This window comes from Corallococcus sp. RDP092CA, assembly GCF_041903675.1.
Lineage (GTDB): Bacteria > Myxococcota > Myxococcia > Myxococcales > Myxococcaceae > Corallococcus.
Map to the genome: position 1 here is coordinate 1 of NZ_JAYESI010000038.1, position 56,129 is coordinate 56,129.

Below are 56,129 nucleotides of genomic sequence, written 5' to 3' on the forward strand. Positions count from 1 at the left end.
GCGGAGCCCCTGCCGGACCGGTTTGGCCGAACCCGCGCGGTCCACTCCGTCGCGATTCCTGGGCGCTTCACGTCCGGACCTGATTGGCCGAACCGAACAGCGACCTGATTGGCCGAGCCTTGACACTAGCGGGACGCCAGCGTCTCCAGCTCCACCGTGCCCAGGGCGCGCGCCAGCTCCGCGCGGGAGGTGGCCAGGTCATACGTCGCCTGCACCTGCTGGGCGGAGGCGTTGGTGAAGGCCACCTGCGCGTCGCTCACCTCGATGATGTTGCCCACGCCCGCGCGGTAGCGCCCCTCCGCCAGCCGCAGCCGCTCGCGGGCGTTCACCTGGGCCTCGTCCGCGGCGCTGAGCGCCTCGCGCGTGGCCGCCACGTTGAGCCGGGCCTGCTCCACCTGGAGCCGCACCTGCTGCCGGAGCGCGTCCTTCTGCGCCTGGAGGTCGCGAAGGTTGGCGTTGGCCTCGCGCGTCTGCGCGTTGACGAGCCCGCCCTGGAACAGCGCCCAGCTCAGCTGGATGCCGCCCTGCGCGCTCAGCGTGGCGCCGTTGAAGGGGTTCTCCCCCACGTCGGACAGGTTGCCCGTGGCGCTCAGGCTGGGCAGGTGGCCGGCCTTCGTCACCTTCACCTGGGACTCCTGCGCGGCGATCTGCCGCGCGCGCGCGGCGACGTCCGGGCGGGCCTCCAGCGCGCGCTTCACCAGCGCGTCCAGCGCCTCGTCCTCGCCCGCGATGGCCGCCACCGTCACGTCCTGCACGGTGTAGTCGGTGGCCGTCTCCACGCCCATGGTCTGGTTGAGCTGCGCCTTCGCGGTGGCGTAGGCGTTCTGCGCGCGGATGAGCGCCACCTGCGCGTTGGCCTTCGCGGTGCGCTGCTGGAGCAGGTCGATCTCCGGCCGCGAGCCCACCTGCACGGACGCGTTCACCTGGTTGAGCCGGGCCTCCTCGCTCTGGAGCGTCTCGCGCGCCACGCCCAGGAGGGCCTTCTGCGTGAGGACGTTGAAGTACGCCGAGCGCACGTTGCGCAGCGCGTCCTGGAGCACCTGCTGCTGCGAGTCCTCCTGCGCGCCCGCGGACTCCTTCGACGCGTTGTAGCGCCCCGACGTCTTGCCGAAGTCGTAGATGAGCTGGTTGGCGCTGAGGCTGCCGCTGAAGCGCCGCGTGGAGTTGGACACCACGCCGGTGTCGCTGCCCGGCACGTTCTGGATGACGGCCCGGTTGCTGGTGCCCAGCGTGTAGCCAGCGCTGGCGCTCACCTGCGGCAGGAAGCTGGAGAAGGACTGGTCCACCCGGGCGTACGCCGCGTCGGTGCTGGCCTGGGCCGAGCGCAGCGACGGCTGGTTCTGACGCGCCAGGGCCTCCGCGTCCGCCAGCGTGATGACGCGCCCCTCGGCGGCCTCGGACAGCGACAGGGACTGCTGCACGGCCGGGGGCGTCACGGGCTTCGCCGGGTCCTGGGGCGGGGTGGCCGGGGCCTGCGCGCGCGGGGCGTCGGGCTGGGCCGCCTGGGCCCCCGCGACCACGGGCAGGACACACAACGAGAGCGTCAACGGAAGCGACCGCATCACTCGTACCTCAGTGCATCGATGGGATCCAACAGGCTCGCCTTGCGCGCCGGATACAGCCCGAAGACGACCCCGACCAGGCCGCTGAACACGATGGCCAGCAGCGCGACGTCAGGGCGGACCAGCATGGGCCAGCCGAACTGCGCGGCGAGCAGCTTCGCCACGCCCAGCCCCACGGCCGCGCCGATGACGCCGCCCAGCACCGCCAGCGTCAGCGCCTCGATGAGGAACTGCGCCAGGATGTCGCGCGGCCGCGCGCCCACCGCCACGCGCACGCCGATCTCGCGCGTCCGCTCGGTGACGCTCACCAGCATGATGTTCATGATGCCGATGCCGCCCACCACCAGCGACACCGCCGCGATGGCCGCGAGCAGGAGGCTCATCGTCTCCGTGCTCTGCTGCTGACCGCTGGCCACCTCCGCCAGGTTGCGCACGTCGAAGTCGTTGGCGTCGTCCTCGTTCAGCCGGTGGCGCTCGCGCAGCAGGTTCGTCACGTCCGTCTGGGCCTTCGCCGTGAGGTCCGCGCTGGCGGCCTGCACGAACACCGCGCCGGTGATGTACGCGCCCAGGCTCTGCGCCTGCACCTGGCGCTTGAACGTGATGGCCGGCACGAACACCGTGTTGTCGAAGTCCTGGCCCACCGGGGACTGGCCCTTGGGCGCCGTCACGCCCACCACGGTGAAGGGCGTCTTGTTGATGCGGATGACCTGCCCCACGGGGTTGAAGCCCTTGCCGTAGAGGTTGTCCACCACCGTCTGGCCCAGCACCGCCACCTTCGCGCCCGCCTCGTTGTCCGCGTCCGTGAAGTGCACGCCCTGCGCCATGGTCCAGCTGCGCACGGTGAAGTAGTCCGTCGTCGTGCCGATGACGCTGGTGTTCCAGTTCTGGTCCTCGCTGAACACCTGCGCGTTGGAGCGCATCTCCGGCGCCGCGCCGCGCACGCTGGACAGCTGCGAGCGCACGGCCTCCAGGTCGTCCCAGGTGATGGTGGGCTGGCTGCCGAAGCCGCCGCGCGCGCCGCCGGACTTGGACGAGCCCGGCAGGATGATGAGCAGGTTGGTGCCCATGGAGTCGAAGACCTGCTGCACGCTGGCCTTCGCGCCGTCGCCAATGGCCACCATGGCGATGACCGCGCCCACGCCGATGATGATGCCCAGCGCGGTGAGCACCGAGCGCGTCTTGGAGCGCAGGAGCGCCCGGAGCGCCAGGATGACTGTTTCCAGGATGTTCATGCCCCCACCTCCTCGGCGGGCACCACCGCCGGGTGCGGCGTCTGGCGCTTGTCGTTCACGATGCGCCCGTCCTTCACCACCACCACGCGCTGGGTGTACTCGGCCACGTCCGGCTCGTGCGTCACCAGCACCAGCGTGAGGCCCTCCCGCTGCAACTGCTGGAACAGCGCCATCACCTCCACCGTGGTGCGCGAGTCCAGGTTGCCCGTGGGCTCGTCCGCGAGGATGACGCGGGGCCGGCCCACCAGCGCCCGCGCGATGGCCACGCGCTGCTGCTGACCGCCGGAGAGCTGCTTCGGGTGGTGGTCCAGCCGGGCCCCCAGCCCCACGCGCTCCAGCGCCTCCTTCGCGCGGACGCGGCGCTCCTTGGCGGGCACGCCCGCGTAGAGCATGGGCAGCTCCACGTTCTCCAGCGCGGTGGTGCGCGCCAGCAGGTTGAAGCTCTGGAAGACGAAGCCCAGGGTGCGGTTGCGCACGCGCGCCAGGCCGTCGCGGTCCAGGCGGGCCACCTCGCGGCCGTTGAGCAGGTACTCACCGGAGGTGGGCCGGTCCAGGCAGCCCAGGATGTTCATCAGCGTGGACTTGCCCGAGCCGGAGGAGCCCATGATGGAGACGAACTCCCCGGGCTCCACCGTGAAGTCCACGCCGCGCAGGGCCCGCACCTCCACGTCGCCGGACTTGTACACCTTCACCACGTTCTTGAGCTGTATGACGGGGGGAGCCCGCCTCGTGTCCGAGTCCATCTCGCTGCCTCTGTCCCTTCCCCTGCCCTCGAAAGTGATTGGAGCGGCCGCCCGCGCCTAGAACGGGCCCCGGCGCATGCCGCCGCCCATGCCCCGGCCGCCGCCACCCGGGCCGCCGACGGGGCTCGCGCCGGAAGGCGCCGCGGAGGGCGTCGCGCCCGCCGCCGAGTTCGCCGCGGTGATGACGCGGTCGCCGGCCTTCAATTCACCCTCCACCACCTCCGTGTACGTGCCGTCCGTCATGCCGGTGCGCACGTTCACGGCCACGGGCTGCGGCTTCTGCTCCGGCTGGCGGCGCAGCACGTAGACGGTGCGCATGCCGGCGGGGGCCTGCGGGGCCGGCGCCTGCGCGGGCGCGTTCGCCGCCGGCACGGGGCGGTAGCGCAGCGCCGTGTTGGGCACGGACAGCGCCTGGTCCTTCTGCTGCGTGATGATGGTCACGTTGGCCGTCATGCCCGGCTTGAGCTTCAGGTCCGGGTTCGGCACGTCGAGCACGGCCAGGTAGGTCACCACGTTCTGCACGGTGATGGCCTCGTTGCGGATCTGCCGGATGGTGCCCTCGAAGGTCTCCCCCGGGAACGCGTCCACGGTGAAGGTGGCCTTCATGCCGGGCTGCAGCTTGCCCACGTCCGCTTCCGCGATGCTGGTGTTGACCTGCATCTTGCGCAGGTCCTCCGCGATGGTGAAGAGCACGGGCGCCTGGAGGGACGCGGCCACCGTCTGGCCCACGTCCACGCTGCGCGAGATGACGATGCCGTCCGTGGGCGACACGATGGTCGTGTACTTGAGGTTCACCTCCGCCTCGTTGAGCGCGGCCTGCGCCTGGGCCACCGCGCCCTCCGCGGCGGTGACCTCCGCCTGCCCGTTGGCGGCGGCGGACTCGGCGGTCTCCAGCTCGGACTGGGAGATGAACTGCTGGGCGCGCAGCTCGCGCGAGCGCTCGGCCTGCTTCTTCGCCACGTCCGCGTTGACGCGCGCCTTCTGGAGGTTCGCGCGCGAGGCCGTCATGTTCGCCTTCGCCCGGTCCAGCGCGGCCTGCACCAGCTGCGGGTCGATGCGGGCGATGACCTGCCCCTTCTTGACCTGCGAGTTGTAGTCGACCATCAGCTCCTGGATGCGCCCGGAGACCTGGCTGCCGACCTGCACCGTCACCAGCGCCGCCACGCTTCCGGTGGCCGTCACCTTGGCCGTGAGCTTCCGGGCCTCGGCGGGGGTCGTCTCGTAGGTGATGGCGTCCGCCTGGCGGCCGGCGCGCACGCGCCAGAACGCCACGGCGCCCGCCACCACCAGGATCGCCAGGATCCAGGCCCAGCGCGGCATGCCGCGCTTGCGACCCTCGTCCTCTTCCAGCTCCACCGGCGCCAGGGCCGGCGCTTCCCGCGGCATCTCGCTCAAGGCCTTCATGCCCCTATGTCTACGTTTTGAAATGTTTCGGCGAATCTCGTCTCTATTACGAAAGATGACCTGCGGCGAGGCGGCCGCCCGGTGTGTCCGCGGCTCCCACTCCGGGGAGCACGACGCGCGCGGTGGTGCCCTGGCCGGGCTGGCTCTCCAGGGTGAGCAGGCCGTGGTGCGCGTCCAGGATGCGGCGCACCAGCGCCAGCCCCAGCCCCACGCCGCCCGTGGTGCGGGCGCGGCTGCGGTCGGTGCGGAAGAACGGCGTGCCCACGCGCGCCAGGTCCTGCGCCTCGATGCCGATGCCCTGGTCCCGCACCTCCACCTGGAGGCCGCCGCCCTCCGACCGGGCGTGCAGCGTCACGGTGGTGCCGGGCTCGGAGTACTTCCCCGCGTTGTCGAGCAGGTTGTCCAACACGCGCCGCAGTAGCACGGGATCCGCCTCCAGCGTGGGCAGCGCGCCGTCCACCTGGACCTCCAGCCGGTGCTTCGGCCGGGCGGTGCGAAAGCGGGCGACCGCCTTGTCCACCAGCGCGTTCGCGTCCACGCGCTCCAGGCGCAGGGGGGGCACGGCGCCGCTCGCTCCCTCCGTCACCAGCTCCAGGCGGGACGTGGTGAGCACGTCCTCCACCAGGCGCTCCAGCTCGGACAGGTCCTCGGTGATGTCGGGCAGCAGCTCGCGCGCCGTCTGCGCGTCGCCCTCGGCGGCCAGGTCCAGCGCCACGCGGATGCGGGACAGCGGCGTGCGCAGCTCGTGCGACACGTTGGCGAGCAGCTCCTTCTGCGAGCGCAGGAGCTGGGTGATGCGACCGGCCATCTCGTCGAAGGCCTCGGACACCAGGCCCAGCTCGTCCGTGCGGCGCAGGCCCGCGCGCACGTCCAGCCGGCCGGCGCCGAACGCGCGAGCCGCGCTGGCCAGCTTCTCCAGCGGGCCCGCGAGCGTGCGCGCGAACACGACGGAGGTGATGGCGGTGCACGCCAGCACGAGCCCCACGATGATGGCCGTCTGCCGGTCGTTGTCCGGCGGCGGGGGCGGCGGGGGCAGGGACACGGCGGCGTAGACCTGGACGGGGCCCGGGTAGGGGCTCACCACCAGCATGCGGCCCGGGCCGCCCCCGGCGCCGGGGAACGGGCCGCGCGGGCCGCCGCGGGTGACGCGCGAGGAGACGGCGGAGAGCTCCTCGGGGCTCAGCGCGGGCGCGGGGTCCGACCGCGTGTTGCCGAGCAGCGCCCCGTCCGCGGCGCGCAGGGTGACGCGCATGCCCATGCGCTGCTGGGCGCGGTCGAGCGACGCCTGGAGCGCGGCGGGGTCTTCGCGCAGGGCGGACCACTCGTCGACGAAGTAGGACAGCTCGTCGTCGAAGCGGTTGCGCCAGGACTCGTTGCGCAAGAGGTCTCGCGCGAGCATGAGCGACACGCCCACGAGGAGGATCTGGATGACCCCCACCAGGTAGATGCGGGGGAGCAGGCCCATGGGGAGGCGGAAGAAGCGGCGGGCCTTCACGGCTCCGCCTCGGTCTCGGTGGCCAGCATGTAGCCGGCACCGCGGACCGTCTTGAGCAGGCGCGGGTTGCGGGGGTCCAGCTCCAGCTTCTGGCGCAGGCGGAAGATGTGCACGTCCACGGAGCGGTCGAACACCTCGTCCGCGCTGCCCTTCACCAGGTCGAGCAGCTGCTCGCGGCTGAGGACGCGGCCGGCGCGCTCGGCCAGGACGCGCAGCAGGCTGAACTCGTAGGTGGTGAGGGACAGCGGCTTGCCGTCCAGGGACGCGCTCAGGCTGCGGGGGTCCAGCACCAGGCGGCCCGCGTGCACGGGGTGGCTGGTGGGGCCCACCTTGCCGCGCGCGCGGCGCACCTGGGCGCGGATGCGGGCCAGCAGCTCGCGCGACGAGTAGGGCTTGGGCAGGTAGTCATCCGCGCCGGACTCCAGGCCCAGGACGCGGTCGGCCTCCTCGCCGCGCGCGGTGAGCATGATGATGGGGACGTCCGTGCGGGTGCGCAGCTCGCGGCAGACCTCCAGGCCGTCGCGGCCGGGGAGCATGAGGTCCAGGAGGATGACGTCGAAGGCGTGGCGGGACGTCTGGAGGAGCGCGTCGGTGCCGGAGGCGGAGACGGTGACGATGATGCCGTGCTCCTGGAGGTAGCGGGCGGTGAGCCGCGCCAGGCGTTCATCGTCCTCGACGAGCAGCACCTGGATGGTGGCTTCCTCGGAGGTCGTGGGGCGTGGGGTCGTCTCCATGGGTCGGGTCTCCGCGTGGGGTGCGGACCGGAGGCGAACGAGGGCCCGGACTTCTCTCCGTTAAGTCCGGCCCCCGCGGTCCGCCTCCGGACCGCGACCTGCAACCTCTCACCCCTACATTTCCAGGGGGCTACGGGCGCATGACGAAATATTACGGACGGAGGTCCGGCGGGTCATCCCAGGGGCATGCAGGGGGACGGCCGCAACGGGCCGAAATTCAGTCCGCGCCATGGCGCCGGGCGAGCGCCCGCCGGTCCACCCTGCCCGCGGGGGTGCGAGGCAGGGCATCCAGGCGCCGCAGGGTGCGCGGCCGTTTGCAGCGGGCCAGCCGGTCCGCGCAGAAGGCCGTCAGGGCCTCCAGGGTGGGCGAGGCGCCGGGCCGGGGTGGCCGGCGAGGACTCCTTCGACAGGCGGGCCTGGGACCTGGGCGCGCTGCTGGGCGTTCCCGTCCCACCGCGCCCCTGGCCCGCGAGGCACGGGCGCGCGGAACGCGCCCGTGCCTCACGTCACGTCATCAATCCCGCGAGGCGAAGTGCGCGGAGATCTTGTTCCACACCGCCGGGGTGATGCCCATGCTCAGGTGGTCATAGGCCATGCCCTCCTGCTTCGCGTCGGCGGTCCTCTTCGCGGCCGTCCAGCCCTGGGTGAGCTGGGTCATCGCCGCGATGCTCGCCTCGAAGAGCACGCCGTCGCTGCGCAGCGCGGACGTAGTGGACGTCATGCCGTCCGTCTCGAACGGCTGGGACCCGCCCGCCGTGCCGTACAGCACATAGAGCGACGGCAGGCGCGAATCCAGGCCGTGCTCCGCCAGGCGCGTGATGAACCTGCCGCCCATCTCCATGGCCGCCGCCATGCCCAGGCCGTCCATGATGCGGTACTTGCCGTAGCCCAGCGAGTCGTACGCCTCCCGGTTCATGTTCGTGTTGTACGCGTGGAACGCGAAGCACGGCGAACCCGCCGGGTCGAACGCCGTCGTGCGGCACACGCGGTGGTCGCTCGACTGCATGTAGCCCGCGGCGATCCAGGGGTTCAGCGGGTTGTAGATGAGCTTCGTGTCCAGCCAGGGGAAGTAGCGGTTCTCGTCCGGATCGATGTCGTCCCACGCGGACGCGCTGCGGTCCGGGATCGGGTACGTGCCGCGCAGGTCGTACGCCGCCTGCAACTGGCCCGGGTACGCCGTCACGTACTTGCCGCTGTCGCTCACCGAGCCGAAGAGGCTCATGTTGTACTCGTCGAAGTTGAACGACGACGCGGACAGCCCCTGGTTCGTGTTCAGCGCCTTCAGCGTGCTGCTGGACACCGGCGTGCCCGTGCTGGACAGGCCCGTGATGTTCGACAGGTAGATGCGGCGGAAGTAGTCCGGCCACGTGCCGCCGGAGCCCGCGCACACGCTCTCCGCGTAGGGGTTCTTGAACCAGGGCACGTCATACCCGAACGTCACGCACTGGAACGCGGAGAAGTACGTCCAGGGCATCGGGCCGCGGCCCACCGGCGCGTTGGAGGCCGTGCTCGCGATGGTCAGCGTGTGGATGGGGTGGCGGAAGTTCAGGTCGATGCCCTTGTGCGGGCCGGACAGCGGCACGTACACGCGCACCGAGTCGTCATACGCCGGCACCTGCGACGCCTGCTCCTTGGCCAGCCGCTCGAAGAAGCGCGTCGTGCTGAAGCCGCCCCACGTCGCCGCGTTCGCCAGCCAGGGGTCCACCGCCAGCACGCCCTTGCTCCACGCCACCACGTCCACCCGCGGCACGCCCGGGTGCAGCGCCTTGATGCGCTGGACGGCGTTGGCCACGTGGATGGCGTGGTTGAAGTTGTCGCCGTGGAACGAGCCGAACGTCACCGCGTACACGCAGCGGCCCTTCGACTCCAGGTCCTGCACCATGCCCGTCAGCTGCGCCGCGCCGTCGTAGGTGCCGCCCGAGCCGTTGTTGCCGTTGGGGAACAGCCACACGTTCGCGTCCTGGATGGCGCCGTGCACCAGCAGCGTCGGCGTCTTGTTCACGTCGCAGGTGCGCGCCGCGGTGGCCCGCCCCTTGTGCAGCAGGACGAAGCGCGCCTCCGGCCTGGTGGGGCCGGGCGTGGGGCAGGTGGCCCCGGTCGTCGTGGCACAGCTGTTCCCGTAGTAGAGGTTGAACGCGTTCACCAGCTGCTGGTTCAGCGAACCGAAGTACGTCTTCAGCGGGTAGTCGCTGGACTGGTACGTGTCCTGGTCACGCAGCTTCAGCGTGCGCGGGTTGTAGTACTCCGTGCGGAAGCGCTGCTTGCCTTCCAGCAGCTCAATCTGCCCCCAGGACCACGAGGGGGGCGTGTACGTGCCCACCACCCGGTAGTTGCCGGTGAAGGTGGGGACGGCGTCGAAGTACGGGGCCAGGTCCGCGTCCAGCGGAGCCTCGGCCGTACCGACGGCCTCTTGAACCGGGGGTGCTTCCGCGGGGTTCTCGGCCCCGCAACCTGCCATCAGCAATGCGGCCGTGAGCGACAGACTCCAGGTGCTTCGCATGCGGACCTCCGGGTAGGTGAAGGGTGCGGCGACAGCGGACTGCGACAGCGCGTGGACGCACGGGACACACGACGGGCCCCAGGGGCTCCCCGGAGGGCCCTCGCGTGACTCGGGGTGCGTCAGGGACGGCTAGCGGGCGTGCTCGCGCAGGAACGGGACGAGCAGGTCCTGGAACTCCTGCGTCTTCTCCAGGTGCGGGCTGTGGCCCGTGTCCTGGAGGACGACCTCGCGGTAGCGGCCGCCGTTGGCCTTGTAGCGCTCCATGACCTTGCGCATCTGCGACACCATGGGCTGCGGCGGATACACCTCGTCGCCGGGCCAGCCCGGGACGGCGCCCAGCTTGCCCAGGAAGCCGAAGTCGAACAGGGACGTGTCGGAGACGATGGCGTCGTCCGCGCCGCGGATCCACAGCACGTCCGGCCCGCTCGTCAGCGTCGCGAAGGAGGAGGTGTTGTAGTAGGCGGGCGCCATCGCGTTGTTCATGCCCGTGGTGCCCGGCGCCACGCCCGGCCAGTTCGGCGACTTCGTGAAGTTGCCCGGGTACAGCGCGTCGGACACGTGCGTGTCCAGCACGGAGTCCAGGAGCAGCTCCTCGTCCGGGTGGCGGAACGGCGGCTTCACGTAGCAGCCGTTCATCACGTTGCGCGGCGACGTCTGCGACTCCGTGGAGCGGTCCTTGTTCTTCAGCCGCTGCACGAAGTCCGGGTTGGCCGTGCCGCCGCCGGAGCCCGCGAAGTCCGCCCAGCACGGCGTGCCGTCCGCGTCGCGCGTGCCGCCGAAGCCGTAGGGCGACAGCGGCGCCTCCACCACCAGGCCGGCCACGCGCTCCGGGTGGTCGATGGACAGCTGCATCACCATGCCCGCGCCCGCCGAGTGCGCCACGAACACCGCGCGCTTCAGGGACAGCGCGTCCATCAGCGCCGCCAGGTCGTCGCTGAAGTCGCGCATGCCGCGCGTGGCGTGGATGGTCTTCTCCTCCGTGTGGCCGTAGCCGCGCATGTCCGGCGCGATGCCCCGGAAGCCCTCGGGCAGCGTCTTCATCAGCGACTCGAAGAACGCGGAGGAGGAACAGTTGCCGTGCACGAAGATGACGGGAAAGCCCTCCTCGCCCACGAGCCGCGCGCGCACCCGGAGCCGCTGCGTGGGGATGTCGCGGATCTCGACCTTCCTGGATGAATCAGCCATGTGCGCGCTCCTGGTTGGGTTTGCGTTGCTTGAACCTGAAAGAAGAAGCCCCGTGCGTCACGACGCGGCCCGCGCGTCAGCGGCGATGGCCGCCTCGCGCAGCTCGCGCTTGAGAATCTTCCCGGCGGGGGACACCGGCAGGGCCCCCACCAGCTCCACCCGCTTGGGGACCTTGAAGCGTGCCACCCGGCCCTTGAGGTGCTCGAGCAGCGCCTCCGGCGAGGCCTCGGCCCCCGGCTTGAGCACCACGTAGGCCCGGCCGCACTCGCCCCACTTCGCGTCCGGCACGCCCACCACCGCGCACTGCTGCACGGCCGGGTGCTCGTACAGGACGGTCTCCAGCTCCAGCGGGTACACGTTCTCTCCGCCGGAGATGAACATGTCCTTCTTGCGGCCCGCGATGGTGAAGAAGCCGTCCGCGTCCACGCGCGCCAGGTCCCCGGTGTGGAACCAGCCGTCCGCGTCGATGGCCTCCTTCGTCGCGGCGTCGTCCTCGAAGTAGCCGGAGCACACGGAGGGCCCCTTCAGCACCAGCTCCCCCACCCCGCCCACGGGCACCGCGTGGCCGGCGTCGTCCACCAGCTTCGCGTCGATGAAGTAGTTGGGCCGGCCGATGGAGCCCGCCTTGGACACCGCGAACTCCGGCCCCATGCTGAAGATGCCCGGGCCGAACTCCGTCATGCCGAAGCCCTGCTTGAAGGGCACCGGGTGCACCGCCTGCCACGCCTGGAGCAGCGGCACCGGCAGGGGCGCCCCGCCGCTGGTCACGAAGCGCACGGAGGAGAAGTCCGTCCCCCTCCAGCGCGGCGAGTCCATCAGCTGCTGGTACTGCGTGGGCACCGCGAAGAAGAGCGTCACCTTCTCCTTCGCCACCAGGCCCAGCATCTCGTCCGGATCCCACCGGCGCATCAGCACCACGGTGCCGCCCACGGTGAGCAGCGGCAGCGTGTAGACGAGCAGCCCGCCCGTGTGGAACAGCGGCGTGTGCGTCACCGTCACGTCGCCCTGGCGAAGCTCATGCACCAGCGTGTTGAGCGTGTTCCACGCCACCATGCGGTACGAGATCCTCGCGCCCTTCGCGCGGCCGGTGGTGCCGCCGGTGAAGAGCAGGCAGAGGATGTCCTCCTCGCTCACCGCGTCGTTCGTCACAGGAGCGGCGGGCGCGTACGCCACGGCCTTCTCATACGGCTCCGCGCCCGGCAGGCCCTGCGCCTCCAGCGACACCAGGCGCAGGCCGTCGCCCACGTGCTCGCGCACCTGGGCCACCGCGGCCTTGAAGTCGTCCCCGAACAGGAGCACGCGCGGGCGGATGGCGCGCACGCCCTCCGCCAGCTCCGCCGCGTGCAGCCGCCAGTTGTAGGGCACGAAGATGGCGCCCAGCTTCCCGCACGCGAACAGCGCGTCCAGGGACTCCACGCCGTTGTGCGCGACGATGGCCACGCGGTCGCCGCGCCGCACGCCCGCCACGTCCCGCAGCCAACCCGCGAGCGCGTTCGCGCGCGCGTTCATCTGCCGGTAGGTGAAGCGGCCCGCGTCCCCGCGGGCCACGTCCACCACGGCCACCGCGTCCGGCCAGTAGAGGGCGCCCCGCCCCATCCAGTCTCCGATGAACATGCGAAGAGCTCCTGTCTGAATGAGGCGGGTGGAGGGTGACTAGGCCGTCCAGCGGTAGAGGGCGGACGCCATGGCCAGGCCACCGCCGCTGGCGCAGAACGCCACGAGGTCGCCCTTCTTCACCTTGCCCTGCACGACCGCGTCGTCGAGCGTCATGGGGATGCAGGCGGAGCCCGTGTAGCCCCACTTGTCCATCGTGTAGTGCGCCTTCTCCATGGGCTGGCGGAGCGCCTTCATGGTGGCTTCGATGGTGCGCAGGTTGAGCTGCGTGAAGACGAACAGCTTCACGTCGTCCAGCGTCTGGCCCGCGCGCTGGAGCAGCGCGTCCAGCAGCATGGGCCAGCGCTCGGTGTTGAACGTGGAGGGGAACTTGCGCACGAACTGCACCGCCGGCTTGCCGTCCGTGAGCGCCAGCGTCTCCGCCGTGGCGGGACGGTGGGTGCCGCCGGTGTAGATGCCCAGCGCGTCGTGGTACTCGCCGTTGGCGAGCAGCTTCGCGCCCAGGAAGCCCGGCTTGTCAGAGGCGCCCAGCACCACCGCGCCCGCGCCGTCCGCGAACAGCGTGCAGGTCTTCTTGTCCTTCCAGTTCACGTACCGCGTCATCCCGTACGCGCCCACCACCAGGATGCGCTGGTAGCTGTCGTCCGTGGCGAGGGTCTTCGACGCCACGTCCAGCGCCGTCACCCAGCCCGCGCAAGCGGCGTTGATGTCGTAGGTGCCGGCGTTCACCGCGCCCAGCTTGGCCTGCACCACGGACGACGTGCCGGGGCTCAGGTAGTCCGGCGTGTCACTGGCCACGAGCACCAGGTCCAGCTCCCTGGGGTCCACCTTCGCGCGGGCCAGCGCCTCCTTCGCGGCGGCCACCGCCAGGTCGCTGGTGGCCTGGTCGTCCGCCATCACGTGGCGCTGCCGGATGCCCACGTTCTGCTGGAGCCACTCGTCCACCTTCTCGCCGAGGATCTCCTCCACGTCGGCGTTGGTGAGGCGCTTCTCGGGGACGTAGCGGCCGGTGGACAGGATGTTCGCGTAACGCATGACGGTGTCTCAGCTCCGGGGACCGCGTGACGGACGACGAGGGGACTTCGGGGGGGTGGGCTTCGGCGACTTCGCGGCGGGCTTCGGGGGCGGGACGGCCTGGAGGTGGGGCGTCAGGCCGTGGGACAGGAGCGCCATCGCCGTGTCGAGCACGCGCTCCAGCCCCGGGTCCTCCTCCCAGAGCACCCAGCGCATGCCCAGGAAGTCGCCAATGCCCATCAGGCAGTAGGCGAGCGCCTCCGGATCCATGCGGCGCACCTCGCCCTGGTCCATGGCCTGCGTGAGGCCGCGCACGTAGCCCCTGGCGAAGCGGTCGTAGTAGCGGCGGTAGCAGTCCGCGTCCACGAACTCCGCCTGCCGCACCACGCGGTAGAGGTTGGGGTGCTGGCGCACGAACTGGAAGAAGGCGCGCAGCCCCTCGCGCTCCACCTCCAGCCGCGTGGTGCACGCGGCCGTGGACTCCGCGATGAGGCGGCGCAGGCGCGCCCCCAGCTCGTCCACCACCTCCACGAAGATGGACTGCTTGTCCGGGAAGTACACGTAGAAGGTGCCCAGCGCGACGCTGGCCTTGCGCGTGAGGTCCGCGATGGACGCGCGCTCGTAGCCCTTGTCGCCGAACACCGCCTCCGCCGCCTTCAGCAATTTCTGCCGCGTCCGCTGACCGCGCGGCGTGACGGGGACGCGTTCTGAAGTTGAAGGGCGATTCATCTTTCAGGACGGGTAACACCCGGCCGACCGCCCTGTCAAAAGCGGATGGATGGCTCCTTGCGTCAAAGACAGACACGAACGCGAAGCGTCAAACATCTCGAGGGACACGCTCGGAGCGGGAGCGGGGAAGTGTCCACCGGGCCCACCCTTCCCCTCGGGAGGAGTGCCCGGCGGCGGAGGCACCACCACCTTCTGCCCGACGGTTCGGGAGCCCCCGGACGTCGGGTGGACGACCCTTCGCCAGCATCAACCCTTTTGCGTGCAAACGGACTTGCACTTCCGAACAAGTGCATATAACTTCACCGTCGACAGCCAATACTGCTTATAAAAATAAGGTCCCAAGCCCCATGGACGCCCTGGATTATCGCATCGTGGACATGCTTCAGCGCGATGGCCGGGCCACGCAGCTGGAGCTGTCGCGTGGGGTGAAGCTGTCCCAGCCGGCGGTCGCGGAGCGCATCCGCAAGCTGGAGGAGCGGGGCATCATCACCGGCTACACGGCGCGCGTGGACGCGGCGCAGCTGGGCAAGGACATCACCGCCTTCATCGGGGTGAGCATCGAGCACCCCAAGCACTTCGAGGGCTTCGCGCGGAAGGTGGCGGAGCTGCCGGACGTGCTGGAGGCCCACCGGGTCGCGGGGCAGGACTCGTACATGTTGAAGGTGAAGACCGCGAACACGCGGACGCTGGACTCGCTGCTGGTGGAGACGCTGCGCACCATCCCGGGCGTCACCCGCACGAACACCACCATCGTCCTGTCGACCTTGAAGGAGGACACGCACGTGCGTGTCCCGGACGAGCTGCTGAACGGAGAATGAACATGAGCGCGGACGCGATGAGTGCCCCCCTGCCCCCTCCCATGGCTTACCGGCTGTCCAAGCGCATGTCCCGGATGAAGACGTCCGCGGTGCGTGAGATCCTCAAGATCGCCGAGCGCCCGGACATCCTCTCCTTCGCCGGGGGCCTGCCCGCCCCGGAGCTCTTCCCCGTGGACGTCATCGCGAAGGCGTTCGAGGAGACCTTCGCGCGGGAAGGGCGCCCCGCGCTCCAGTACAGCACCACGGAGGGCTTCGCCCCCTTGCGCGAGTGGATCGCCGCGCACCTGACCCGCAAGGGCCAGCGCGTCCACGCGGACCAGGTGCTCATCACCAGCGGCTCGCAGCAGGGCCTGGACCTGGTGGGCAAGGTGGTGCTCGACCCCGGCGACCTCGTCGTGGTGGAGGACCCCAGCTACCTGGCGGCGCTCCAGACCTTCGGCGGCTACGAGGTGGAGTTCGCCACCGTGCGCAGCGACGACGCGGGCATGGACACGGATGACCTGGCGGAGCTGCTGAAGAAGCGCCAGCCGAAGCTGCTCTACGTCATCCCCAACTTCCAGAACCCCAAGGGCACCACCCTGTCCCTGGAGCGCCGCAAGGCGCTGGTGCGGCTGGCGCAGCAGCACAACTTCCTCATCCTGGAGGACGACCCGTACGGCGAGCTGCGCTTCAAGGGCGTGCACCTGCCGTCGCTGGCGGCGCTGGACGACCAGGGCGTGGTGCTGTCCCTGTCCACCTTCTCCAAGACGCTGGCCCCGGGCCTGCGCCTGGGCTGGATCAGCGGCCCCAAGGCGCTGCTCAAGCCGCTGACCATCGCCAAGCAGGCCACCGACCTGCACACCGCCACGCTCGCCCAGCGCGCCACCGCGCGGCTGCTGGAGACGTTCGACTACGCGGGCCACATCCAGGCGCTGATGCCCATCTACTCGGAGCGCGCCAACGCGATGCTCGCCGCGCTGGAGCAGCACATGCCCCAGGGCACGAAGTGGACCCGGCCGGACGGGGGCATGTTCCTCTGGGTGGAGCTGCCCCAGGGCCTGGACGCGGCCGCGCTCCTGCCCCGCGCCGTCGAGCAGAAGGTCGCCTTCGTCCCCGGCGCGCCCTTCTTCGCCAACGACCAGAAGCCCCAGTTCATGCGCCTGAACTACTCCAACCGCCCGCCCGACCTCATCTCCGAGGGCATGCGCCGGCTGGGCTCCGTCATCGCCGACGCGCTGTAGCCCCGAGGCCCCGCCCCCAACGCACCGCGTCGGGGGCGCGGGCCTCATGAGGAGTTGAAGCTTGATTCAGGTTTCAGCCTCCGCGGCGCTGGCCAGCGCCCGCGCGGTGTGCGTACCCTTGCGCGCGTTTTTCCCTAGACGCCCAGGAGAGGCACATGCAGCTGAAGGACCTGAAGATCATCGTCACCGGCGGCGCGCAGGGCATGGGCGCGCACTTCGCCCAGCGCATCCGCGAGGCGGGCGGCCAGGTGGCCGTTGGCGACGTCAACGAGGAGAAGCTCGCGGCGCTGCCGGCGGGCATCCACCGCCGCAAGCTGGACGTGTCCAACGAGCAGGACGTCACGGACTTCGTGCAGTGGGCGCACGGCGCCATGGGCGGCCTCAACGGCCTCATCAACAACGCGGGCATCCTGCGCGACGCGCTGCTGGTGAAGAAGGACCGCACCACCGGGCAGATCAAGAAGCTGTCCACGGCGGACTGGAACGCCGTCATCGGCGTGAACCTCACCGGCGCCACGCTGATGGTGCGCGAGGTCGTCTCCAAGATGGTGGAGACGGACCAGCGCCCGGGCGTCATCGTGAACATGTCGTCCATCGCGCGGCACGGCAACCGCGGCCAGTCCAACTACGTGTCCGCCAAGGCCGCGCTCGCCGCCAACACCGTCACCTGGTCGCGCGAGTTCGCGCCGTTCGGCATCCGCGTGGGCGCCATCGCCCCGGGCATGATCGAGACGCCCATGACGCAGGGCATGAACCAGAAGGCCCGCGACGCGCTGGTGGCCGCCATCCCGGTGGGCCGCATCGGCGAGCCGGAGGACATCTGGCAGGCCGTGAAGTTCATCGTGGAGTGCGACTACTTCAACGGCCGCACCATCGACGTGGACGGCGGTCACAACTTCTAGGCCGTCCGCGGGACCTCGCCCCGGCCCTCAGGCGCTCCTGCGCTTCCGGGGCGCGGCCCGCGTGGCCTTCGCGCCCGCGGCCCTGGGCGCCGCGGGCTTCACGTCCACCCAGCGCTCCGCCCACCGGCCCAGCTCGTCGATGACCTTCCAGAACGCCTGGCCCTTCTCCGTCAGGCGGTACTCGGAGCGGATGGGCGGTCCCGGGTCGACGTGGCGCTCGATGATGCCCTCGGCCTCCAGCTCCTTGAGCCGCTCCGACAGGACGCGCTCGCTGATGGTGCCGATGCGCTCCGTCAGCTCCCCGAAGCGGCACGGCCCGTCCATCAGGATGCGCAGGATGATGCCCGTCCAGCGCCGACCCAACAGGTCGGCCGCCGCCAGGAACCGGCTACACAGCGGGCGCGGGTCGTCATGCATCGCGAGGTCGCCTCCACCCCGAGTATAGCGCCCGCCCCCGCCCGTCCGCATTTACTTACTTTTTAGAAGTTACTTGCGAAATAAAAGTAACGCGGCTAGCCATGAGGTGTTCGCAACGGAGGACGACACGCATGGCGACGACGACCACGGCCCTGGACGCGGGCGCGCTGGAGCAGCTCTTCACGGAGGCCCGCACGTACCCGGCCTGGCAGGACCGGCCCGTGAAGGACGAGACGCTGCGCCAGGTCTACGAGCTGGCGCGCATGGCCCCCACCGCGGTCAACAGCCAGCCGGTGCGCCTGGTGTTCGTGAGGAGCCGCGAGGCCAAGGAGCGGCTCAAGCCCGCGCTGTCCCCGGGCAACGTGGACAAGACGATGCAGGCGCCGGTGACGGTCATCGTGGCGTACGACGCCGCGTTCCATGAGCAGATGCCCAGGCTGTTCCCGTCGCGCGACATGAAGAGCGTCTTCGCGGCCATGACGCCGGAGGCGCGCGAGCAGGCCGCGTTCATGAACGGCACCCTGCAGGCCGGCTACGTCATCCTGGCGGCGCGCGCGCTGGGGCTCGACTGCGGCCCCATGGGCGGCTTCGACAAGGCCAGGGTGGACGAGGCCTTCCTCCAGGGCACCGGCTGGAAGTCGAACCTCCTCGTCAACCTGGGCTACGGCGACAAGGCCGGGCTCTTCCCGCGCAACCCGCGGCTGTCCTTCGAGGATGCCTGCCGGATGGAGTGACACATCCAATCCCAGACAGCGCGCCTGACCCCTCGTTCAATGGCATTAGGCGGTCACAATCCTGATTTTCTATGCTAATCAGGAAGAAGCCGCTCCGCCGTCGGTTCCACAGGGGTGAATCCGGCGAGCAAGCGTCTTCCGGTGCGACAGCGCGAGCGCCCCCGACGCGGGCGCCCGCCCTTCGCGAGGCGGTTTTTTAGACCGCCGGAGGCCGCCTTCCGTTCAACGGGAAGCGGGGCCGGGAAGGCTGACGGGAGCATGCCGGTCGCGCCGCGGTGGCGCGAGGCTTGTGACGGGAGGCGATCGCGGTGGCACGAGCTAGTACAGCTGTTCGAGCGGCATCATCGTGCCCGCCTCGAACTCCGGCGCGCGGCGCAGCTGGTCCAGCACGCGCGGGGCGCACCTCAGGTGGAGCATGGGCAGGGAACCGCCCGGCTCGCTCATGGCGCGCACGGCGCCCACCAGCTGGTGTGCCTCCAACCAGCGCATGAAGCTCTCGCGGAAGCGGGCGTTCTCCGCCTGGCCTTCCTTGAAGACCTCCGCGCGTGAACGCATGGGTGCCCGCGCGGACGCGGGCGCGCCCCTTGGCGCGACCGGCTCCCGGGGCATCACCGTGACGTCGATGTCGCCGCCCGGCTGCGCGTCACGCTCCAGGCCCCCCGCGCCCGGCAACGCACGCACCGTGCCCCCGCTGCCCGGCAGCGGACGCACGGCGGCGACGGAGGACATCCGGGCCGAAATCTCTTGAGCTCCGCCCGGCACGCCATTCTTCCTGCGCATGGCTCACATCCTCCCCGGGTCCGGTGCTCACGTGGCACCGGCCCCGGCAACGACCACGTCACCTGAAAACAGCCAGGCCCTTCCCCGTCCGGTGGTTCGCCGAGCGAGGAAGCTTGATGGCATTGGCCAGAATCAAATCTCTCACTTCCAACGCCGTCAAGTCAGGGGCCCGGCAACGATACAACGCGGCAATGCCTGCGACATACGGCGCCGCCATGCTCGTGCCACTCATTCGTTCGTAGAACGCCTGATTGTTGCAGCGACGTTCAGTAGACGAATACACATTCACCCCGTAGCCCATGACGTCGGGTACGACGCGACGCCCCACGGCGCCGCTGGCGGAGAAGGTGGCCACGTTGCGCTCGAAGTCGACTGCCCCCACAGCCAGTGCCTCGGGAAAGGCCGCTGGGTAACCAACCGTATTGGGTCCACTGTTGCCCGCCGCGACAATGGGCAGGATGTTGCTGTCCAACAGCCGACGCAGCATGGCTTGCAGCGCGCGCTGGTTGAGCAGGTAGTCCGCCTCGGAGATGCCCGGGGGCGGCTGGAGCGGGAAGCCCAGCGACAGGTTGACGACGGCGGGGCGCGACGCGTTCTCCGGACGGCTGAACTGGTGCAGCAGCCACTCCATGCCGGCGGCCACGCGGCCCAGGCTGGTGCGGATGGTCTCCGACTCGATGACGGACGCGGCGTAGAGGTCCACCTCCGGCGCGACGCCGTGGTGCACGCCCGCGGCGATGCCGCACACGTGGGTGCCGTGGCCGTCCGGGTCGAAGCCGCGCACGTCCCGCGCCGGGTTGTGCGGCGAGTTGGGGAAGAGCGAGACGTAGCGGAACTGGATGGTCTTGCTCGCGTGCTCCGGGTGGTCCGCGTCCACGCCGGTGTCCAGGATGCCCAGCATCACCCCGGCGCCCCGGATGCCCTGGGCGTGCGCCAGGGGGACGCCGGACTCGTCGGGCCACTCGCGCTGCGCGAGCGAGCTCATGCCGCGGTTGCGCGGCCCCGTCTGTCCGGCGGACACCGGACCGGGGAAGGACAGGGGCACCACGTCCGGGATGAACTCGAACTCGTCCGCCAGCTCGCCGCGGGCCGCGGTCTCCGCGTCCGGGGAGTAGAAGTGCGCCATGGTGGCGCCGATGAGCGGCATGAACCGGTAGCTGCCGGCCTCCGCGCCGGTGGGTTCGGACACGGGCGCGCCGGGCAGCGGGGTGGCGTCCGCCTGCCTCGCGGCCTTCTTGCCCCGAGCGCTCCTGCGGGCACGCGGCTCCTGGCCGCTGACGGCGGGCTTCATGCCCGGCAGCGTGGCGGACCGCAGGCCGAGGGCGGTGAGGGCCTCCGGCGCCTTCTGGGCCGCGCTGAAGCGCAGCGCGGTGCTGCGGCTGAGGACGCGCTCGCCCTGCGCCGTGCCACGCACTCCGGGCCGGGCCTGCGTCTCGATGGACTCCTTGGGGACCAACAGGAAAGACTTCATGGGTGTGCTCCTTGAACCGCTCAATCCGCGCCGGGCCCCGAAGGGGGAGCACCCGCGCTACGACCGCGCCCACCTGGGGACCCTGACAAGCCCCTTCGGATCCGGTGGGTCGGGCTCACGGGCGTCGCCCGGAGCCGTCTCATCGTCTGCCCTCCCCTCTCCCCCGGCCGGGGGTTGCGTCAGGGGATTTGACCGCGCCCCCCTGACAAAAAATCACGGGATTCCCGTAATAGACACCCCTTGTCTGGTGTCTCGGTCCTCGCTCGGCTTCCCCGAACCTCCTGAAACACAACGGATTCCCTCCTGAGGGTGAGGCCAGTGGCGCGCGGCGCACACGGGCACTGTCCGCCACCAGATGTGGGGAAGGGGCAGGCAGGAGGGGCGGGGGCGCGAGAGGGCGTCCGGGTGGGGCTTGCGCGCCCGGCGGGCGGGAGGGTGAAAAAGAGGTGGAGGGAAGCCCGGGATGCGCCGATTGTTCGCGTTCCATCCGCCCGGAAGTCGTCCGCGCGGATCCTGGCCTTCCTGGAGCCCCCTTGATTCCCTACTGGCACGCCCCCTCGTTCAAGCTGGGGCCCGTGGAGCTGAACCCCTTCAATGTCTTCGTGGCGGCGGGCATCCTGCTGGCCGCCCGCCTGCTGACGAAGCAGGCGGAGCGCGAGGGCCTGGACCCGAACCCGCTGGCGGACTTCGCGATGTGGGGGGTGGCGGCCGGCATGCTCTTCGGCCACTGGGTGCACCTGTTCTTCTACCACCCGGAGGAGCTGTCCAAGAGCCCGTTCCAGATTCTGCGCTTCTGGGACGGCCTGTCGTCCTTCGGAGGCCTGCTGGGCGGCATCCTGGCGGCGGTGGTGTTCTTCCGGATGAAGAAGCTGCGCTTCGGGGACTACGCGGACAGCTTCGCGCTGGGCGTGGCGCCGGGCTGGGCGGTGGCCCGGCTGGGGTGCTTCGCGGTGCACGACCACCCGGGGCGGCTGACGGACTTCTTCCTGGCGGTGCAGTTCCCCAACGGCAACCGGCACGACCTGGGCTTCTACGACGCCATCGTGCTCTTCGCGCTCACCGGCCTGCTGTACGCGGTGCGGGACATGCCGAGGTTGAAGGGGCGGCTGTTGCCGCTGCTGGCGATCCTGTACGCGGCGTGCCGCTTCGGGCTGGACTTCCTGCGGGCCACGGACCTGTCCTACGTGGACGCGCGCTACTTCGGCATGACGCCGGCGCAGTACGGCAGCCTGCTGCTGGTGGCGTACGGGCTGTGGGGCCTCCTGCGCAAGCAGGCGCCGAGCGCGTCCTCCCAGAAGCCGCCCGCGCCGCAGGGCCGGGTGGAGACGGCGCGGTAGCGTCCACGTCTGGCTCGAGGAGGTCTTGCGCGTGAGGGCACTGGCGTACGACGCACTGATGGCGCCGCTGGGCTGGGCGGGGTTGAACGCCGCCCGGCGGCAGTTGGTGGAGGGGCTCTCCGGCAAGGTGCTGGAGGTGGGCGCGGGCACGGGCCTGGCGCTGCCCGGCTATCCGGACACGGTCTCGTCGGTGACGGCGGTGGACGTGGACCTGGAGGCGCTGGTGCGAGCCCGGGCGCGGCGCAGCGGCGTAGCGCTGCTCCAGGCGGACGCGCAGGCGCTGCCGTTCACGGACGGCTCGTTCGACGCCGTGGTGTCCAGCCTGGTGTTCTGCTGCGTGGACGCGCCGGCCACGGCGCTGTCCGAAGTGATGCGCGTCCTGCGGCCGGGCGGGGAGCTGCGCCTGCTGGAGCACGTGCGGGCCCCCAACCGGACCGTGGCCACCGCGCAGGACCTGCTGACGCCCGCGTGGCGGCGGCTGTCCGGCGGCTGCCGCCTCAACCGGGACACCTTCCGCCTGGTGGAGCGCGCGGGCTTCCACATCCTCAAGCGCGAGCAGCGCCTGGGCGGCGTGGGCGAGTTCATCTTCGCACGGCGGCCCTGAGGACCGGGCCCCGGAGGGGGCGGGTCAGGCACGTCCCGAGGGTCTGTCACGACCTTTCAGGGTGGATTCACCTACAGGATGTCAGGGGTCTCTCTAGGATGGCGTTCCTCGTCGCGGCGGACCTCCCCGCCGCGTCCCATCCCGTGAGGCCCTGACGCATGTCGCGAGCCCTTCGTCCCCTCGTCGCAGTGCTGCTGTTCGCCGGCTGTGGACCCGATGTCGCGCCGGAGGCCGCGCCCGACCTCGCGACCGCCCCGGCCGCGATGGAGGACTCCAGCCGCCATTCCCGCGAGGGCTCCGTGCGGCTGCCCACCGGCGTCACGCTCCGCTACGTCGAGCAGGGCCGCCAGGACGGGCCCGTCGTCGTCCTGCTGCACGGCTATACGGACTCGCACCACTCCTGGGACCTGGACCTGCCTCGCTTCTCGCGCCAGTACCACGTGTACGCGCTGGACCAGCGCGGCCATGGGGGCTCCTCCCGCCCGGCGTGCTGCTACACGCAGCAGGCGTTCGCGAAGGACGTGGTGGCCTTCCTGGACGCGAAGCGCATCCCGCGCGCCGTGCTGGTGGGCCACTCGATGGGCAGCTTCATCGCGCAGCAGGTGGCGCTGGACTTCCCCAGCCGCGTGAAGGGGCTGGTGCTCGTGGGCTCCGCGCCCACCGTGGCCGGCAATGACGTGGCCCTGGGCCTCGAGGAGGTCGTCGACACGCTGACCGACCCCGTGGACCCCACGTTCATCCACGAGTTCCAGGCCAGCACCTTCTACGCGCCCGTGCCGGAGTCCTACCTGGGCACCCTCGTGTCGGAGAGCGCCAGGCTGCCCGCGCGCGTGTGGCAGGACGCCCTGGACGGGCTCATCGCGGAGGACCACTCCGCGCGCCTGGGCCGCGTCCGCGTGCCCACGCTGATCATCGGCGGGGACCACGACGGCTTCTTCTCCGTGGACGCGCAGCGCGCCCTGGCCCGCGCCATCCGCGGCGCCAGGTACCTGCTCTACCCGGAGACCGGCCACGCGCCGCACGCCGAGCGCCCGCAGCGCTTCATGCGCGACGTGCACTCGTTCCTCGAGTCCCTGTAGTCGCTCGCGCGCCTCAGGCCCCGGCCACCCCGGCCTCCGGGCGGCCGGGGTCGCTCCGGGCCAGCACCACCACCGCCACCAGGATGAGCAGGCCACCCAGGCCCTGCCGGAGCGACAGGCGCTCGCCGAGGAAGATGGCGCCCAGCACCACCGCCATCACCGGCTCCAGCGTGGAGAGCAGCGACGTGTTCACCGGGCCGATGCGCCTGAGGCCCGCGAAGAACGTGAGCATGGCCACCACCGTGGACAGCAGCGTCAGGCCCGCCACCGCGCCCCAACCTCCCAGCGTCTGGGGGAAGGACGGGCCCTTCACCAGCATCAGCGCCCCGAAGGCCAGCCCCGCGGACAGCGGGACGACGGTGCTCGCCGCGAGCGGCCCCGCCGGCCCCACCACCCGCGCGCTGGACAGGACGTAGAGCGCGTAGATGACCGCCGACAGCACGCCCAGGCCAATGCCCAGCAGCTCCGCGTCCGGGCCGGGGTCCACCGTGAGCGCCGTGCCGCACAGGGCCAGCCCCACCGCGAGCCAGCGGGGGCGGCTCAGGTGCTCGCGGCCCAGGGCCACCTGGATGATCGCCACCAGCGCGGGGAAGAGGTAGAGCAGGAGCGCCACCAGCCCGGCGGACGCGTGCTGGAGCGCGATGAAGTAGGCGCTGCCCTCGGTGAAGTAGCCCAGCGCGCCCAGCAGCACCAGGCCGCCCAGGACGCGGCCCCGAGGCCAGGTGCCGCCCTTCGCGACCATCACGCCCGCGAGCACCAGCCCGGCCAGCGTGAAGCGCAGGAACAGGAGCGTGGGCATGTCCGTGCCCGCCGCGTAGGCGAGGCGCGCGAACAGGCCCAGCGCGCCAAAGGAGGCGCCGGACAGGGCGACGAGGAGGAAGCCAGCGGTGCGGGTCTGCATGATGCCTGGGCGCGCACGCTGACCCAGGACCCGGCCCGCTGTCACGCGGGCCCCGGGCGCGGGCTCACCAGTTCTTCACGGAGCCCAGGTCGAACACGTCCGGGAAGCCGCCCTTGCGCAGGAGCTCCGCGGCCACCGCGCTGCGGCCACCCGCGGCGCAGTACACCACCACGGGCGTGCCCGCCGGGCCGACCTCGGAGAGGCGCTGGGCCAGCACCTGCACGGGGATGTTGCGGGCGGCTTCCGGGTGCCCCTGCTGGAACTCCTCCGGGGTGCGCACGTCCAGCAGCACCGCGCCCCGGGCGACGAGTTCATGGGCCTTCTGCGAGCGTTCCTGAGGCGTCATGGCCTCCATTCAACCCCAGCCTGGGGCCCCTCGGACTGAAAACTGGAGGGCGCGACACCGGGCGCTACAGTCCTGTACCGAGACCCATGCGACTCGACAAGCTCACCCTGCTCCACCAACTGGCCGAGCGGCTCCAGCAGAGCGACCGGCTGGCCCATCGCGCGGAGGCCGACGCCCGCGAGGCCGCCCGCAGCCTCGCCACCGAGTCCGAGAAGAAGGAGGACGGCCGCGCCGCCATCGAGTACGGCAGCCTCGCCACGGGGCAGGCCCAGCGCGCCCGCCGCCTCCAGGAGGAGCTTCAGGCGCTCACCGCCTTTGGCCAGAAGGAGCTGCCCCGCTTCCCGCGCCAGGGGCCCGTGGGCCTGGGCGCCCTGGTGGACGTCAGCACCGAGGACGAGGAGGGCTTCGCCGAGCGCACCTTCTTCGTGCTCCCCGCCGGCGCGGGCACCGAGCTCACCGGCCCCGGCGGCGACGGCTTCCTCTCCGTCATCACGCCCAACTCGCCCGTGGGCCGCGCCCTCCTGGGCAAGAGGGCCGGCGACACCGTGGAGGTGACGCTCGCGGGGGAGGTGCGCGAGTGGACCGTGCTGGAAGTGGCCTGAGCCGCCTCGGGCCTGCTCGGACCTAAGCGCCTTCGGTGGGCCCCGGCGCCGCGTGCGCGACGAGCCACTCCTCCGGGATGTCGCCCCGGGGCAGCTCCAGGATGAACGTGGCGCCCGCTCCGGGCGCGCTGACGGCGCGCACCGTGCCGCCGAACGCCTCCACAATCTGGCGCGTGATGTAGAGCCCCAGGCCCAGGCCGCCGTAGTGCCGGTCGCTCACCGCGCGCTCGAAGCGCTCGAAGATGCGCGACAGGTCGCCCGGCGCGATGCCGATGCCGTGGTCCTTCACGGTGAGCCGCGCCAGCGGGCCCTGCGCCTCCACCCCCACGACGACGGGGCGGCCGGCGCCGTACTTGAGCGCGTTGGACACCAGGTTCGTCACCACCTGCTCCAGCCGCAGCCGGTCCCACCGGCCCACCACCGGCACCGGCGCCTCCAGGCCCAGCTCCGTGCCGGCCTGCGCCGCCGCGGCGGAGAAGCGGTAGAGGATCTCCGCGGCCACGCTCGCCAGGTCCAGCTCCTCCAGCTCCAGCCGCAGCCGGCCCGCGGTGATGCGCGACACGTCCAGCAGGTTGTCCACCAGGCCCGACAGCCGGCGCACCTGGCGCTGCACCACGTCCAGCGCCTCCGCGACGCGCTCGGTGGGCACGTCCTTGCCCTCGCGCGAGAGCGACACCACCTGCTTCTGCAGCAGCTGCACCTTGAGGCTCAGCGGCGTGAGCGGCGTCTTCAGCTCGTGGCTCGCGATGCCCAGGAACTCGTCGCGCTGGCGCACCGCCTCGCGCGCCTCGCGGTACAGCCGCGCGTTCTCCAGATAGAGCGCGGTGCGGTGGGCCAGCTCCGTGAGGAGGCGCTCCTCCTCCGGGCCAAAGGCGCGCAGCACGTTGGAGCGCAGCACCATCAGCGTGCCCGACATGCCGCCCCGCACGCCCAGCGGGACGCTCAGGCAGCCGTGCGGGCCCAGCTCGCGCAGCAGCCGCGCGTGCTCCGCGTCCCTCGCGATGGCGGCCACGTGCTCCTCGGAGAGGATGGGCAGGCGCCACACGCCTCCGGGCACGAACACCTGGGGCAGGCCGCCCGGCCTGGGCGGATCCGGCGGATAGCGCGTGAGCAGGTCGCGCAGGAGCGCGTGCCGCCCCGCGTCCGCGTGCAGGGCCGCCCCCACGCGCACGACCTCTTCGCCCCGGGTGCCCGGCGTCCGGAGGATGAGCAGGGCCCCCTCCCCCAGCGCGGGCACCAGCAGCTTGAGCAGCGGCTCCAGCTGCGCCTCCGCGTCCACGGACGTGCCCAGCAGCGCGCCGGCCTCCGCCAGCAGGCGCGGCGCGTCCAGCATCGAGGCCGGCAGCGGCTCCACCGCGTGCGTGCGCAGGAGCGCCGCCGCCACCTGCCCGTCCCCGGACCGCACCGGCACCGCCGCGCAGCGCAGCGCGGCGCGCGTCCCATCCGGCCGGAGCACGTGCCACACGGAGGCGTCCACCGGCTCGCCCGCCAGCGCCCGCCCCAGCGGCGCGTCGCGCGGCGGCAGCGGTGTGCCGTCGTCCCGCACCCATTCACACCCAGGCAGGCGAGCGTGCTCGATGTGGAGGGGAACGGGGATGCCGAAGTGCGCCGCGGCTTGCGCGTTGAATACAGTCACACGGCCCGTGCACTCGACGAGCACCACGCCTTCCGCGTCCATGACGCGCGTCGACAGGGGTGGGTCGTCCCCATCCGTCACGCAGGCCTCCGAGGCTGGAGAGGTGATGCCGGACATGCCAGGGCTCCGCGCACGCATCATGGTGTCATCTCCGCCTCCCGGGAAGAAGGGAAGACAGGACATCGGAGCCCACCGCATCCTCAAGGACAGGGAATGCTTTCCGCCCCCATGCTCTTCCCGCGGGCCCCCTTGCCTGCATGCCGGCGATCCTCAATCGTTCGACTGTCCACGTCCGCGCTCCGGGTGTTCCGCCCGCACGGCCAAGTTCTTCCACCGCGAGTCCCCTGAATGCAGATGCCGTTCCCCCGGCCTGATGGCACCACTCCAACCGAGCGCCGCTTCCGTCAGGTCATCGACACGCTCCAGGAGGTCGTGTTCCAGACGGACCCGGAGCGGCGGTGGGCCTTCCTCAATCCCGCGTGGACCGAGGTGACGGGCTTCCCGGTGGAGGAGTGCCTGGGCCGCAACGCGATGGACTTCGTGCACCCGGACGACCGCGCGCGCGTGCTGGCCGTCTGCCAATCGCTGCTCACGCGCGAGCGCGACTCCGTCCAGCACGAGGTGCGCTACCTCACGCACGACGGCGGCTTCCGCTGGGTGGATGTCTTCGCGCGGGTGACCGTCGACGAGGAGGGCAAGCTGCTGGGCATGGCGGGCACGCTCAACGACATCACCGAGCGCAAGCGCACGAGCGACGCGCTCGCCCGGCGCGAGCGCTATCTCACCGCCCTGGTGGACATGCAGCAGCGCCTGCTGTCGGTGCAGGAGGGCGGTGACCTGTACGGCCCCGCGCTCGCGCCGCTGGGGCAGGCCTCCGGCGCCAGCCGCGTCTACGTCTTCGAGATCTACACCGACATCAAGGGGACGCTGCTCTGTAGCCAGCGCGCCGAGTGGTGCGCGCCCGGCGTGCCCGCGGAGATCGACAACCCGGTCCTCCAGGACCTGCCCGTGCAGCCCATCCTGGGGCGCTGGGCGGCGGTGCTGGGGCGCGGCGAGGTCATCACCGGGCGCGTGGCCACCTTCCCCTCCGTCGAGCGGGACCTGCTGGAGCCGCAGGGCATCCTGTCGCTGCTGGTGCTGCCCCTGCGCGTGCAGGGACGGCTGGTGGGGTTCGTGGGCTTCGACAACTGCTACGAGGCGCGCGAGTGGGACCGGCTGGAGGTGGACCTGCTGTCCGCGGCCAGCGGCGCCATCTCCGTGGCGCTGGAGCGCCGCGCCTCCGAGCGGGCGCTGCGCGAGCACGAGCACCGCTTCCGCCAGCTCGCGGAGAACGCGTCGGACGTGCTGTACCTCTACCGGCGGGAGGCCCCGCGCGGCTTCGCGTACGTCAGCCGCGTGGCGCACGCGAAGCTGGGGCTGGGGCCGGAGGCGCACTACGCGGATCCGGAGCTGTGGTACCGGCAGGTGCACCCGGACGACCGCGCCGCGCTGGAGCGGCTCCTGGAGTCGCCCCTGTCCGTGGACGGCGCGCCGGTGGAGCTGCGCTTCCTGCGCCCCGACGGCAGCCTCCTGTGGATGGAGCACGTGGTGGCGCCGGTGATGGACTCGGCGGGCCGCGTGGTGGCGGTGGAGGGCCTGGCGCGCGACATCACCGAGCGGCGGCAGGTGGAGGAGGCGCTGAAGCGCTCCGAGGCCAGCCTGCGCGCGCTGATGGAGGGCTTCCCCGACCCGGCGGCCATCGAGCGCGACGGCCACATCGTCTACGCCAACGCGGTGCTCGTCACCACGCTGGGCTTCGCGCGCGCCGAGGAGCTGGTGGGCCGCCGGCTGTCGGAGTTCCTGGCGGACGTGCCGGGCACGGGCGTGGCCTCCGGGGACAGCACGCCGCTCACCAGCGAGCGGCGGCTGGTGCTGCGCGACGGGCGCACGCGCGTGGTGGAGCTGGCGAGCCTGCCCCTGCGCTTCGACGGCCAGCCCGCGGTGGTGTCCATCGCGCGCGACGTGACGGAGCAGCGCCAGCTACAGGCGCGGCTGACGCTGGCGGATCGCCTGGCGTCGGTGGGCACGCTCGCGGCGGGCATCGCGCACGAGATCAACAACCCGCTGGCCTTCGTCCTCTCCAACCTGGCCTTCCTGTCGGACGAGTTCCGCCACCACCTGTCCCCCGGCGCGGGCGTGCACGAGCTGCGCCCGCCGGACGTGGCGGAGTGGCAGGAGGTGCTGGGCGAGGCGTGCGAGGGCGCCGAGCGCGTGCGGCAGATCGTCCGGCAGTTGAAGACGTTCTCGCGGCCGGATGAGGAGCGCATGACGCCGGTGGACGTGCACGCGGTGCTGGACTCGGTGGTGATGATGGCCGCCAATGAGATCCGCCACCGCGCGCGGCTGCGGCGGGACTACGGCACCGTGCCGCAGGTGCTGGCCAACGAGGGCCGCCTCTGCCAGGTGTTCCTCAACCTGGTGGTGAACGCGGCGCAGGCCATTCCGGAGGGCTCCGCGCACGACCACGAGGTGGTGCTCGCGACGCGCGCGGCCGGCGGGCAGGTGGTGGTGGAGGTGCGCGACACGGGCAGCGGCATCGCGCCGGAGGTGATGGGGCGCATCTTCGATCCGTTCTTCACCACCAAGCCCGTGGGCGTGGGCACCGGCCTGGGGCTGTCCATCTGCCACGGCATCATCGCGGGGCTGGGCGGCGACATCCAGGTGGAGAGCGCCGTGGGCAGGGGCAGCACGTTCCGCGTGGTGCTGCCCGCGCCCGCGCCGGTCCACCGCCCGCCAGAGGCCCCCGCGCCCGTCGCGCCCGTGGCGCCGCGAGGCCGCGTGCTGGTGGTGGACGACGAGCCCGCGGTGGGCCGCGTGCTCCAGCGGCTGCTGCGAGGCCACGACGTGGAGGTGGCCACCAGCGGGCGCCAGGCGCTGGAGCGCATGTCGCGGGCGCCGGCCTTCGACGCGGTGCTGTGCGACGTGATGATGCCGGACCTCGCGGGCCGCGACGTGTACGAGGCCGTGCGGCGCGAGTACCCGGGCCTGGAGCGCCGCTTCGTCTTCGTGTCCGGCGGCGCCTTCACCGCGGGCGCGCGCGAGTTCCTGGAGCGCATCCCCAACCCGCTGCTGGAGAAGCCCTTCGACGAGGCGCGCGTGCGCGGCGCCGTGGAGGAGCTGGTGCGGCACGGGCCGCCGGACCCGGCCTGACGCTCGGGCCCGCCGGTCCGGCTCCCTCCCCATCGGTCATCGGGAGGAGGGTCCTCCCACTGACCGATGCGCGCCCGTGACGGGTCTGCGAGCGTGGGCTCGTCCGCTCGAACCCCTTGGGGGAAGGTCCGTCGCGCATGAACCGCACCAAACTGTTGCTGCTCCTCGCTGGCCTGCTGTTCGTGGGCGCGCTCGCGCTCGACGCGCGCTCCTTCTTCGCGCGGCCGTCGTCGCACCCACCCGTCACCGGCGAGCCGCTCCCCAACGGCCACCGGCCGCGGGGCCCGTTGAACGCCCCGACCGCCAGCGCCGTGGACCAGACGCACACCGTGGTGCAGCCGGGGGAGGCGCCCGTCGAGTTGGTGCTGCCCGTCGTCCTGGGGCAGCCCGCCTCCGGCAAGGCCGGCCCGGTGGAGCTCACCGGCAAGCTGTCCGGCGCGTACGTGAAGGCGGGCCCGGGCGAGGCCTTCGCCGTGTTCGAGCTGAAGGCGCGCGCGCCGGAGCAGCATCAGCGCGTGCCGGTGAACCTGGCGCTGGTGGTGGACCGCTCCGGCTCCATGGATGGCGCCAAGCTGGTGAACGCGAAGCGCGCCGCCCAGGCGCTGGTGAAGCAGCTCCAGCCCGGTGACCGGCTGGCGCTGGTGCACTACGGCTCCGACGTGAAGGTGGCGCCCAGCGTGGAGATCAACGAGAGCACGCGCCGCGAGCTCTTGAGCACCATCGAGGCCATCCAGGTGAACGGCGGCACGCACATGAGCGGCGGGCTGGTGGCTGGCGCGGACGCGGTGCGCCCGTACTCGAAGGAGTACCGGGTGACGCGCGCCATCCTGCTGAGCGACGGCGAGCCCACCGAGGGCACGACGTCCCAGGACGGCCTCTTCTCCCTGGTGGGCAAGCTGCGCGAGACGGGCATCACCGTGAGCGCGCTGGGCGTGGGTGACGGCTTCAACGACACGCTGATGCGCGGCATGGCCGAGCGCGGCGGCGGCTTCTCCGGCTTCGTCAGCGACTCCTCGGAGCTGGCCGCCATCTTCACCCGCGAGCTGGACCAGGCCGCCAGCACCGTCGCGCGCGGCGTGAGCCTGACGCTGACCCTGCCGCCCGGCGTGAGCGGCCTGGAGGTGATGGGCCTGCCCTCCACGCGCGAGGGCAACACCGTGCGCATCCCCCTCTACGACCTGACGGGCGGCCAGTCCGCGCGCGTGGTGGTGAAGCTGACGCTGGACGCGCCCGCGAACACGGCGGCCATGAGCGTGCTGAGCGCCGCGGTGTCCTACGTCGACGTGGCGGCGGACCTGCCGTCCCAGGTGACGCTGGCCCTGGACGCGAAGGTGACGGACGACGCCCAGGTGGTGCACGCCAACCTGGACCGCGACGTGCGCGTCCACGCCATCCGCGCGTTGGGCACCCAGCAGCTGCGCGCGGCCGCCGAGCAGATGCAGAGCGGCAACCGGGAGAGCGCGCTCAACCTGCTGAGCAACGCGCGTCGACTGTTCGGCGCCTCGGCGGCCGCGCTCTCGGGCGAGCTTGCGGAGGTGGACCAGACCCAGGCAGCCTACGACAATGCCCGGAGCGACTCCGACGTCCGTCGCGAGGCGCTCAACCTGAAGAAGAAGACGATGAAGAACTTCGGGCAGAGCAACAGCTACTAGTCCCTTCGCTGTCCGCAAAGCACGGTGCGCCATGCCGCTCTCCATCCAATTCATCCGGCGGGAGGACTTCGAGTCGCGCTGCCTGTCCGCGCTCGTGGGCGCCGGGGCCATGGCGCTGGTGGCCGGCGTGGCGCGGCAGGTGCTGCGCGTCCCGGTGGATCCGGGCTACTTCGCGCTGATGGCGGCGGCCGTCACCGCGGTGAAGCCCAGGGCGTCGGAGAACGCCCTGGTGCGCGCGGCGATGGTGCTGCTGCCCGGCCTGCCCTACCTGCTGGGGCTGACGTCGTCCTGGCAGGACGCGGTGGCGGGCGCCATCGCCGCGGGGCTCCTGGCGTGGCGGGGCAACGGGCGCGACAGCGAGGGCACGCCACCCCAGGTCGCGCTGAGCGCCGGGGCCGCCGCCGTCACCACCGCGCTGGGGCTGTACGTGGCGGGCGTCCTCCACGCGCGCTTCCTGCCGGCGCGGGGCTACTTCCCGCTGATGGTGGACTACGCCGTGGTGGCGCTGTTCTGGAGCATCGGCACGCTGCCGGCGAACCTGGCCATGGACCTGGACGCGGTGGCCACCCGGGGCATGCGCCTGGAGGCCACGCTGTCCGGGGAGGTGCGTGCCCTGGTGACCCGGGCGCTCACCCTCTACCGCCAGTGCCAGGAGGAGGCGCGCAAGCTGGCCCGGGGCCCGGAGCTGGAGAAGCTCCAGAAGGTGCTCGGGAAGCTGGCCCGGGACGCCTTCACCCTGGCCGAGTCCCACACCGAGCTGGAGGCCCAGCTGACCGCCGCGTCCCAGGGCAGCGTGGACTCCCAGGTGCAGGAGCTGAAGAAGCGCGCCCAGGACGCGCACGACGGCGTGGCCCGGCGCCAGTTGGAGCGCGCCGCCGCGTCGCTGGGCGAGGAGCTGAACCACCTGGACGCGCTGTCGCGCAAGCAGGAGCGCCTCCTGGCGCAGCTGCACGCACAGGTGGCCCTGCTGGAGCGGGCCCGCGTGTGCTTCATCGGCGCCCGGGCCGCGTCTCCCCTGGACGGGAGCAGCGACCGCATCCAGGCGCTGGCCGACAAGCTCTCCGCCCTGGACCTGGAGTCCTCCGGACCGGAGGGCGCGACGCCGCAGTCCGCGCGGGCGCCGGCGGTCCGCTCGTAGGGCGCCGCCGGGCGCCTGGGCTCCGGGGCCTGTGGGCGTGTGCCCCTTCCCTACTTCGACGACGTGCGCGGGGCGGCGCGGGGGCGCTTGCGCGCGGGGGCGGCCTTCTTCGCGGCGACGCGGGGCGTGTGCAGCTGGTTGGCGATGCGCTGCTCGATCTCCTCGCGCGTGCGGCGGCTGAGCTCCAGCGCGGCGTTGATGCGCTCGCGGACGATGTCGGCCTGCGCCTCCGCGGCGGCGCGGTACTCCGCGATGTCCCGGCGCAGCTCCAGGCGGCCCTCGGCGGCGCCACCGCCGCCCGTCCTCCGGGGGGCCGTCTTCCGCCGCGCGGGGCGCTCCCCCGACGGGGTCCCACTGCCCTGCTGTCCCTGTGCCTTGCGCGCCATCTGTCTGCCCCCTCGTGCGATCGCTCTCGCGTCCGTGGGCGGAAAGGTGGGGTGTGGGACTCCGACGCGGAAGTCCGGCCCCGGGTCGGAAGGGGGGCGGCCGGCCAGACAATGTGCGGTTGCGCCAACAGAGGGACTTCTCAATCCTTCCAGGAAGACGCTAAGAGGTCCTTCGCCGTTCCCGAGCCAGGAGCCCTCCGGACTGATAGCTCAGGAACCGCCGCATCGCCCCAGGGCCGGGATGCGAGCAAGCCTTCGTGCCCTGCGCCCCCGGCGGCCTGGGACCTGCGCCGGAGCGAACAGTGAGGGAATCCCCGTGGCGGTCTCTTTCCTGAACCGAAAGCACAACCTGGACCGGATGTCGCTGCGCGACCTGGTCTACTCGTTCTTCACCTACTACGCCGTCGTCGCCTACATCCTCATCGGTATCACCTGCATCGTGCTGTCGGTGAAGTGGTTCGAGGCCCCGGCGCGCATGGCCGCGGCGGTGGTGGTGGCCACGCTGGCGTACCCGTTCGGCTGGTACCTCATCCACCGGTACATCCTGCACGGCCGCTTCCTCTACAAGTCCGCGGCGACGGCGGTGACGTGGAAGCGCATCCACTTCGACCACCACCAGGACCCGCACGACCTGCGCGTGCTCTTCGGCGCGCTGCACACCACGCTGCCCACCATCGCGCTGGTGCTCACGCCCATCGGCTACCTCATCGGCGGCCGGTCCGGCGCGGTGGCGGCGCTGGGCTGGGGCATGGTGACCACGTGCTTCTACGAGTTCTGCCACTGCATCCAGCACCTCAACTACGCGCCCCAGCAGAAGTGGCTGAAGGACATCAAGCGCCTGCACATGTCCCACCACTTCCACAACGAGCAGGGCAACTACGGCATCACGAACTACTTCTGGGACCGCGTGTTCGGCACGCTGTACGAGAAGGCCTCGGAGAAGCCCAAGAGCCCCACCGTCTTCAACCTGGGCTACACGGAGGAAGAGGCGAAGAAGTACCCCTGGGTGGACAAGCTCTCCGGCGGCACCCGCGGTGACGGTCACCCGCGCCGCTTCTGGGGCGCCGAGGGGCTGAGCGCGCCGGACACCTCCAGCGAACAGCAGTCCTGAGCGCCCTCCCCCGCTTCACCCGGACCTCCCCGCGCGCCGCGTCGCCCGTGGAGGTCTTCGTTTTCAGGCGGAGAGCGGCCGGGCCGCGTCCCGGGCCCGCTCCTCGCGGAAGCGCCGGGCGGACAGGGGCGGCAGCGCGTGCACGCGCGCCACGAGGCACGCCGCGCTGCCGCCGGCCAGGTGGAATTGATCCAACCGCACGCTGACGGGCCGGCGCCCCAGGCCGCGCAGCACCGCCTCCACGCGGGGCACGCGCGCGCCGACGAGGACGGTGTCGCCCACCTCCACCAGGTTGAGCCCGAACGCGAGCGCGTCCTCGCGCGCGATGGGGATCACCTGCTGGATGCCCTCCGTGCGCGTCAACCTGCGCAGCGACTCCGGCGTGAAGGCCTCCGGGCACACCAGCGCGGTGCCGTCGGACAGGACGGTGAGCGCGGTGTCCAGGTGGTAGAGGTACGGGTCGCGCAGCTCCAGCGGCGTGACGGGCGCGGCGAGGAAGGCCTCCAGCACGCCCGCGGCGCGCCGCGTGGAGCGCTGGCCCCAGCCCAGCAGGGCGCCCCGGCCCGCGGGCAGCATGGCCACGTCGCCCCCTTCGATGTGCACGCGCGGGGGCTCGATGACGTCGAAGCCGCGCGCGGCCAGCCACCGGGCCCGCGCGCGCTGTTCGTTGCGGCGCTGGCCATGGCGCATGGTCGCGAGCAGCGCGCGCAGCGCTCCCTCCTGGCAGACGAGCACCGCGTTGTCCTTGGCGAACACGGAGTCGAACGCGCCATGGACGAAGGGCAGCTCGAAGAAGCCCGCGCCCGCGTCCCGCAGCGCGCGCAGGAGCCCGCGGTGCTGCGCGCACGCGCGCCGCCACGCGACGGCGCCGGGCTTCATGTGCGGGTTGATGTTCCAGGCGACCTGATACGCGCAGTCGCGGGAGCGGACATGGTCCTTCTCGCAGCGCACCTGACTGACAGCGAAGGTGGCGGGAGCGTTGTGGCCGGTGTGCAAGGTCATCCCCATACATGAGCCCGGAAGGCACTCCCGCCTTCCGGGACGTGGAGAGAGGGTGCGCACCATGAGCGGGCTTGGCGAGGTGGCTGGGGAAGCGGGGAGGGAGGACGCACGCCTGTCCGAACGGCTTCATCGGGCCCTCTTGCGCTTCAACCGCGCGCGACTGGCCCCGGGGTTCCCCGCCGAGGGCTGGCGAGCAGCCGTGCAGGAGGAGACGCGGTTGCGCCTGCTCGAAGGCGAGTACGTGGAGGCGGAGCGGCGGCGCGTGGCCGCCTGGGCCGCCGAGGCGCCGGAGGACGCGGACGGGTTCATCGCGTGGTTCGAGGACCTGAAGGAGTCCGGTCCCGGACAGCATGATCCGCTGTTCCCCTGGCTCGCGACGCAGGCCACGCGGGCGCAGCTGGACTGGTTCCTCACGCAGGAGGTCGCGGGCGAGGCGGGCTTCGACGACCTGGTGGCGCTGACGCAGCTTCAGCTGCCCACGCGGGCGAAGCTGGAGCTGGCGCGCAACTACTGGGACGAGCTGGGCCGCGGGCGCGAGGACGCGATGCACGGGCCGATGCTCGCGGAGATGGCGCGAGCGCTGGGGTTGCGGCCCACGGACGAGGACACGGTGTGGGAGGCGCACGCGCTGGCGAACCTGCTCTGCGCGCTCGCGTTCAACCGCCGCTACGCGTACCACGCGGTGGGCGCGCTGGGCATCGTGGAGGAGACCGCCCCGGGCCGCACCGCGTGCGTCAACGAGGGCCTGAAGCGCCTGGGCTTCGACATGCGCGTGCGGCGCTACTACGCGCTGCACTCCACGCTGGACGTGAAGCACTCCGAGGCGTGGAACCAGGAGGTGCTGCGCCCGCTGGTGGAGGCGAACCCCGCGTGCGCGCGGCCCCTGGCGGAAGGGGCCCTGCTGCGGCTGACGGCGGGCGCGCGCTGCTTCGAGCGCTACCGCCACGAGCTGGGCCTGGACCTGAAGCCGCTCCGTTGAGGCGGGGAGCCTGGTCGTCCTTCCCCTCGGGACCTTGCGCGTGTGCGCTGGCCCCGAGGGTGCGTTTCCCGGAGGACGGTCCGACGAGAGGATGGGATGCACCGGGGCCGGGGCGGACGCCAGCTTGGGGGGTTTCCCAGGCCGAGCTGGAGGTTCCCGATGTCCCTGTTCCGAGTCATCCCCGCGGCGGTGCTGCTCCTGACGGCGTGCGCGTCCCCGGGCACGTCCTTCGAGGAGGTGATGCGCCAGAACGCCCCCCTGAAGCCGGCGCGGCCGGATCCGCTGACCTACGGCACCCGGCCGGAGAACCCGGTGCGCGTGGGCTGGGGGGACAAGGGCGTGATGGCGTACTTCAAGCTCCTGCGGGGGCCCCAGGGCCAGCCGGTGGCGTGGCGCCGCATGGGGGACTGCTGCGAGTTCACCCAGGTGGACGGGCTCGGCCAGGGCCAGGGCCGGCTGTCCATCTTCGAGGTGACCTACGAGGGGCTGGACACGCCGGTGGTGCTCTACGTGGACGCGTTCACGGGCGGGAACGTGTACGCGCCCTGGGGCTTCCTGCTGGAGGGCCAGGGCGACCCGCCGCCCGCGTCCGGGGCCGAGCCGGAGGTCATCGACCTCTGAGGTGCGGGGCGCCACGGCCCCGCTCGAATCCCGCGATTCGCTGAAAGCAGGCGGACTCTTGCACCCCCGAGGATGTGCCCCCCCTTCCGACAGGGGAGGGTCGTGCCTAGATGCAGGGGTCGACGGGAGTGTGCCGTTCCCCCGGCGGTTGACCGTCACGCTGGCAACCTCCCCAGGAGCATGGGAGGTGCAGCCCCCTTGGCGCTGCGCTAAGCGTTCGACCGCTCTCCCGACGGAGGAGGAACCGTGGCGGCAGTGAAGAAGAAGCGTTGGCCGTATGTGCTGGGAGGCATCCTCGTCCTCCTGATTGCCATCGTGGCGGTGGTGCTGTCGCGCCTGGACGCCATCCTGCTGAAGACGGCGCGAGACCAGGCGGCGACGTACTCGCAGAAGCTGGGGCGCCCCATCGAGATTGGCGACGTCTCCACGAAGCTCTTTCCCTACGTGGGCGCGCACATCCAGAACGTCAGCGTGGGCGCCGCCGAGGGCGAGGACCTGCCGCTCGCGGAGGTGAAGGACGTGACGGTGAGCGTGGCGGCGATGCCGCTGCTCACGTCGAAGGGCAAGGACATCCAGGTGAAGAACGCCGAGGTGTCCGGGCTCACCGTGAACGTCCTCCGCCTGGCGGACGGCACCACCAACGTGCAGCGGCTCCAGGAGAAGCTGGCCGCGCAGCAGCCGAAGGAGGAGACGCCGGAGGAGGAGTCGCAGCCCACGGACCTGTCGGGCGTGCACGTGGAGCGCGCGGCGCTCACCGACGGCGCCATCCGCTTCGTGGACCGCGCGGGCGGCGCGCAGGCGCGCGAGCTGGCGGTGAAGGACCTGGACATCGAGGTGAAGGACCTGCGCGTGGGCCAGCCGCTGAAGGTGGACCTGGCGGCGGCGGTGCTGGCGGAGAAGCAGAACCTGAAGATGACGCTCGCCGCGGCGCCGCTGCCGGCGACGCTCATCCCCACGCCGGAGCAGGTGACGCTGAAGGCGGAGCACATCGACCTGTCGCCGCTGGGGCCGTTCCTGCCTCCGGACGTGGGGCTCCAGGCGGGCACGCTGGACGCGGACTGGAAGGCGGACCTGGGCGGCGCGGTGCCCGGCGGCAAGGGCCCCACGAAGCTGGTGGGCGCCATCAAGGCGCTGGGGATGAAGTTCGCGGGCTCGGAGGGCGGCAAGGCGCTGGACGTGGTGCTCGACACAGACGTGACGGGCGACATGGCCACGGGTGACCTGGCGCTGGACAAGCTGAACCTGGGCCTGGGCCCCGCCGCCATCACGGGCAAGGGCAAGGTGAAGGGGATGCTCACGGACAAGCCCGCGGTGGAGGGCTTCGAGCTGACGGGGCGCAACCTGGACCCCGCCGTGCTCGCCGAGTACTACCCGCCGCTGCGCAAGCAGCTCGACGGGATGATCGCCGGCCCCATTGGCCTGGACGTGCGCGGCAGCGGCACGCAGGACGCGCAGGCCCTCGACATCGCGGTGGACCTGACGCCGGTGCGGCTGCGGGTGCCGGATCAGCTGACGAAGGACGCCGGCGGCGCGATGAAGCTGAACGCGAAGGTGACGGGCGCGGCGGCGAGCGGCGGCGCGCTGCGCTTCGACGCGAAGGCGGACCTGAACGGCGTGGACCTGCGGCCGGGCCTGCTGGTGAACAAGGCGCCGGGGCAGCGGCTGGAGGTCGCGGCGGCGGGCACGTACGCGCCGGCGAAGACGGGCAGCGGGATGACGGTGAACGTCAGCAGCATGAGCCTGGGCGCGCTGGAGGACACGGTGACGGGCACCGCCTCGGTGACGCTGGCGGGCACGGGAAGGAAGGCGACGACGACCTTCAAGGCGGACGTGAAGGCCGCGAAGCTGGATGCGGAGAAGTTGTTGATGAGCGAGGAGCAGGTGCTGGCGCGCAACGGCGGAAAGCTCCCGCCGGAGCCGCCGCCGGGGGCGCCCAACCGCTTCAACGGCTACCGGGGTGACATCCAGTTCAACATCGGGTCGCTGCGCTACACCGCGATGGACCTCACCCACGTGACGGGCGTGGTGAAGATGGTGGACGACCTCATCACGGTGGAGAGGTTCTCGACGGGCATCTACGGCGGCAAGGTGGTGGCGGACGGGACGACCCTCCGGCTGGGGCCCGCGCCGGAGGCCCGGCCCTTCACCGCGAAGGTGCAGGTGCAGAACCTGGAGGTGGCGCAGGCGCTGGCGGAGCGCACGCCGAAGCAGGTGCTGACGGGCAAGTTCAACGGCAACGTGGACGTGCAGGGCGTGGGCTACACGCCGGAGAAGCTGCGGCAGACGCTGCTGGGCGGCATCAACGGCAACCTGCTGGAGGGCACGTTCCTGGGCAAGGACCTGGTGTCGTCCGTGACGGGGCCGCTGTCCAAGGCGCTGCCCTTCGCGTCGAAGGCGCTCAAGAGCAACGAGGTGACGTCGCTGGGGGGGGACCTGCCCTTCAGCGTGACCATCAAGAACGGCGTGGCGCAGCTGAGCAAGCCCATCACCTGGACGCGGCCGGAGGCGGCGATGAGCTTCAACGGCGGCGTCGGGTTGGACGGCACGCTGGACCTGACGGGCGGCGTGTCGCTGACGCCCTCGACCATCAAGACGCTGACGATGGGCAAGGTGACGCCGACGGAGTCCATCCCGGTGGGGCTGAAGATCGCGGGCAAGGCGTGGAGCCCGGACGTGACGGGCGTGGACGTGAAGCCGGCGGCGACGACCATCCTGAAGCTGGCCGGGGGAGCCGCGGTGGGCGGCCTGCTGGGTGAGAAGGGCAAGGCCGTGCAGGACCTCGTCACGGGCGGCCAGGACAAGGCCAAGGCCGAGGCGGAGGCCAAGCGCCAGGAGCTGGAGGCGCGCGCCAACGAGGAGAAGAAGAAGCTGGAGGATCAGGCCCGCCTCGAGCAGGAGAAGGCCAAGCAGCGCGCCGAGGAAGAAGCGAAGAAGCGGCTCAAGGGCATCTTCGGCGGGAAGTAGGCACCGGGGGCATCACGCGCGCCCCGGCCGAGGCCCTCGACGCGGACGTCCCGTTCCTCTTCCTGGAGGAACGGGACGGAGACCTGCCCGCGAATGCCTGCTGGGACCGGGTCCCCTCCGCTCGTCGGCGGCCCTGGCGGGCGCCTTCGCCATCGAGGACGTCCCGCGCCTGGAGGCCCCGACGGCCGAGCGGCTACTGCCCGCCGCGCGTGTCCCAGCCACCGCCGATGGGGCCGCCCCGGGGGCCGCCAGCGCCTCGCGGGTTCATGTCGTCGCGGCGCATCTCCTGATACTGCGTCATCTGCTCCGCGCTGAGCACCTTCTGCATCTCCGCGTCCGTCTGCTGGCGCAGGTCGCGCATCTGCTGGCGCATGTCACGCCCCGGCCGACCTCCCGCCATCGACGCCGCCAGCTCCTGGCGCCTGGCGTCCTCGGCCTGCATCGCCTTCGTCAGCGCCTGCTCCTGGCTGTAGTTGAGGCGCGCGTTGGTGATGAAGGTCTTGAGGCGCGCGGAGCGCTCGGACTCCGCCTGCGCGCGCATCTGGTCCACCTGCTGCTGCCACTGCTGACGCTGCTCGGTGCGCTGCTCGTCCTGCACCGTGCGCATCAGCTCCTTCAGCGACTGCCTCGCGCTGTCGTTGGTCAGCGCCTCGCCCACCATCACGCCGCGCAGCTCCTCGCGCAGCTTCGCGACCTCCGCCTCCAGGCCCGCGGGCGGAGGGCCGCCCGTGCCGGCCGAGGCCGTGCCGCCGCCCTGCTCGAAGGCCATCATCCGCCGGGACAGGAGCTGCACCGTCTCCTCCAGCGCCTTCACGCGGTTCTGGAGCGCCCGCACGTCCGCCGCCGAGTCCTGCACGCGGGGCGCCTCCTGGGGCACGGGGGCCTCCGACTTCCCGGGCCCCCACAGGGCCACGCCGAGCGCCAGCGAAGACAACCCCACCGATGCGATGCCGAGGATGCGATTCATGATGCTCTCCCTGACGGAACTCCCGGCCGCCTATTCGAACGCGCTCCCGGGCTCCGCGCTGCGCGCGCATCCTCCCACCCGCTCCCCGTCCAGGGAACCCTCGCGCGGCGTGCGCCTGCCTGCCGCCCCCCGTGCCGCGAGCGTTGACCTCCTCCAGCGGGACACGGAGAGTCCCCTGCCATGACGCTCCGTCCCATCACTGAAGTCGGCGCCGAGCTGGGGCTCGCGCCGGAAGATGTCCTCCCCTGGGGCCGCGACCGCGCCAAGGTGTCCCTGGACGCCCTGGGCCGCAGCACGCGTCAGGGCCGCATGGTGCTGGTGTCCGCCATCAACCCCACGCCCCCGGGCGAGGGCAAGACGACCATGTCGGTGGCGCTGGCCATGGGCCTGCGCAAGCGGGGCCGCAAGGCGGTGGCGGCGCTGCGCGAGCCGTCCCTGGGGCCCGTCTTCGGCGTGAAGGGCGGCGGCACCGGCGGCGGGCAGGCGAGCCTGGAGCCGGCGGCGGACATCAACCTGCACTTCACCGGCGACCTGCACGCCATCACCAGCGCGCACAACCTGCTGTCCGCGCTGGTGGACAACGCCGTGTACTACGGCCACCCGGTGGCGCTGGAGGGCACGCGGGTGCGCTGGCGGCGCGCGCTGGACATGAACGACCGGTTCCTGCGCAACGTCATCGTGGGGCTGGGCGGCAAGGCGCACGGCGTGCCGCGCGAGACGTCCTTCGACATCACGGCCGCCAGCGAGGTGATGGCCATCCTGGCGCTGGCGGAGAACCTGAAGGACCTGGAGGCGCGGCTGGGGCGCATCGTGGTGGGGCAGGCGCCGGACGGCTCGCCCGTGCGCGCGAACGACGTGAACGCGGCGGCGTCCATGGTGGCGCTGCTCAAGGACGCGCTGATGCCCAACCTGGCCCAGACGCGCGAGGGCGGACCGGCGCTCGTCCACGCGGGGCCGTTCGGCAACATCGCGCATGGGTGTTCGTCGGTGGTGGGCACTCGGATGGCGCTCGCGTACGCGGACGAGGTGGTGACGGAGGCGGGCTTCGGCTTCGACCTGGGCGCGGAGAAGTTCCTGGACATCAAGTGCCGGAGCGCGGGCGTGTGGCCCCGGGGCGTGATGCTGGTGGTGACGCTGCGCGCGCTCAAGCACCACGGCGGCGCGGCGGCCGCGCAGGTGGCGGAGCCGGACCGCGAGGCGCTGCTCAAGGGCTTCAACCACCTGGAGAAGCACCTGGAGTCGGTGGCGGCGTTCGGCCTGCCGGCGGTGCTGTGCGTGAACCGCTTCCCGCAGGACACGGAAGCCGAGCTGGACGAGCTGCGCGCGTTCGCGAAGGCGCGGGGCGTGGGCATCGCGGTGTGCGACGGCTTCAGCAGGGGCGGCGAGGGCTCGCTGGAGCTGGCGGACACGGTGCTGGCGATGCTCGACGCGACGGACGCGGCGCCGCCGAAGCCGCGCTTCCTCTACGCGCTGGAGCAGGCGCCGGAGGAGAAGATCCGCGCCATCGCGCGCGCGGTGTACGGCGCGGACGACGTGGCCTTCACGTCGGGGGCGCGCAAGGACCTGGAGACGGCGCGGGCGCTGGGCGGCGCGGGGCTGCCGGTGTGCATGGCGAAGACGCACCTGTCCCTGTCGGACGATCCGTCGAAGACGGGGCGGCCGCGAGGCTTCACGCTGACGGTGCGCGAGGTGCGCCTGTCCGCGGGAGCGGGCTTCCTGGTGGCGCTGACCGGAGAGCTGCTCACGATGCCGGGCCTGCCCCGCGAGCCCGCCGCCCGCCGCGTCACCGTCCACCCGGACGGCCGCATCACGGGCCTGATGCAGGGCGAGTGACGTCAGAGGGAGGGCCTAGCGTCTCCCGCCGTTCACCCGACGGGAGTTCGCGGCCCTGCCCCACCGGAAGCGCACCAGGTCATCCCCCCATCATCTTGACGGAATATCATCCAGGAATGATATTCCGTCTTCACAGGTTGAAGTCGCCGGGACCGACGAGTTCAGGGACTGGTTCCTCGCGCTCGACGAGGACACGGCGAGGTCCGTGGACCATGGCGTGGAGCTTCTGGCCGCGAAGGGGGTCGCACTGGGGTACCCGTACTGCAGCCAGCTCAAGGGCACGACCCAGCCGCTCCGGGAGCTGCGCATCCAATCCGGCGGGCGTCCCATCCGGGTCTTCTACGCCTTCGACCCCAGCCGCAACGCGGTCCTGCTCCTGGGAGGCGATAAGACCGGAGACAAGCGCTTCTACGAGCGGATGATCCCCCAGGCCGAGAAGATCTGGCTGCGCTACCTCTGGGAAAGCGCCGCCGGACTTCATGATGCTTCGAAGAACGACCGCGAGGAGACGGAGTCATGAAGCTCCACAGTTGGAAGGGGATGCGCCGGGAGAAGTTCACGCCAGCGCAGCTCAAGGAGCAGGACGAGCGCGTCCGGAAGGAGCTCTTGGAGATGAGCCTGCGGGAGGTGCGCGAGTTCGCGGGGCTGACGCAGACGCAGCTCGCGGAACGGATGGGCATCTCCCAGGGTCAGCTCTCCCAGACCGAAGCCCGGGAGGACCACCGACTCTCCACCCTCCGGCGCGCGGTCGAAGCGATGGGAGGAGAGATCGAGGTCGCCGCGGTCTTCGGCGGCAAGCGGATCATCCTCAAGGGCGTCTGACGCACGACGGGCCGCCCCGGTGACTCCGGAGCGGCCCGTGGGCCCTGCTGGACTCCGCCTTCGACGGCTAGACGCGGAAGGCGGTGGACAGCGCCTGGAGCTTGCCCAGGGACGTGTTGATCTGCCCCACCGCCTGCTCGGCGTTGGTGGTGGCCGCCACCACGTCGCTCATCATCTCCGACAGCTGCGTCACCACCTCCGTCATCTGCGTGATGCCCGCGTTCTGCTGCGTCACCGAGGCGACGATCTGCCGCGCCGCCTGGCTGCTCTCCTGCACCACCTGGGTGATGTCCTTCAGCGTCGTCGCGGACGAGAGCACCTGCTCGATGCCATCCTCCATCTTCTGGCTGTCCTCCTCCGCCATGCCCACCGTCTCGCGGATGGCCTGGTTGATCTCCAGGAGGATCTTCCCGATGCGCTGCGTGCTCTGCAGCGACTGGCTGCTCAGCGCCCGCATCTCCTTCGCCACCACCGCGAAGCCCCGGCCCTCCTCGCCCGCCCGCGCCGCCTCGATGGCCGCGTTCAACGCCAGCACGTTGGACTGGTCCGCCAGGTCCTTCACGCTGCCGATGATCTCCCCCGCGTGCACCGCCTGCTCGGACAGCACGCCGATGCTCCCCACCAGCGCGCCCACCCGCGCGCGGATCTGCTGCAACCCCTCCGCGCTGCGCTCGATGGACACCTGCCCGGAGGCGCTGAACGCGTCCGCCTGCGCCGCCACCTTCAGCACCATCTCCGCGCGGCTGGCCGCCATGCCGGACGTCTGGGCGATCTCCGCGATGGTGGAGCTGGCCTCCGTGAGGCTGCGCGACTGGCTGGTCAGGAAGTTGAGCTGCTCGTGGCTCGCCACGTTCAGCCGCGCCGCCGCCGCCGTCAGCTCCGTCACCACCGCGTGCAGCGTGCCCGGCACCGAGCCCAGCCGCGTCATCAGCGTCTGGATGCTGCGCGCCAGCTCGCCCACCTCGTCCTGCGCGCTCGTGTCGATGTTCAGCGACAGGTCGCCCTCCCGCGCGATGCGCGTCGCCGTCGCCGTCAGCCGCGCCAGGGGCGTCGTCACCTCGCGCAGCAGCCACACCGTGGCCACCCCGAGCGCCCCGATGCACGCCACCGCCAGCACCAGCACCCACGTCAGCGTCGTGCCGTGCAGCGACGACACCTCCATGAAGGCCTCGCGCTGCGACGCCTCCTGCTGCGCCGTCACCCGCTCCAGGCCGTCGTGCACCACGCGGTACGCGGGCTCCAGCTTCGCGAGCGCGGCCTCCGCGGCCGGATCACCGCTCGCCACCAGCGCCACCACCCGCGACGCCTCCTGCCAGTAGCGCGTGAAGGCCCCCTGAAGCGCCTCCACCTTCGAGCCGTCCACGTCCGGCAGCCCGCGCAGCGCCGCGAGCCCCTTCTGGAGCCCCGCCACCTGCGCGTCCAGCGTCTGCTGCTGCACCGCGTGCAGCGCCACCGCGTCACCCACGTCCTGGTGCAGCGCGGCGAACCCCGCGCGCGCGGTCTGCGCCAGGCTCACCGACGGCGCCAGGCTGGAGCCGATGCGCTCCGAGGCGTCCCGCGTGCGCGCGCCCAGCACCACCGTCACCGCCACGATGGCCACCAGGAACGCCGCCGCCACCGTCGGCAGCACCATCATCTTCTGCTTGAGCCTCAAGGCCATCGCACACCCCCTCGCGCGCCCATGTCACCCATCCCGATGAAGCGCGGTCCAACTCCCGCGCCGGGCCTGCTGCGCCAGCTCATGTCGCTCATCCTTCCGCGGCCCCCACGGGCTCGCCCGGGGGCCGGGGCTCCGTCAGGACACGTAGGATAGACAACACCTCACCCCTCGACTCAAGCCCGCGCCCCTTGAATTGTCCTGGAAACGGGTCGGTATTGCCCCGCAGGGTCACGTGGGACACTTCACCCTGTCAGGTGGGACTCGTGGCGAAGGACGCTTCACGTCTGCCGTGACAGCGCTCCGGGGCACCCGGGCGCGATCATTCCAGCCCCTCAGGAGCCAGCCCACCTGGAGGGTCTATTCACTCCTGGTGAAGGTGGCGCGGCGCGCGGGGGCGGGCGCTCAGCGCGAGGGCTGGGGGAGGAAGGGCTCCACCTCGCGGCGGCAGGCGTCGTCGCACTCGGAGAAGCGGGAGAGGAACGCCGCGTGGTTCGCGCACTTCCTGGGCCAGCGCGAGGCGCCGCCGTCCACCAGGCACAGCAGGCGGAACTCCTCGCGGGTCTCCGTGAAGAGGGCCTCCCGCTGCGAGGGGGACATCGCGTCCAGCGCGCGGTTCTCCCCGCCCTGGAGCCAGATGAAGACGCCCACCATCACCAGGAAGACGAGGCCCAGCCAGGTGCCCTTGCGCAGCCAGATGCTGGGCGGTGGGGCCAGCTCCTTCGCGAAGATGTTCTTCTCCTCGCCCCCCGCGTCCGGAGGCGTCCCTTCGTTGCCCATGGGCTCCCTTCCATCCATGGCGCGTGCCAGCCGCACGGCCGTGCCGCAGCAGACACCAGCCCGCTCCACGTTGCACCTTGCAACCGCCGCCCCGGGCCCATCGTGCCGGGTGCGGTGCGGCCTCCATGGCTTGCGCCGCCCGGCATCCGACAGACGGGCCCGGCACACGGCGTGCTCCTAGACTGTGACCATGGAAGTGCGTGCCAGTGCCGAGGCGACGGAGCGCCCCATGCGGGTGCTCGTGGTGGACGACGAGCGAAACATCCGCCACACCCTGCGGGTGTGCCTGGAGGGCCTGGGCTGCGAGGTGCGCGAGGCCGCCACGCCGGAGGCCGCGCTCGCGGCGCTCGCCCAGGGGCCGGCGGACCTGGCGTTCGTGGACCTGCGGCTGGGCAACGCGTCCGGCCTGGAGCTGCTGCCCCGCCTGCTCGCCGAGTCCCCCGCGCTGGACGTCATCCTCATCACCGCCTACGCGACCTTCGACACGGCCGTGGAGGCGGTGAAGCGCGGCGCGCGCGACTACCTGCCCAAGCCGTTCACCCCCGCGCAGATCCGCCACGTCCTGGAGCGCGCGAAGGCGCAGCGGGAGCTGACCTCGCACCTGGGGGACCTGGAGGGGCAGCTGGCGCAGGCGGTGCCGGAGGCGACGCTGGAGACGGCGTCGCCGGCCATGCACGCGGCCATCGGCTTCATCCAGCGCGCGGCCGCGTCCGACGCGGCGGTGCTGCTGCGCGGGGAGAGCGGCACGGGCAAGGGGGTGCTCGCGCGGGCGCTGCACTCGATGAGCGCGCGGCGCAAGCGGCCCTTCGTCACCATCAACTGTCCCACGCTGTCCGAACAGCTGCTGGCGAGCGAGCTGTTCGGCCACGCGCGCGGCGCCTTCACGGGCGCGGTGAAGGACCAGCCGGGCCGCGTGGAGCAGGCGGAAGGCGGCACGCTCTTCCTGGACGAGGTGGCGGAGATGAGCCCCGCGCTCCAGGCGCAGCTCTTGCGCTTCCTCCAGGAGAAGCAGTTCGAGCGGCTGGGCGAGGGGCGCACGCGCAAGGCGGACGTGCGCGTGGTGGCGGCCACGCACCGCGACCTGGAGAAGGACGTGGCGGAGGGCCGCTTCCGCGAGGACCTGATGTACCGGTTGAACGTCCTGGAGGTGAAGCTTCCCGCCCTGCGCGAGCGGCCGGAGGACCTCCTCCCGCTGGCCCGCCGCTTCATCGCCTTCTTCGCGAAGGCCGCGCAGCGCCCCGCGCCGGAGCTGTCGCCCGCCACGGAGGCGATGCTGCGGGCCTACCCGTGGCCGGGCAACGTGCGCGAGCTGCGCAACGCGCTGGAGCGGGCGCTCATCGTGGGGGCGTCCGGCGTGGTGGAGCCGCAGGCGTTCCCGGAGCGCATCGCGTCCTCGGTGGGGCCGGGGGTGACCCTGGGCGGGCCGCACACGCTGGAGGCGGTGGAGCGCGAGCACATCCTGCGGGTGATGGCCTCCGCGCCGACGCTGGATGAAGCGGCCCGGCTGCTCGGCATCGACGCGTCCACGCTGTGGCGCAAGCGCAAGAAGTACGAAGCGGACGCGAAGCCGGAGACATGACGCGCGAGGCTGTGCGCCAGTGCATGCAGGCCCGGCACCGGAGGCCGGGGCGTGCAGGGGCGCTCGCCCTTCCGAGTGGATTGCACCCTTGCGCGCGCGTGCGAACCCTGGCCCGTCATGAACCTCATCGACGTGCTCATCCAGCAGCACCGCGACGCCGAGGCCCTCTTCGAGGCCTGGCGCCATGCGCCGGACGAAGAGAAGCGGGAGCTGTGCCTGCGCCTGGCCGAAACGCTCACCCTGCACAGCACCCTCGAGGAGCGCTGGGTGTACCCCATCGCGAGGACCGTCGTGGCGGGGCCCTGCATCGACTTCGCGGTGGAGGAGCACGGGGAGATGACCCAGCTGCTCTCCGAGCTGCTGCGCGTCCGCCACGACGCGCGCCGCCGCGAGGCCACGGTGCGGCAGCTGGAGGCGGTGGTGGCCCAGCACATGGCGGAGGAGGAGCGCGAGGTGCTCCCCCGCCTGCGCGGGATGGACGCGAGCGCGTTCGGCCCGTCCAGCGATGAAATCGTCCGCTCCGCGTCCGACGCGCGGAACGAGGCGATGCGGCAGCTGGAGGCCCCCGCGCCGGCGTGACCGCGGGCCTTCAGCCCTGCTCGGGCTGCGGCAGCGTGAACCAGAACGTGCTGCCCTGTCCGGGCGCGCTCACCACGCCCAGCTCGCCGCCGTGGGCCTGGACGATGTCGCGCGCGATGGACAGCCCCAGCCCCGCGCCTCCCGTCGGCGCGCCCGGGGCCCGGTAGAACCTCTCGAAGATGCGCGCCTGCTCCTGGGCGGGGATGCCCTCGCCGGTGTCGCGCACCTCGAAGCGCGCGTGGGTGCCTTCGCGCGACACGCGCACGGCCACCTCGCCGCCGCGCGGCGTGTGCTTCACGCCGTTGCCCACCAGGTTGCCCAGCACCAGCTGCAGCCGGTCCGGATCCACGCGCACCGTCTCCAGGTCCGGCGAGAGGAATCGCGACAGGCGCACGCCCCGGTCCTCCGCCAGCGCGCGCTGCGCGGCCAGCGCCTGCTCCACCAGCGCCTCCGCGCGCACCTCCCGCACGTCCAGCTGGAGCCGCCCGGCCTGGATGCGCGACAGGTCCAGCAGGTCGTCCACGATGCCCTGCAACCGCTCGCAGTCCTCGCGCGCCGCGAAGAGCAGGTCCGCCTGCTTCTCCGTCACCTGCCCCACGACGCCCTCGGCCATCAGGTGGATGGCCATGCGCAGCGACGTGAGCGGCGTGCGGAACTCGTGCGCCACCGTGGCCACCAGGTCGTTCTTCAGCTCGTCGAAGCGACGCAGCCGCGTCACGTCCTGGAGGATGAGCGTGGCGCCCACCACGTCCCCCGTCTCCCCGTGCACCGGGCTGCCGCGCGGCAGGAGCCACCGGCCGCCCTCGGGCGACGCCTCCACCCGCACGGCCTCCTCGTAGCCCCGGGGCTGGTACGCGCCCCTCCCGCCCACGACGTGCGCGCGCACGCGCTCCAGCACGGCGCGCACCTCCGGCTCCACGCGGGCCAGCGCGTCCCCGCCCGCGTCCAGCCGCAGGCGCAGCACCTCCTCCGCCGCCGCGTTCACGTTGAGCAGCCCGCCGTCCGCGCCCAGCACCAGCACGGGGTCGGGCAGGCTGTCGATGGCCGCCTGGGACACCGCCTGCGCCTGGAGCAGCTCGCCCAGGCTGCTCTTGCGGTACTGCCCCAGCCGCTCCGCCATGGTGTTGAAGTCCCGCGCGAGCTGGGCGATTTCATCCCGCCCCTCCACCACCGCGCGCGCCTCCACGTCGCCCTGCCCCAGGCGGCGCACCGCCTGCGACAGCACGGACACCGGGCGCAGCGCGCGCTGCACCAGCGACGTGGTGAAGAACAGGCCGAAGCCCAGCGCCGCCACCACGGCCAGCACCATCAGCGTGTTCACCTGCCCGCTCTGCTGGCGCAGCCGGTCGTTCTTGCGCACCATCGCGTCCTGGTTCAGCGCGAGGACGGACGACGCCGCGGCCTTCGCCTCCTGGAAGGCCGGGGCGAGTGATTCGAAGTAGCGCGTGCGCGCGGCCTCCGCGTCACGCGCCTGGAGGAAGACCTCGAACTCCTCGCGGTACTTCGTCCACGCGGTGCGCAGCCGCCGCGTGGCCTCCGCCTCGCCGGGCTCGGTGATGTTGTGCTGCTGGACGCCCAGCTCCGCCTCCAGCGAGGGGCGCTGCGCGGCCTGCTGGGCGAGGCCCCGCTCGCGCTCACCCGCGATGATGAACAGCGCCGCGCTGTCCATGCGCTCCAGTTGCTCCGTGATGCGCTGGGTGGCGAGCACGCTGCGGTAGTTGTCCTCCAGCACCCGCTGGCCGGCGCGGCCCACGCGCGCCAGGGTGATGACGGCCGTGGCGCCCAGGAAGAGCAGCGCCAGCACCAGCGGCGCCTGGGCCAGCAGCAGCCGCGAGCGCAGCGTCATGGGCGCTTCTCCTCGTGGGACTCGAAGGACACGACGTGGATGTCGAAGCCCTCCCCTTCCCTCAGGAGGCGCGCGTCCGCGGTCAGCCCCAGCCGCTGGCGCCACCTCGCCTGGTGGGAGCGGCCGACGATGATGTGCCCCACGCCGTGCGCGCGAGCGAAGTCCAGCAGCGCCGCCACCGGGTCGCGGGAGCGCAGGCGCACCACCTCCGCGCCCAGCTCCTTCGCCTTCTCGATGTTCATCAGCAGGTGCCGCTGCGCCTCCGCGTCGATGAGGTTCGGCGCCTCGCGCGGCGTCTCCACGTACACCACGAACCAGTCCGTGTTGAGCCGGCCCGCCATGCGCGAGCCCCGGCGCAGCAGCGTCGCCGCGCGGGGCGGGTGGCTGGAGAGGGCCACCAGCACCCGGCCCCACGCGCCGCCCTTCTGGGAGGCGTCCTCGCCCGCCAGGGCCTGCCGGCCCGCGGTGGCCCGGTCCAGGCTCTCCGCCACCTCGCGCAGGGCCAGCTCGCGCAGGGTGGAGAGGTTGTCGCCGGTGAAGAAGCGCTCCAGCGCGTGCGGCACCTTGTCCGGCGCGTAGATCTTCCCCGCCCTGAGCCGCTCGTGCAGGTCCTCCACCGCGAGGTCCAGGTTCACCACCTGGTCCGCCGTCTTGAGGAAGCTGTCCGGCAGCGTCTCCCGCACGGTGACGCCGGTGTTGCGCTCCACCAGGTCGTTGAGGCTCTCCAGGTGCTGCACGTTGAAGGCGCCAATGACGTTGATGCCCGCGGCCAGCAGCTCCTGCACGTCCTGGTAGCGCTTGCGGTGGCGGCACACCGGCGCGTTGGTGTGGGCCAGCTCGTCCACGACGGCCACCTGCGGCTTGCGCGCGAGGATGGCGTCCAGGTCCAGCTCCTCCACGGTGACGTCGCGGTACGTGATGCGCTGGCGGGGCACGACCTCCAGGCCCTCGACCAGGGCCTCCGTCTCCGGACGGCCGTGGGTCTCGATGAAGCCCAGCACCACGTCCACGCCGCGCGCCTTCAGCGCGTGCGCCTCCTCCAGCATGCGGAACGTCTTGCCCACGCCCGCCGCGAAGCCGATGTAGAGCTTCAGCCGGCCGCGGCGGCCGCGCTCCACCAGCTCCAGGAAGTCCTCCGCGCGCGGGCGCCGCGTCGTCATGTCAGGGCCTCGGGCCTGGCTCCACGGCCTCCGCGGGCGTGGGGGCGGGGGCGCCGAGCTGGCGGTCCATCGCCAGGTTCAACATCAGCACATTGATCCGGGGCTCGCCCAGCACGCCGAGCGTGCGGCCCTCCACGCGCGCTTGCACCAGCGCCTCCAGCCGCGCCGGCTCCACGCCGCGCGCCCTGGCCACGCGGGGCACCTGCCACAGCGCCGCCTCCGGCGACACGTGGGGATCCAGGCCGGAGCCCGTCGTGGAGACCAGCTCGCCGGGCACGGGCCCGGGGGCGTCCGGGTTCTCCTTGCGCAGCCGGTCCGCCTCCGCCACGGCGCGGTCGCGGAGCTTCTGGGAGGTGGGGCCCAGGTTGCTCCCACCCGAGGCCGCCCCGTCCCAGCCCGCACCCGCCGCTGACGGGCGCGGCTGGAAGTAGTCGGGCCGCGTGAAGCCCTGCCCGATGAGCTCGCTGCCCACCTCGCGGCCCCGGCCATCCCGCGCCAGCGACCCGTTGGCTTCATGGGGGAACAGCACCTGCGCCACGCCGGTGACGGCCAGGGGGTACAGCGCGCCCGTGAGGACCAGCGTGACGACGCTGGCGCGCAGGGCGGTGAAGAGCACGGAGACCATGGTGTCCGGGTTCCTTTCTCGCGGGCTCACGCCAGGCCCACGGTGGTGAGCACCACGTCGATGACCTTGATGCCCACGAACGGGACGATGACGCCGCCCACGCCGTAGAGCAGCAGGCTGCGGCGCAGGAGGGCCGCCGCGCCCAGCGGGCGGTAGCGCACGCCCCTCAGCGCCAGCGGGATGAGCGCCACGATGATGAGCGCGTTGAAGATGACGGCGGACAGGATGGCGCTGAAGGGCGACCTCAGCCCCATCACGTTGAGCGGGGCGATCTGCGGGAAGACGCCCATGAACAGCGCCGGGAGGATGGCGAAGTACTTCGCCACGTCGTTGGCGATGGAGAAGGTCGTCAGCGTGCCGCGCGTCATCAGCAACTGCTTGCCCACCTCCACCACCTCCAAGAGCTTGGTGGGGTTGGAGTCCAGGTCCACCATGTTGCCGGCCTCCTTCGCGGCCTGGGTGCCGGTGTTCATCGCCACGCCCACGTCCGCCTGGGCCAGCGCGGGCGCGTCGTTGGTGCCGTCGCCCGTCATGGCCACGAGCTTGCCCTTGCCCTGCTCCGCGCGGATGAGCGCGAGCTTGGCCTCCGGGGTGGCCTCCGCGAGGAAGTCGTCCACGCCGGCCTCCCGCGCGATGGCCGCCGCGGTGCGCGGGTTGTCGCCGGTGATCATCACCGTGCGGATGCCCATGGCGCGGAAGCGGTCGAAGCGCTCCTTGATGCCGCCCTTCACCACGTCCTTCAGGTGGATGATGCCCAGCACCCGCGCGCCGTCCGCCACGGCGAGCGGCGTGCCGCCCATGTCGCCGATGCGACCCGCCACCTGCGTCAGCGCCTCCGGCACCGCGCCGCCCTGCGCCTGCACGTGGCGGACGATGGCGTCCACCGCGCCCTTGCGGATGCCGCGCGGGCGCGGATCCACCAGGTCGCAGCCGCTCATGCGCGTCTGCGCGGTGAAGGGGACGAAGGTGGCCTGGTGCGCGCGCAGCTCGCGCGGACGCAGCTTGTACGTGTCCTTGACCAGCGTGACGACGGAGCGGCCCTCCGGGGTCTCGTCCGCGAGGCTCGCGAGCTGCGCGGCCTCCGCCAGCTCCTCCACGCGCACGCCCGGCATGGGCAGCAGCTCCGAGGCCATGCGGTTGCCCAGGGTGATGGTGCCCGTCTTGTCGAGCAGCAGCGTGTCCACGTCCCCCGCCGCCTCCACCGCGCGCCCGCTGAGCGCGAGCACGTTCTTGCGCAGCAGCCGGTCCATGCCGGCGATGCCGATGGCGCTCAGGAGGCCGCCGATGGTCGTGGGGATGAGGCACACCAGCAGCGCCACCACCGCCGTGCCGGACAGCGGCACGCCGGAGTACAGCGCCACGGGCACCAGCGTCACGCACGCCAGCAGGAACACCAGCGTCAGGCCCACCAGCAGGATGTGCAGGGCGATCTCGTTGGGCGTCTTCTTGCGCGCCGCGCCCTCCACCAGGCCGATCATCCGGTCGAGGAATGACTCGCCGGGGTCCACGCCGATGCGGATGACGATGCGGTCGGACAGCACCTTGGTGCCGCCGGTGACGGCCGAGCGGTCGCCGCCGGACTCGCGGATGACGGGGGCGGACTCGCCGGTGACGGCGGACTCGTCCACGCTGGCGATGCCCTCGATGACCTCCCCGTCGCCGGGGATGACGTCGCCGACCTCGCAGACCACGCGGTCGCCCTTGCGCAGGGCGGGGGCGCCCACGCGCTCCTCGCGGCCGTCGTCGGTGAGGCGGCGGGCCTGGGTGTCCTGGCGCATGCGGCGCAGCGCGCTCGCCTGGGCCTTGCCGCGCCCCTCCGCCACGGCCTCCGCGAAGTTGGCGAAGAGGACGGTGAACCACAGCCACAGCATCACCGACACGGTGAACCACATGGGCGCGCTGTCCGGCTGGCGGACCACCAGGTCCTTGAGGACGAACACGGTGGTGAGGAGGCTGCCGGCCCACACCACGAACATCACCGGGTTGCGGGCCACGTCGCGGGGGTGGAGCTTCTTGAGGCTCTCCCAGACGGCGGGCTTGAGCAGCGCCGGGTCGAGCAGCGACGCCTGCTGGTTGGCGGAGGCCATGGTCAGAACACCTTTCCGGCCGCGCCGAGGAAGTGCTCGACGACGGGGCCCAGGGACAGGACGGGGAAGAACGTCAGCGCGCCCACGATGACGACGACGCTCACGAGCAGGCCGGTGAAGAGGGCGCCCTGGGTGGGGAAGGTGCCCGGCCCGGGGGCCACGACCCTCTTGCCCACCAGCGACCCCGCGAGCGCCAGCACCGGCACCATCATCAGGAAGCGGCCAGCGAGCATGGCCATGCCCAGGCTGATGTTCCAGAACGGGGTGTTGGCGTTGAGGCCCGCGAAGGCGCTGCCGTTGTTGGCCACGCCGCTGGTGAACGCGTAGAGCAGCTCCGACAGGCCGTGGGGGCCCGCGTTGTTGAGGGACGACGTGCCCTGCGGGATCACGGCCGCCACGGCGGACAGGCCCAGGATGACCAGCGGGAAGATGAGCACGTAGAGCATGGCGAGCTTCATCTCTCGCGCTTCGATCTTCTTGCCGAGGAACTCCGGGGTGCGGCCCACCATCAGGCCCGCGATGAACACGGCGAGCACCGCCATCACGAGGATGCCGTAGAGGCCCGCGCCGACGCCGCCGAAGATGACCTCGCCCAGCTGCATGTTGACCAGGGGCACCAGGCCGCCCAGCGGCGTGAAGCTGTCATGCATGGCGTTGACCGCGCCGCACGACGCGTCGGTGGTGACGGTGGCGAACAGCGCGGAGGCCGCGACGCCGAAGCGCGTCTCCTTGCCCTCCAGGTTCCCGACCTGGGCGACGCTCGCGGGGGCGAGCGCGGGGTTGGGCTGGGACTCGGCGGCGTAGCTCACGGCGGCGCCGGCGAAGAAGAGGACGGACATGGCGGCGAAGAGGGCCCAGCCCTGCTTCGTGTCGCCGGTCATCTTCCCGTAGGTGTACGTGAGGCCCGCGGGCAGCGCGAAGATGAGCAGCAATTGAACGAGGTTGGTGAGCGGCGTGGGGTTTTCGAAGGGGTGGGCGCTGTTGGCGTTGAAGAAGCCGCCGCCGTTGGTGCCCAGCAGCTTGATGGCCTCCTGCGAGGCCACGGGGCCGAAGGCGAGCGTCTGCTTCGCGCCCTCCAGGGTGGAGACCTGGTGGTACGGCGCCAGGCTCTGGAGCACGCCCTGGGACACGAGGAACAGGGCGGCGACGAAGCTCAGGGGCACGAGCACGTAGAGGGTGCCTCGCACCAGGTCCACCCAGAAGTTGCCCAGCGTCTTGCGGCCCTCCGGGCCCGCGCGGCGGGTGAGGCCGCGCGCCAGGGCGAGCGCGACGCCCAGGCCCGCGGCCGCGGACGTGAAGTTCTGCCACGTCAGCCCCAGCATCTGGGTGGCGTAGCTCATGGTGGATTCGCCCGCGTAGGACTGCCAGTTGGTGTTGGCGGTGAAGCTGGCGGCGGTGTTGAAGGCGAGCTCCGGGCCCACGGCGGGCAGCCCCTGGGGGTTGAACGGGAGCACGTGCTGGAGCCGCTGGAGCGCGTAGACGCCCAGCGCGCCGAGCAGGCTGAAGGCAAGCAGGGAGGCGGTGTACTGGACCCACGTCTGCTCCTGCTCGCGGCTCACGCCGCACAGGCGCAGCAGGGCCCGCTCGATGGGCCCGAGCACGCGAGGCAGGGGTTGGGTGTCGGCCTCGAAGACGCGGAAGAGGTAGCGACCCACGGGCTTCGTGAGCGCGAGGACGAGCACGAAGAACAACAGGGTCTGGAGCCAGCCGATGAGGGTCATGGCGGAGTCCTAGAAGCGCTCGGGCTGGAGCAGGGCGTAGACGAGATAGGCGGACAGCAGCACCGCGAGCGCGATGCCAGCGACGTATTCGAAGGTCATGACGGGGGACTCCTCACAGGCGCTCGCAGCCGTGGGTGTAGGCCGCGCAGAGCGCGAAGAAACCGATGGTCACCAGGATGAGGACGAGGTCCATGGGTGAAAGCTCCACTTCGGGGTTCAGAAGGCGGCGACCGCGCCGACCGCGACCAGGGTCTGGTGTTGGCGCGGGAGGGGTGGCTGCCCTCCGCCGCGCGCCGGACCGTCGAAGACGTTCTGGGTCGAGTGGTCGTGGCGGGCCTCGGCCTTGAGGACGAGGTGTTCAGCGGGCTTCAC

49 protein-coding genes (1 of these 49 running past the window's edge) are annotated in these 56,129 nt (G+C 71.8%); 20 read left to right on the forward strand and 29 right to left on the reverse strand.

What is annotated here, in order from left to right:
• Positions 1-125: 125 nt before the first annotated feature.
• The 11 genes from U8525_RS29700 to U8525_RS29750 form a co-directional block, all read right to left on the reverse strand.
• Positions 126-1,562, reverse strand: a complete 1,437-nt coding sequence (locus U8525_RS29700; protein WP_374270068.1) for a TolC family protein — start codon at positions 1,560-1,562, stop codon at positions 126-128.
• Positions 1,562-2,794 (reverse strand): ABC transporter permease, encoded by a 1,233-nt coding sequence (locus U8525_RS29705; RefSeq protein WP_374270069.1) that lies wholly within the window; start codon positions 2,792-2,794, stop codon positions 1,562-1,564. Before U8525_RS29705 ends, U8525_RS29700 begins: the two co-directional genes overlap by 1 nt.
• Positions 2,791-3,537, reverse strand: coding sequence for an ABC transporter ATP-binding protein (locus tag U8525_RS29710; RefSeq protein ID WP_374270070.1), 747 nt, complete (start codon positions 3,535-3,537; stop codon positions 2,791-2,793). The genes U8525_RS29705 and U8525_RS29710 overlap by 4 nt, the downstream gene beginning before the upstream one ends.
• Positions 3,538-3,594: 57 nt before the next feature.
• On the reverse strand, positions 3,595-4,941 hold the full coding sequence (locus tag U8525_RS29715; protein WP_374270071.1) for an efflux RND transporter periplasmic adaptor subunit: 1,347 nt from the start codon (positions 4,939-4,941) through the stop codon (positions 3,595-3,597).
• 46 nt (positions 4,942-4,987) lie between these two features.
• Positions 4,988-6,436 carry an ATP-binding protein gene (locus U8525_RS29720; RefSeq protein WP_374270072.1) on the reverse strand — a complete coding sequence of 483 codons (1,449 nt, stop codon included), beginning with the start codon at positions 6,434-6,436 and terminating at the stop codon, positions 4,988-4,990.
• Entirely contained in the window at positions 6,433-7,170 is a 738-nt protein-coding gene (locus U8525_RS29725) for a response regulator transcription factor (RefSeq protein WP_374270073.1), read from the reverse strand. The genes U8525_RS29720 and U8525_RS29725 overlap by 4 nt, the downstream gene beginning before the upstream one ends.
• Before the next feature lie 514 nt (positions 7,171-7,684).
• A complete protein-coding gene (locus U8525_RS29730; protein ID WP_374270074.1) occupies positions 7,685-9,670 on the reverse strand; it encodes an esterase/lipase family protein in 1,986 nt (661 codons plus the stop codon).
• A gap of 129 nt (positions 9,671-9,799) precedes the next feature.
• On the reverse strand, positions 9,800-10,855 hold the full coding sequence (locus U8525_RS29735) for an alpha/beta hydrolase (RefSeq protein WP_374270075.1): 1,056 nt from the start codon (positions 10,853-10,855) through the stop codon (positions 9,800-9,802).
• A gap of 57 nt (positions 10,856-10,912) precedes the next feature.
• Positions 10,913-12,469 (reverse strand): long-chain fatty acid--CoA ligase, encoded by a 1,557-nt coding sequence (locus U8525_RS29740; RefSeq protein ID WP_374270076.1) that lies wholly within the window; start codon positions 12,467-12,469, stop codon positions 10,913-10,915.
• A 39-nt stretch (positions 12,470-12,508) separates the two neighbouring features.
• Positions 12,509-13,504 carry a 3-oxoacyl-ACP synthase III family protein gene (locus U8525_RS29745; protein ID WP_374270077.1) on the reverse strand — a complete coding sequence of 332 codons (996 nt, stop codon included), beginning with the start codon at positions 13,502-13,504 and terminating at the stop codon, positions 12,509-12,511.
• A 9-nt stretch (positions 13,505-13,513) separates the two neighbouring features.
• Positions 13,514-14,212, reverse strand: a complete 699-nt coding sequence (locus U8525_RS29750; protein WP_374270078.1) for a TetR/AcrR family transcriptional regulator — start codon at positions 14,210-14,212, stop codon at positions 13,514-13,516.
• 347 nt (positions 14,213-14,559) lie between these two features.
• Between U8525_RS29750 and U8525_RS29755 the strand changes: the two genes are divergently transcribed.
• From U8525_RS29755 to U8525_RS29765, 3 genes are all read left to right on the forward strand, one after another.
• Positions 14,560-15,030 (forward strand): Lrp/AsnC family transcriptional regulator, encoded by a 471-nt coding sequence (locus tag U8525_RS29755; RefSeq protein ID WP_374270079.1) that lies wholly within the window; start codon positions 14,560-14,562, stop codon positions 15,028-15,030.
• Between the two features lie 2 nt (positions 15,031-15,032).
• The gene (locus tag U8525_RS29760; protein WP_374270080.1) at positions 15,033-16,250 is read left to right on the forward strand and encodes a PLP-dependent aminotransferase family protein; all 1,218 of its coding nucleotides are present in this window, start codon (positions 15,033-15,035) and stop codon (positions 16,248-16,250) included.
• A gap of 155 nt (positions 16,251-16,405) precedes the next feature.
• A complete protein-coding gene (locus tag U8525_RS29765) occupies positions 16,406-17,152 on the forward strand; it encodes an SDR family oxidoreductase (RefSeq protein WP_374270081.1) in 747 nt (248 codons plus the stop codon).
• A 27-nt stretch (positions 17,153-17,179) separates the two neighbouring features.
• On the opposite strand, the gene U8525_RS29770 is transcribed toward U8525_RS29765, so the two are convergent.
• Positions 17,180-17,569 (reverse strand): winged helix-turn-helix transcriptional regulator, encoded by a 390-nt coding sequence (locus U8525_RS29770; RefSeq protein ID WP_374270082.1) that lies wholly within the window; start codon positions 17,567-17,569, stop codon positions 17,180-17,182.
• A 131-nt stretch (positions 17,570-17,700) separates the two neighbouring features.
• Here U8525_RS29770 and U8525_RS29775 point away from each other — a divergent pair, with 131 nt between their 5' ends.
• Positions 17,701-18,303 (forward strand): malonic semialdehyde reductase, encoded by a 603-nt coding sequence (locus U8525_RS29775; RefSeq protein WP_374270083.1) that lies wholly within the window; start codon positions 17,701-17,703, stop codon positions 18,301-18,303.
• A gap of 318 nt (positions 18,304-18,621) precedes the next feature.
• Here the strand turns inward: U8525_RS29775 and U8525_RS29780 are convergent, their stop codons facing one another.
• Positions 18,622-19,083 (reverse strand): hypothetical protein, encoded by a 462-nt coding sequence (locus tag U8525_RS29780; RefSeq protein WP_374270084.1) that lies wholly within the window; start codon positions 19,081-19,083, stop codon positions 18,622-18,624.
• Positions 19,084-19,141: 58 nt separating this feature from the next.
• A complete protein-coding gene (locus U8525_RS29785) occupies positions 19,142-20,554 on the reverse strand; it encodes a S8 family serine peptidase (RefSeq protein ID WP_374270085.1) in 1,413 nt (470 codons plus the stop codon).
• A 533-nt stretch (positions 20,555-21,087) separates the two neighbouring features.
• Here U8525_RS29785 and U8525_RS29790 point away from each other — a divergent pair.
• From U8525_RS29790 to U8525_RS29800, 3 genes are all read left to right on the forward strand, one after another.
• Positions 21,088-21,891 carry a prolipoprotein diacylglyceryl transferase gene (locus U8525_RS29790; protein ID WP_374270086.1) on the forward strand — a complete coding sequence of 268 codons (804 nt, stop codon included), beginning with the start codon at positions 21,088-21,090 and terminating at the stop codon, positions 21,889-21,891.
• A 31-nt stretch (positions 21,892-21,922) separates the two neighbouring features.
• Positions 21,923-22,495 (forward strand): class I SAM-dependent methyltransferase, encoded by a 573-nt coding sequence (locus U8525_RS29795; RefSeq protein ID WP_374270087.1) that lies wholly within the window; start codon positions 21,923-21,925, stop codon positions 22,493-22,495.
• Between the two features lie 158 nt (positions 22,496-22,653).
• Positions 22,654-23,574, forward strand: a complete 921-nt coding sequence (locus tag U8525_RS29800; protein ID WP_374270088.1) for an alpha/beta fold hydrolase — start codon at positions 22,654-22,656, stop codon at positions 23,572-23,574.
• A 13-nt stretch (positions 23,575-23,587) separates the two neighbouring features.
• Here the strand turns inward: U8525_RS29800 and U8525_RS29805 are convergent, their stop codons facing one another.
• The gene (locus U8525_RS29805; protein ID WP_374270089.1) at positions 23,588-24,475 is read right to left on the reverse strand and encodes a DMT family transporter; all 888 of its coding nucleotides are present in this window, start codon (positions 24,473-24,475) and stop codon (positions 23,588-23,590) included.
• Between the two features lie 64 nt (positions 24,476-24,539).
• A complete protein-coding gene (locus U8525_RS29810; protein WP_374270090.1) occupies positions 24,540-24,821 on the reverse strand; it encodes a rhodanese-like domain-containing protein in 282 nt (93 codons plus the stop codon).
• Between the two features lie 86 nt (positions 24,822-24,907).
• Here U8525_RS29810 and U8525_RS29815 point away from each other — a divergent pair, with 86 nt between their 5' ends.
• Positions 24,908-25,423: a GreA/GreB family elongation factor gene (locus U8525_RS29815; RefSeq protein WP_374270091.1), complete on the forward strand. Its 516-nt coding sequence runs from the start codon at positions 24,908-24,910 to the stop codon at positions 25,421-25,423.
• Between the two features lie 22 nt (positions 25,424-25,445).
• Here the strand turns inward: U8525_RS29815 and U8525_RS29820 are convergent, their stop codons facing one another.
• A complete protein-coding gene (locus tag U8525_RS29820) occupies positions 25,446-27,176 on the reverse strand; it encodes an ATP-binding protein (protein ID WP_374270092.1) in 1,731 nt (576 codons plus the stop codon).
• 231 nt (positions 27,177-27,407) lie between these two features.
• On the opposite strand from U8525_RS29820, the gene U8525_RS29825 reads away from it, so the two are divergent.
• The 3 genes from U8525_RS29825 to U8525_RS29835 all read left to right on the forward strand — a co-directional run bounded on the left by U8525_RS29825 (position 27,408) and on the right by U8525_RS29835 (position 33,038).
• The gene (locus U8525_RS29825) at positions 27,408-30,248 is read left to right on the forward strand and encodes a PAS domain S-box protein (RefSeq protein WP_374270093.1); all 2,841 of its coding nucleotides are present in this window, start codon (positions 27,408-27,410) and stop codon (positions 30,246-30,248) included.
• 137 nt (positions 30,249-30,385) lie between these two features.
• On the forward strand, positions 30,386-31,900 hold the full coding sequence (locus tag U8525_RS29830; RefSeq protein WP_374270094.1) for a VWA domain-containing protein: 1,515 nt from the start codon (positions 30,386-30,388) through the stop codon (positions 31,898-31,900).
• Positions 31,901-31,931: 31 nt separating this feature from the next.
• Positions 31,932-33,038, forward strand: a complete 1,107-nt coding sequence (locus U8525_RS29835; RefSeq protein WP_374270095.1) for a hypothetical protein — start codon at positions 31,932-31,934, stop codon at positions 33,036-33,038.
• A 50-nt stretch (positions 33,039-33,088) separates the two neighbouring features.
• On the opposite strand, the gene U8525_RS29840 is transcribed toward U8525_RS29835, so the two are convergent.
• Entirely contained in the window at positions 33,089-33,424 is a 336-nt protein-coding gene (locus tag U8525_RS29840; RefSeq protein ID WP_374270096.1) for a hypothetical protein, read from the reverse strand.
• A gap of 358 nt (positions 33,425-33,782) precedes the next feature.
• Between U8525_RS29840 and U8525_RS29845 the strand changes: the two genes are divergently transcribed.
• Positions 33,783-34,535 carry a sterol desaturase family protein gene (locus U8525_RS29845; RefSeq protein ID WP_374270124.1) on the forward strand — a complete coding sequence of 251 codons (753 nt, stop codon included), beginning with the start codon at positions 33,783-33,785 and terminating at the stop codon, positions 34,533-34,535.
• A gap of 63 nt (positions 34,536-34,598) precedes the next feature.
• On the opposite strand, the gene U8525_RS29850 is transcribed toward U8525_RS29845, so the two are convergent.
• Entirely contained in the window at positions 34,599-35,537 is a 939-nt protein-coding gene (locus U8525_RS29850; protein WP_374270097.1) for a dimethylarginine dimethylaminohydrolase family protein, read from the reverse strand.
• A gap of 217 nt (positions 35,538-35,754) precedes the next feature.
• Here U8525_RS29850 and U8525_RS29855 point away from each other — a divergent pair, with 217 nt between their 5' ends.
• From U8525_RS29855 to U8525_RS29865, 3 genes are all read left to right on the forward strand, one after another.
• Positions 35,755-36,516, forward strand: a complete 762-nt coding sequence (locus U8525_RS29855) for an iron-containing redox enzyme family protein (RefSeq protein WP_374270098.1) — start codon at positions 35,755-35,757, stop codon at positions 36,514-36,516.
• 159 nt (positions 36,517-36,675) lie between these two features.
• Positions 36,676-37,137 carry a fibril protein gene (locus tag U8525_RS29860; RefSeq protein ID WP_374270099.1) on the forward strand — a complete coding sequence of 154 codons (462 nt, stop codon included), beginning with the start codon at positions 36,676-36,678 and terminating at the stop codon, positions 37,135-37,137.
• Between the two features lie 246 nt (positions 37,138-37,383).
• A complete protein-coding gene (locus U8525_RS29865) occupies positions 37,384-40,101 on the forward strand; it encodes an AsmA family protein (RefSeq protein WP_374270100.1) in 2,718 nt (905 codons plus the stop codon).
• A gap of 193 nt (positions 40,102-40,294) precedes the next feature.
• Here U8525_RS29865 and U8525_RS29870 read toward each other — a convergent pair whose 3' ends face one another.
• On the reverse strand, positions 40,295-41,068 hold the full coding sequence (locus U8525_RS29870) for a hypothetical protein (RefSeq protein WP_374270101.1): 774 nt from the start codon (positions 41,066-41,068) through the stop codon (positions 40,295-40,297).
• A 180-nt stretch (positions 41,069-41,248) separates the two neighbouring features.
• Here U8525_RS29870 and U8525_RS29875 point away from each other — a divergent pair, with 180 nt between their 5' ends.
• From U8525_RS29875 to U8525_RS29885, 3 genes are all read left to right on the forward strand, one after another.
• Complete coding sequence (locus tag U8525_RS29875; protein ID WP_374270102.1) at positions 41,249-42,901, forward strand: formate--tetrahydrofolate ligase; 1,653 nt, start codon at positions 41,249-41,251, stop codon at positions 42,899-42,901.
• A gap of 121 nt (positions 42,902-43,022) precedes the next feature.
• On the forward strand, positions 43,023-43,421 hold the full coding sequence (locus U8525_RS29880) for a type II toxin-antitoxin system RelE/ParE family toxin (protein WP_374270125.1): 399 nt from the start codon (positions 43,023-43,025) through the stop codon (positions 43,419-43,421).
• The gene (locus U8525_RS29885; protein ID WP_374270103.1) at positions 43,418-43,723 is read left to right on the forward strand and encodes a helix-turn-helix domain-containing protein; all 306 of its coding nucleotides are present in this window, start codon (positions 43,418-43,420) and stop codon (positions 43,721-43,723) included. Before U8525_RS29880 ends, U8525_RS29885 begins: the two co-directional genes overlap by 4 nt.
• A gap of 67 nt (positions 43,724-43,790) precedes the next feature.
• Here U8525_RS29885 and U8525_RS29890 read toward each other — a convergent pair whose 3' ends face one another.
• Both U8525_RS29890 and U8525_RS29895 read right to left on the reverse strand, forming a co-directional pair.
• A complete protein-coding gene (locus U8525_RS29890; protein ID WP_374270104.1) occupies positions 43,791-45,383 on the reverse strand; it encodes a methyl-accepting chemotaxis protein in 1,593 nt (530 codons plus the stop codon).
• 402 nt (positions 45,384-45,785) lie between these two features.
• Positions 45,786-46,160 (reverse strand): hypothetical protein, encoded by a 375-nt coding sequence (locus U8525_RS29895; RefSeq protein WP_374270105.1) that lies wholly within the window; start codon positions 46,158-46,160, stop codon positions 45,786-45,788.
• A 229-nt stretch (positions 46,161-46,389) separates the two neighbouring features.
• Between U8525_RS29895 and U8525_RS29900 the strand changes: the two genes are divergently transcribed.
• Together U8525_RS29900 and U8525_RS29905 are read left to right on the forward strand one after the other, a co-directional pair.
• Positions 46,390-47,739 carry a sigma-54-dependent transcriptional regulator gene (locus U8525_RS29900; protein WP_374270126.1) on the forward strand — a complete coding sequence of 450 codons (1,350 nt, stop codon included), beginning with the start codon at positions 46,390-46,392 and terminating at the stop codon, positions 47,737-47,739.
• Positions 47,740-47,856: 117 nt separating this feature from the next.
• Positions 47,857-48,318 (forward strand): hemerythrin domain-containing protein, encoded by a 462-nt coding sequence (locus U8525_RS29905; RefSeq protein WP_374270106.1) that lies wholly within the window; start codon positions 47,857-47,859, stop codon positions 48,316-48,318.
• A 10-nt stretch (positions 48,319-48,328) separates the two neighbouring features.
• On the opposite strand, the gene U8525_RS29910 is transcribed toward U8525_RS29905, so the two are convergent.
• From U8525_RS29910 to U8525_RS29940, 7 genes are all read right to left on the reverse strand, one after another.
• Positions 48,329-50,164, reverse strand: coding sequence for an ATP-binding protein (locus tag U8525_RS29910; protein WP_374270107.1), 1,836 nt, complete (start codon positions 50,162-50,164; stop codon positions 48,329-48,331).
• On the reverse strand, positions 50,161-51,324 hold the full coding sequence (locus U8525_RS29915; protein WP_374270108.1) for a sensor protein KdpD: 1,164 nt from the start codon (positions 51,322-51,324) through the stop codon (positions 50,161-50,163). The genes U8525_RS29910 and U8525_RS29915 overlap by 4 nt, the downstream gene beginning before the upstream one ends.
• Position 51,325: 1 nt before the next feature.
• Entirely contained in the window at positions 51,326-51,949 is a 624-nt protein-coding gene (gene kdpC / locus U8525_RS29920) for a potassium-transporting ATPase subunit KdpC (RefSeq protein WP_374270109.1), read from the reverse strand.
• A gap of 26 nt (positions 51,950-51,975) precedes the next feature.
• The gene (kdpB, locus tag U8525_RS29925) at positions 51,976-54,036 is read right to left on the reverse strand and encodes a potassium-transporting ATPase subunit KdpB (RefSeq protein WP_374270110.1); all 2,061 of its coding nucleotides are present in this window, start codon (positions 54,034-54,036) and stop codon (positions 51,976-51,978) included.
• A gap of 2 nt (positions 54,037-54,038) precedes the next feature.
• The gene (gene kdpA, locus U8525_RS29930; protein WP_374270111.1) at positions 54,039-55,757 is read right to left on the reverse strand and encodes a potassium-transporting ATPase subunit KdpA; all 1,719 of its coding nucleotides are present in this window, start codon (positions 55,755-55,757) and stop codon (positions 54,039-54,041) included.
• A 9-nt stretch (positions 55,758-55,766) separates the two neighbouring features.
• On the reverse strand, positions 55,767-55,856 hold the full coding sequence (kdpF, locus tag U8525_RS29935) for a K(+)-transporting ATPase subunit F (RefSeq protein ID WP_207054042.1): 90 nt from the start codon (positions 55,854-55,856) through the stop codon (positions 55,767-55,769).
• A gap of 117 nt (positions 55,857-55,973) precedes the next feature.
• Positions 55,974-56,129: the end of an outer membrane beta-barrel protein gene (locus tag U8525_RS29940; RefSeq protein ID WP_374270112.1), read on the reverse strand. The gene runs 933 nt beyond the window's last position; the window shows 156 of its 1,089 coding nt (coding positions 934-1,089); its start codon lies beyond the right edge, outside the window — the gene reads right to left on this strand; it ends in the stop codon at positions 55,974-55,976.

What these genes read in the sequence shown, in the direction of transcription:
- U8525_RS29700 (WP_374270068.1), bottom strand. Translation starts at nt 1,562, where the DNA reads ATGCGGTCGCTTCCGTTGACGCTCTCGTTGTGTGTCCTGCCCGTGGTC.
- U8525_RS29705 (WP_374270069.1), bottom strand. Translation starts at nt 2,794, where the DNA reads ATGAACATCCTGGAAACAGTCATCCTGGCGCTCCGGGCGCTCCTGCGC.
- U8525_RS29710 (WP_374270070.1), bottom strand. Translation starts at nt 3,537, where the DNA reads ATGGACTCGGACACGAGGCGGGCTCCCCCCGTCATACAGCTCAAGAAC.
- U8525_RS29715 (WP_374270071.1), bottom strand. Translation starts at nt 4,941, where the DNA reads ATGAAGGCCTTGAGCGAGATGCCGCGGGAAGCGCCGGCCCTGGCGCCG.
- U8525_RS29725 (WP_374270073.1), bottom strand. Translation starts at nt 7,170, where the DNA reads ATGGAGACGACCCCACGCCCCACGACCTCCGAGGAAGCCACCATCCAG.
- U8525_RS29730 (WP_374270074.1), bottom strand. Translation starts at nt 9,670, where the DNA reads ATGCGAAGCACCTGGAGTCTGTCGCTCACGGCCGCATTGCTGATGGCA.
- U8525_RS29735 (WP_374270075.1), bottom strand. Translation starts at nt 10,855, where the DNA reads ATGGCTGATTCATCCAGGAAGGTCGAGATCCGCGACATCCCCACGCAG.
- U8525_RS29740 (WP_374270076.1), bottom strand. Translation starts at nt 12,469, where the DNA reads ATGTTCATCGGAGACTGGATGGGGCGGGGCGCCCTCTACTGGCCGGAC.
- U8525_RS29745 (WP_374270077.1), bottom strand. Translation starts at nt 13,504, where the DNA reads ATGCGTTACGCGAACATCCTGTCCACCGGCCGCTACGTCCCCGAGAAG.
- U8525_RS29750 (WP_374270078.1), bottom strand. Translation starts at nt 14,212, where the DNA reads ATGAATCGCCCTTCAACTTCAGAACGCGTCCCCGTCACGCCGCGCGGT.
- U8525_RS29755 (WP_374270079.1), top strand. Translation starts at nt 14,560, where the DNA reads ATGGACGCCCTGGATTATCGCATCGTGGACATGCTTCAGCGCGATGGC.
- U8525_RS29760 (WP_374270080.1), top strand. Translation starts at nt 15,033, where the DNA reads ATGAGCGCGGACGCGATGAGTGCCCCCCTGCCCCCTCCCATGGCTTAC.
- U8525_RS29765 (WP_374270081.1), top strand. Translation starts at nt 16,406, where the DNA reads ATGCAGCTGAAGGACCTGAAGATCATCGTCACCGGCGGCGCGCAGGGC.
- U8525_RS29770 (WP_374270082.1), bottom strand. Translation starts at nt 17,569, where the DNA reads ATGCATGACGACCCGCGCCCGCTGTGTAGCCGGTTCCTGGCGGCGGCC.
- U8525_RS29775 (WP_374270083.1), top strand. Translation starts at nt 17,701, where the DNA reads ATGGCGACGACGACCACGGCCCTGGACGCGGGCGCGCTGGAGCAGCTC.
- U8525_RS29780 (WP_374270084.1), bottom strand. Translation starts at nt 19,083, where the DNA reads ATGCGCAGGAAGAATGGCGTGCCGGGCGGAGCTCAAGAGATTTCGGCC.
- U8525_RS29785 (WP_374270085.1), bottom strand. Translation starts at nt 20,554, where the DNA reads ATGAAGTCTTTCCTGTTGGTCCCCAAGGAGTCCATCGAGACGCAGGCC.
- U8525_RS29800 (WP_374270088.1), top strand. Translation starts at nt 22,654, where the DNA reads ATGTCGCGAGCCCTTCGTCCCCTCGTCGCAGTGCTGCTGTTCGCCGGC.
- U8525_RS29805 (WP_374270089.1), bottom strand. Translation starts at nt 24,475, where the DNA reads ATGCAGACCCGCACCGCTGGCTTCCTCCTCGTCGCCCTGTCCGGCGCC.
- U8525_RS29810 (WP_374270090.1), bottom strand. Translation starts at nt 24,821, where the DNA reads ATGACGCCTCAGGAACGCTCGCAGAAGGCCCATGAACTCGTCGCCCGG.
- U8525_RS29815 (WP_374270091.1), top strand. Translation starts at nt 24,908, where the DNA reads ATGCGACTCGACAAGCTCACCCTGCTCCACCAACTGGCCGAGCGGCTC.
- U8525_RS29820 (WP_374270092.1), bottom strand. Translation starts at nt 27,176, where the DNA reads ATGTCCGGCATCACCTCTCCAGCCTCGGAGGCCTGCGTGACGGATGGG.
- U8525_RS29825 (WP_374270093.1), top strand. Translation starts at nt 27,408, where the DNA reads ATGCAGATGCCGTTCCCCCGGCCTGATGGCACCACTCCAACCGAGCGC.
- U8525_RS29830 (WP_374270094.1), top strand. Translation starts at nt 30,386, where the DNA reads ATGAACCGCACCAAACTGTTGCTGCTCCTCGCTGGCCTGCTGTTCGTG.
- U8525_RS29835 (WP_374270095.1), top strand. Translation starts at nt 31,932, where the DNA reads ATGCCGCTCTCCATCCAATTCATCCGGCGGGAGGACTTCGAGTCGCGC.
- U8525_RS29840 (WP_374270096.1), bottom strand. Translation starts at nt 33,424, where the DNA reads ATGGCGCGCAAGGCACAGGGACAGCAGGGCAGTGGGACCCCGTCGGGG.
- U8525_RS29845 (WP_374270124.1), top strand. Translation starts at nt 33,783, where the DNA reads ATGTCGCTGCGCGACCTGGTCTACTCGTTCTTCACCTACTACGCCGTC.
- U8525_RS29850 (WP_374270097.1), bottom strand. Translation starts at nt 35,537, where the DNA reads ATGACCTTGCACACCGGCCACAACGCTCCCGCCACCTTCGCTGTCAGT.
- U8525_RS29860 (WP_374270099.1), top strand. Translation starts at nt 36,676, where the DNA reads ATGTCCCTGTTCCGAGTCATCCCCGCGGCGGTGCTGCTCCTGACGGCG.
- U8525_RS29870 (WP_374270101.1), bottom strand. Translation starts at nt 41,068, where the DNA reads ATGAATCGCATCCTCGGCATCGCATCGGTGGGGTTGTCTTCGCTGGCG.
- U8525_RS29875 (WP_374270102.1), top strand. Translation starts at nt 41,249, where the DNA reads ATGACGCTCCGTCCCATCACTGAAGTCGGCGCCGAGCTGGGGCTCGCG.
- U8525_RS29885 (WP_374270103.1), top strand. Translation starts at nt 43,418, where the DNA reads ATGAAGCTCCACAGTTGGAAGGGGATGCGCCGGGAGAAGTTCACGCCA.
- U8525_RS29890 (WP_374270104.1), bottom strand. Translation starts at nt 45,383, where the DNA reads ATGGCCTTGAGGCTCAAGCAGAAGATGATGGTGCTGCCGACGGTGGCG.
- U8525_RS29895 (WP_374270105.1), bottom strand. Translation starts at nt 46,160, where the DNA reads ATGGGCAACGAAGGGACGCCTCCGGACGCGGGGGGCGAGGAGAAGAAC.
- U8525_RS29900 (WP_374270126.1), top strand. Translation starts at nt 46,390, where the DNA reads ATGCGGGTGCTCGTGGTGGACGACGAGCGAAACATCCGCCACACCCTG.
- U8525_RS29905 (WP_374270106.1), top strand. Translation starts at nt 47,857, where the DNA reads ATGAACCTCATCGACGTGCTCATCCAGCAGCACCGCGACGCCGAGGCC.
- U8525_RS29910 (WP_374270107.1), bottom strand. Translation starts at nt 50,164, where the DNA reads ATGACGCTGCGCTCGCGGCTGCTGCTGGCCCAGGCGCCGCTGGTGCTG.
- U8525_RS29915 (WP_374270108.1), bottom strand. Translation starts at nt 51,324, where the DNA reads ATGACGACGCGGCGCCCGCGCGCGGAGGACTTCCTGGAGCTGGTGGAG.
- kdpC (WP_374270109.1), bottom strand. Translation starts at nt 51,949, where the DNA reads ATGGTCTCCGTGCTCTTCACCGCCCTGCGCGCCAGCGTCGTCACGCTG.
- kdpB (WP_374270110.1), bottom strand. Translation starts at nt 54,036, where the DNA reads ATGGCCTCCGCCAACCAGCAGGCGTCGCTGCTCGACCCGGCGCTGCTC.
- kdpA (WP_374270111.1), bottom strand. Translation starts at nt 55,757, where the DNA reads ATGACCCTCATCGGCTGGCTCCAGACCCTGTTGTTCTTCGTGCTCGTC.
- kdpF (WP_207054042.1), bottom strand. Translation starts at nt 55,856, where the DNA reads ATGACCTTCGAATACGTCGCTGGCATCGCGCTCGCGGTGCTGCTGTCC.